33 protein-coding genes and 5 pseudogenes are annotated in these 43,018 nt (G+C 72.1%); 19 read left to right on the forward strand and 19 right to left on the reverse strand.

Features of this window, described 5'->3' with window-relative positions:
* Positions 1-128 precede the first annotated feature (128 nt).
* Complete coding sequence (locus ACWGB8_RS10225) at positions 129-320, reverse strand: helix-turn-helix transcriptional regulator (protein ID WP_452212128.1); 192 nt, start codon at positions 318-320, stop codon at positions 129-131.
* Between the two features lie 435 nt (positions 321-755).
* Between ACWGB8_RS10225 and ACWGB8_RS10230 the strand changes: the two genes are divergently transcribed.
* Both ACWGB8_RS10230 and ACWGB8_RS10235 read left to right on the forward strand, forming a co-directional pair.
* Complete coding sequence (locus ACWGB8_RS10230; protein WP_452212130.1) at positions 756-1,742, forward strand: site-specific integrase; 987 nt, start codon at positions 756-758, stop codon at positions 1,740-1,742.
* 574 nt (positions 1,743-2,316) lie between these two features.
* On the forward strand, positions 2,317-2,616 hold the full coding sequence (locus tag ACWGB8_RS10235) for a DUF6506 family protein (RefSeq protein ID WP_033220913.1): 300 nt from the start codon (positions 2,317-2,319) through the stop codon (positions 2,614-2,616).
* Positions 2,617-2,631: 15 nt separating this feature from the next.
* Here ACWGB8_RS10235 and ACWGB8_RS10240 read toward each other — a convergent pair.
* The 4 genes and pseudogenes from ACWGB8_RS10240 to ACWGB8_RS10255 all read right to left on the reverse strand — a co-directional run bounded on the left by ACWGB8_RS10240 (position 2,632) and on the right by ACWGB8_RS10255 (position 9,181).
* Positions 2,632-3,516: pseudogene (locus ACWGB8_RS10240) on the reverse strand (IS5 family transposase).
* Positions 3,474-4,427, reverse strand: coding sequence for a tetratricopeptide repeat protein (locus tag ACWGB8_RS10245; protein ID WP_452212132.1), 954 nt, complete (start codon positions 4,425-4,427; stop codon positions 3,474-3,476). Before ACWGB8_RS10245 ends, ACWGB8_RS10240 begins: the two are co-directional and overlap by 43 nt.
* A gap of 1,076 nt (positions 4,428-5,503) precedes the next feature.
* Positions 5,504-8,425 (reverse strand): ABC transporter permease, encoded by a 2,922-nt coding sequence (locus ACWGB8_RS10250; protein WP_452212134.1) that lies wholly within the window; start codon positions 8,423-8,425, stop codon positions 5,504-5,506.
* A 3-nt stretch (positions 8,426-8,428) separates the two neighbouring features.
* Positions 8,429-9,181, reverse strand: a complete 753-nt coding sequence (locus ACWGB8_RS10255; protein WP_452212136.1) for an ABC transporter ATP-binding protein — start codon at positions 9,179-9,181, stop codon at positions 8,429-8,431.
* A 363-nt stretch (positions 9,182-9,544) separates the two neighbouring features.
* Between ACWGB8_RS10255 and ACWGB8_RS10260 the strand changes: the two are divergent.
* Both ACWGB8_RS10260 and ACWGB8_RS10265 read left to right on the forward strand, forming a co-directional pair.
* A pseudogene (locus ACWGB8_RS10260) lies at positions 9,545-9,964 on the forward strand (histidine kinase); the annotation flags it as partial.
* 399 nt (positions 9,965-10,363) lie between these two features.
* Positions 10,364-11,395, forward strand: coding sequence for a zinc-dependent alcohol dehydrogenase family protein (locus ACWGB8_RS10265; protein ID WP_452212138.1), 1,032 nt, complete (start codon positions 10,364-10,366; stop codon positions 11,393-11,395).
* Positions 11,396-11,621: 226 nt separating this feature from the next.
* On the opposite strand, the pseudogene ACWGB8_RS10270 reads toward ACWGB8_RS10265, so the two are convergent.
* From ACWGB8_RS10270 to ACWGB8_RS10290, 5 genes and pseudogenes are all read right to left on the reverse strand, one after another.
* A pseudogene (locus ACWGB8_RS10270) lies at positions 11,622-11,768 on the reverse strand (hydantoinase B/oxoprolinase family protein); the annotation flags it as partial.
* A 93-nt stretch (positions 11,769-11,861) separates the two neighbouring features.
* Complete coding sequence (locus ACWGB8_RS10275; RefSeq protein WP_452212140.1) at positions 11,862-12,557, reverse strand: response regulator; 696 nt, start codon at positions 12,555-12,557, stop codon at positions 11,862-11,864.
* A 102-nt stretch (positions 12,558-12,659) separates the two neighbouring features.
* Positions 12,660-13,262, reverse strand: a complete 603-nt coding sequence (locus ACWGB8_RS10280) for a CBS domain-containing protein (protein WP_452212142.1) — start codon at positions 13,260-13,262, stop codon at positions 12,660-12,662.
* Positions 13,263-13,287: 25 nt separating this feature from the next.
* Positions 13,288-13,983, reverse strand: a complete 696-nt coding sequence (locus tag ACWGB8_RS10285; protein ID WP_452212144.1) for a CBS domain-containing protein — start codon at positions 13,981-13,983, stop codon at positions 13,288-13,290.
* Between the two features lie 386 nt (positions 13,984-14,369).
* Complete coding sequence (locus ACWGB8_RS10290) at positions 14,370-14,909, reverse strand: hypothetical protein (protein ID WP_452212184.1); 540 nt, start codon at positions 14,907-14,909, stop codon at positions 14,370-14,372.
* Positions 14,910-14,934: 25 nt separating this feature from the next.
* Here ACWGB8_RS10290 and ACWGB8_RS10295 point away from each other — a divergent pair.
* From ACWGB8_RS10295 to ACWGB8_RS10305, 3 genes and pseudogenes are all read left to right on the forward strand, one after another.
* Positions 14,935-15,132: pseudogene (locus ACWGB8_RS10295) on the forward strand (universal stress protein); the annotation flags it as partial.
* Positions 15,133-15,406: 274 nt separating this feature from the next.
* Positions 15,407-15,688, forward strand: a complete 282-nt coding sequence (locus ACWGB8_RS10300) for a dsRBD fold-containing protein (protein ID WP_452212146.1) — start codon at positions 15,407-15,409, stop codon at positions 15,686-15,688.
* Positions 15,689-15,829: 141 nt separating this feature from the next.
* Positions 15,830-16,681, forward strand: a complete 852-nt coding sequence (locus tag ACWGB8_RS10305; RefSeq protein ID WP_452212148.1) for a universal stress protein — start codon at positions 15,830-15,832, stop codon at positions 16,679-16,681.
* 1,339 nt (positions 16,682-18,020) lie between these two features.
* Here ACWGB8_RS10305 and ACWGB8_RS10310 read toward each other — a convergent pair.
* Entirely contained in the window at positions 18,021-18,665 is a 645-nt protein-coding gene (locus ACWGB8_RS10310; protein ID WP_452212181.1) for a helix-turn-helix domain-containing protein, read from the reverse strand.
* 719 nt (positions 18,666-19,384) lie between these two features.
* Between ACWGB8_RS10310 and ACWGB8_RS10315 the strand changes: the two genes are divergently transcribed.
* The 8 genes from ACWGB8_RS10315 (at position 19,385) to ACWGB8_RS10350 (ending at position 26,392) form a co-directional block, all read left to right on the forward strand.
* Complete coding sequence (locus ACWGB8_RS10315; protein WP_452212149.1) at positions 19,385-19,714, forward strand: SHOCT domain-containing protein; 330 nt, start codon at positions 19,385-19,387, stop codon at positions 19,712-19,714.
* Positions 19,715-19,736: 22 nt separating this feature from the next.
* Entirely contained in the window at positions 19,737-20,717 is a 981-nt protein-coding gene (locus tag ACWGB8_RS10320; RefSeq protein ID WP_452212151.1) for an Acg family FMN-binding oxidoreductase, read from the forward strand.
* A gap of 244 nt (positions 20,718-20,961) precedes the next feature.
* Positions 20,962-21,633, forward strand: a complete 672-nt coding sequence (locus tag ACWGB8_RS10325; protein ID WP_452212153.1) for a pyridoxamine 5'-phosphate oxidase family protein — start codon at positions 20,962-20,964, stop codon at positions 21,631-21,633.
* A gap of 226 nt (positions 21,634-21,859) precedes the next feature.
* Positions 21,860-23,005 (forward strand): 4Fe-4S dicluster domain-containing protein, encoded by a 1,146-nt coding sequence (locus ACWGB8_RS10330; protein ID WP_452212154.1) that lies wholly within the window; start codon positions 21,860-21,862, stop codon positions 23,003-23,005.
* Positions 23,002-23,811, forward strand: a complete 810-nt coding sequence (locus ACWGB8_RS10335; RefSeq protein WP_452212156.1) for an FAD/NAD(P)-binding protein — start codon at positions 23,002-23,004, stop codon at positions 23,809-23,811. Before ACWGB8_RS10330 ends, ACWGB8_RS10335 begins: the two co-directional genes overlap by 4 nt.
* 28 nt (positions 23,812-23,839) lie before the next feature.
* Positions 23,840-24,604: an NADH-quinone oxidoreductase subunit B family protein gene (locus ACWGB8_RS10340; RefSeq protein ID WP_452212183.1), complete on the forward strand. Its 765-nt coding sequence runs from the start codon at positions 23,840-23,842 to the stop codon at positions 24,602-24,604.
* Entirely contained in the window at positions 24,601-25,896 is a 1,296-nt protein-coding gene (locus tag ACWGB8_RS10345; protein WP_452212157.1) for a Ni/Fe hydrogenase subunit alpha, read from the forward strand. Before ACWGB8_RS10340 ends, ACWGB8_RS10345 begins: the two co-directional genes overlap by 4 nt.
* 1 nt (position 25,897) lies before the next feature.
* Positions 25,898-26,392, forward strand: a complete 495-nt coding sequence (locus tag ACWGB8_RS10350; RefSeq protein WP_452212159.1) for a hydrogenase maturation protease — start codon at positions 25,898-25,900, stop codon at positions 26,390-26,392.
* Between the two features lie 455 nt (positions 26,393-26,847).
* On the opposite strand, the gene ACWGB8_RS10355 is transcribed toward ACWGB8_RS10350, so the two are convergent.
* The 3 genes and pseudogenes from ACWGB8_RS10355 to ACWGB8_RS10365 form a co-directional block, all read right to left on the reverse strand.
* A complete protein-coding gene (locus ACWGB8_RS10355) occupies positions 26,848-27,204 on the reverse strand; it encodes a zinc ribbon domain-containing protein YjdM (protein ID WP_452212161.1) in 357 nt (118 codons plus the stop codon).
* A 217-nt stretch (positions 27,205-27,421) separates the two neighbouring features.
* Positions 27,422-27,527 (reverse strand): annotated as a pseudogene (locus ACWGB8_RS10360) (transcriptional regulator); the annotation flags it as partial.
* Between the two features lie 125 nt (positions 27,528-27,652).
* A complete protein-coding gene (locus ACWGB8_RS10365) occupies positions 27,653-28,456 on the reverse strand; it encodes an NAD-dependent epimerase/dehydratase family protein (protein WP_452212163.1) in 804 nt (267 codons plus the stop codon).
* 585 nt (positions 28,457-29,041) lie between these two features.
* Between ACWGB8_RS10365 and ACWGB8_RS10370 the strand changes: the two genes are divergently transcribed.
* Positions 29,042-31,408 carry a glycoside hydrolase family 65 protein gene (locus ACWGB8_RS10370; protein WP_452212164.1) on the forward strand — a complete coding sequence of 789 codons (2,367 nt, stop codon included), beginning with the start codon at positions 29,042-29,044 and terminating at the stop codon, positions 31,406-31,408.
* Positions 31,409-31,415: 7 nt separating this feature from the next.
* Here the strand turns inward: ACWGB8_RS10370 and ACWGB8_RS10375 are convergent, their stop codons facing one another.
* On the reverse strand, positions 31,416-32,021 hold the full coding sequence (locus ACWGB8_RS10375; RefSeq protein ID WP_452212166.1) for an Rv1733c family protein: 606 nt from the start codon (positions 32,019-32,021) through the stop codon (positions 31,416-31,418).
* A gap of 283 nt (positions 32,022-32,304) precedes the next feature.
* On the opposite strand from ACWGB8_RS10375, the gene ACWGB8_RS10380 reads away from it, so the two are divergent.
* Both ACWGB8_RS10380 and ppsA read left to right on the forward strand, forming a co-directional pair.
* Positions 32,305-32,838, forward strand: a complete 534-nt coding sequence (locus ACWGB8_RS10380; RefSeq protein WP_452212168.1) for a flavodoxin family protein — start codon at positions 32,305-32,307, stop codon at positions 32,836-32,838.
* A 517-nt stretch (positions 32,839-33,355) separates the two neighbouring features.
* Positions 33,356-35,716 carry a phosphoenolpyruvate synthase gene (ppsA, locus tag ACWGB8_RS10385; RefSeq protein WP_452212169.1) on the forward strand — a complete coding sequence of 787 codons (2,361 nt, stop codon included), beginning with the start codon at positions 33,356-33,358 and terminating at the stop codon, positions 35,714-35,716.
* A 121-nt stretch (positions 35,717-35,837) separates the two neighbouring features.
* Here the strand turns inward: ppsA and ACWGB8_RS10390 are convergent, their stop codons facing one another.
* Positions 35,838-38,594, reverse strand: coding sequence for a bifunctional acetate--CoA ligase family protein/GNAT family N-acetyltransferase (locus ACWGB8_RS10390; RefSeq protein WP_452212171.1), 2,757 nt, complete (start codon positions 38,592-38,594; stop codon positions 35,838-35,840).
* A 219-nt stretch (positions 38,595-38,813) separates the two neighbouring features.
* On the opposite strand from ACWGB8_RS10390, the gene ACWGB8_RS10395 reads away from it, so the two are divergent.
* Positions 38,814-39,257: a universal stress protein gene (locus ACWGB8_RS10395; RefSeq protein ID WP_452212173.1), complete on the forward strand. Its 444-nt coding sequence runs from the start codon at positions 38,814-38,816 to the stop codon at positions 39,255-39,257.
* Positions 39,258-39,528: 271 nt separating this feature from the next.
* Here ACWGB8_RS10395 and ACWGB8_RS10400 read toward each other — a convergent pair whose 3' ends face one another.
* From ACWGB8_RS10400 to ACWGB8_RS10410, 3 genes are all read right to left on the reverse strand, one after another.
* Complete coding sequence (locus tag ACWGB8_RS10400; protein WP_452212175.1) at positions 39,529-39,771, reverse strand: DUF1918 domain-containing protein; 243 nt, start codon at positions 39,769-39,771, stop codon at positions 39,529-39,531.
* A 518-nt stretch (positions 39,772-40,289) separates the two neighbouring features.
* A complete protein-coding gene (locus ACWGB8_RS10405; protein WP_452212177.1) occupies positions 40,290-40,757 on the reverse strand; it encodes a hypothetical protein in 468 nt (155 codons plus the stop codon).
* Between the two features lie 407 nt (positions 40,758-41,164).
* Positions 41,165-42,805, reverse strand: coding sequence for an FAD-binding oxidoreductase (locus ACWGB8_RS10410; protein ID WP_452212178.1), 1,641 nt, complete (start codon positions 42,803-42,805; stop codon positions 41,165-41,167).
* Positions 42,806-43,018 lie beyond the last annotated feature (213 nt).

Here is a 43,018-nt window from a genome sequence, read left to right on the forward strand (position 1 = left end):
AACCACCCCCCCCCCCCCCCGCCGGGCCTCCCCCGCCCGGGGGGGGCGCCCCCCCCCGGGGTTTTTTATCTGCGTGGGGGGGGGGGGGCCCCCGGGGGGGCCCCCCCCCCCCGCGCAACCTCTTGTTTCTATGCGGCCCGCACCTTCTGCTGCTTGACCCAGGCCTGGACCTCCGACACCTTGAACTGCAACTTGGCGTTCCTCCCGCACCCGAACTTGTAGGGCACGAGCCCGAGCCGTGGAGCGTCACGGTAGACCCAGGCCAGGGACATGTTCAGGTAGACCGCGGTCTCCTTGGCGCTCATGAACTGCTCCGACACTACTCTCCTCCTGCATGACCAAACCGAAGTTCGCGGAACACGAATATCGAGGGAGAGAGATGATTTAGCCGCGCCGTCACCCGGTGGTACAGGATGCCAAGAGACCCCATTCCGCGGGCGTTGTCAGCGACCTACCAATCCAACGGACTTCCGCACGTTCCTCCTATGCGGCGGGGGACCACTCCCGCGCGAGCGGCGAATCGCCGCAACCAGCACTCACCCTGGGCCTGACAACCGGCCCCTCGCCGGCTGCCGAAGGACGGTCACCACCGGGACGGGGCGGGCCGGAGAAGACGGTCACCCCGCCGCCCACCCCCGATAAGCGATCTTGCTCCAAGCCAGTTATTAAGCCCAGACCTGCGGAACCTGCCGAGAGCCCTCCCGTCGGCAGGAGAGCCCGGTGGACCCGCCCGGTCCCGGCGCTAGGGTGGCCCCATGGCGGACGTCCCGACGACAGCGGCACCCTCGATCGAGGCGCTGGACACCGTGGTCGGGCGCGCCTGCGAACAACCCACCGGCGCCTCCCGGGCGAAGCAACTGCGCTGGGTCGCCGGCGAACTGCGCACCGCCCTGGAACGGGACGCGATCCCGCCCACGGCTGCCAGCTCACTCACCGCACTCCTCGCGCCGGAAACCCTCGCCGCCTACCTCACCGCCGCCGAGCAGGGCCTCCTACGACGCAAACCCACTACACACCCGGACCGGGCCTCGCCCGCATCCATGCGCATCCGGGAGGACTGCCTGCGCATCCTCGGTACCCGGGCCGGCATCACCGTCACCCTCCCGGAGCGAGACCTGCCGCAGACCGCGCTCCGGCCCGTCGTCACCGCCCGCCCGCGCAGCATCCTCCTCGGCCACCTGGAACACACGACCCACCCCGGCCGCTCCGCATCCCGCAGCCGAATCCTCGCGATCATCGGCACCGTACTGGACACCGGCTGCCGGGCCGGCGAACTCTGCGCCCTGCGCACGGACGACGTCGACCTGCGCTCCGGAACCATCCGTCTCACCCGCCTCCCCCAGCACCGAAACCCGCACACCACACCCGCCACCGAGACGATCGCCCTGTCCGGCCCCACCCGGGCCGCGATACGCCACTGGCTCACCATCCGCGGCCACCTCGTTGTACGCGACACCACCAAGCACCCAGGTCCGGGCAACGAGACCACCGACGCCCTGTGGGTGAGCATCGCCCCCAGCGGGCACCCCCGCCCCGGCCTTCCCCTGCACTTCCGCGGCCTGGCCCGCGCCTACGCCCGCGCGACCCACAACCTCAACACCGACATGGCCGCAGAACCTGGCTGGCAACCCCTGCCCCGACGCATGGAACAACTACGCCGCGCCATCGAACTCGAACCAGCCGACCTCGACGATCCGACCGTCCTCCGCCGGCCCGTCACCCCCGGCTCAGGACCGGCGTAGCCGCTACACCCGTCCCGACCGGGCTGTACGGCCGAGTGGTGCGTCGGAGGTGACGGCCGGACCGTACTCGGCTCTCCTCCAGGAGCAGGTGGAGGCAGTGCGACCGACGCCCTTTGCAGGCCCGACAGGGCCCGCGCGCCGGTTTGCAAGCCCTCCCGGGCTAATCACGGCGCGCCTGCCGCGTGCCTTACCACCCAAGTCCACCCCGGTTGCACGCCCTCCTGGGCTGATCGCGGCGTGGTGTCGAGGACCCCTCAGGCGTGTTCGCATCGAGTGGGCGGTGCCCGTCCCAAAGTCGGCCTGAGAGCCCACGACGGCAGAGAGGATCACCATAAAGCCGTACTCCTGGGCTCCAAGTTGACCGTGATCCTCAGCAGCTTCTTGCGCTGAGGATCACGGTCAACCCGGGTCAGCCGATTCCATCAGCAGCGTCCAGAACCTGCCCGGCGGAGCAGTGCACATCTGCGTGGCAGCGCCAGCGTTTACGGAACCTGGCGCACATTGGGAGCAACCCCCCGCAAGCGCGGGGCCGACCGCCGGACTGGCTCTGACGATCACAGGGAGGTCGATACGTATGGCGCTCACACACTGGGGGTTCATCTACACGGCGGACGGCAGCGCGGCAGGTGGCGATGTCAGCGTCGTGGACACGGGTACGTGCCGCAGTGTGTTCGTCGGGGTGGAGAAGCCCGAGGAGGGCATCGAGGCCGCGCGCCGCCTGGTGGGCGAGGGCGTGCAGCTGATTGAACTGTGCGGGGGGTTCGGGCCGGTATGGGCCGGGCGTGTGATCGAGGCGATCAACGGCGCAGTTCCCGTGGGCGCGGTTGGCTACGGACCCGAAGCGGTCGATCAGGTGCACGCGATCTTCTCGTGACGGGTGCCGGCTCCTTCACTCCGACAGGGACCGGAGCCAGAGCCGAATGGCTGCGACGGTGACGGTGCCGTGAGAGATGTAGGCCCTCCTGTCGTATCTCGTCGCGACCGCCCGGGAGTTCTTGAGCGCGTTGATGGTGCGTTCCACTTCGTTCCTGCGCGTGTAGATCGTCGTGTCGAAGCCGGTGGGCCGGCCGCCCCTGCTGCCGCGGCGCTGGCGGTTGGCCCGCTGGTTCTTCGGTTCGGGGATGGTGTGCTTGATCTGGCGTCGGCGCAGGTAGCGGCGGTTCCACCGGGATGAATACGCCTTGTCGCCGCCGAGATGATCGGGCCGGGTCCGGGGGCGCCCACCGTCCGGGCGGGCGACACGGACACGCTCCATCACGGGAACGAGCTGCGGTGCGCCGCCCCACTGACCCGGCGTGATGAGGAAGGCGAGAGGCCGGCAACCCCCTCACCAAGCAGATGAATCTTGCAGGTCAGCCCGCCCCGGGAGCGTCCGAGCCCTCATCGGGGCGGTGCTGCCGGGGCGTCCGTCTTCCCGGAACCCGGGGTGGATTCTTGCGTGCTCCGGCAGCGTTCTGGTGAGCGCGGCAGGACGTTGAATCCACGCTCACCATCGACCAGTCGATTCAGCCGTCGCGTCCGCGTCGGCCAGGACGGCCTTGAAGATCCTGTCCCACATGCCGTCCGCAGACCAGCGCCTGTGCCGCTCGTACACAGTCTTCCACTTGCCGAAACCCGCAGGCTGATCCCGCCACGGCACCCCGGTGCGCTGTCGGAAGAGAATCCCGTTGATCACCCTGCGATGACTCTCCCAACGCCCGCCCCGCTGCCCGCACTTCGGCAGATGCCGCTTCAGCCGCAACCATTTCTCATTCGCGAGATCTCCCCACCCCATGGACATGCCAACGACTTGAACCCGGGACAGGTCACATGATCCGTCGGACGGGCCTCGGCGGCCTGCCGGTACAGGGCTTCGGCACGCTCCCGATCCCCGGCCCCCTCCCGCTTCTTGGCGAGACTGTGCAGAGCGTCCGGGAAGCCTGCATCGGCGACCAGCCGGGCCAGGTGCTCGGCGCCCTCCAAGTCCCCGCTCTCCTCCCGAACCTGGGCAAGCATGTACAGGGTGTGAGGGCCTGCGTCGGCGGCCAGCGGGGCCAGGTGCTCGGCGCCCTCCAGGTCCCCGGCCTCCTCGCGCCTCATCGCAAGGCGGTCCAGGACGTTGGGGTTGCCGATCTCGGCGGCTCGCCAGGCGAAGGTTTCGGCTCCTCTGAGGTCCCCGGTGTCCTCCCGCAGCTCGGCGAGGAGGTGGAGGGCATCGTGGCTGCCTGCGTCAGCGGCCTGCCGGTACAGCCTCTCGGTGCCCGTACGGTCCCCGGCCTCCTCCCGCGCCTGGGCCAGCTCGTACAACGCGCCAGGGTGGCCGGCTCCGGCGGCCTGCCGGACCAGACTATGCGCGCCTTCCCCGTCCCCGGCCCGCTCCCGCATGTCGGCCAGGTCGTTCAGGGCCTCGTGGTGGCCGGCGTCGAAAGCCCGCCGGTACAAGGCTTCGGCGCCGTCCCGGTCACCGGCCTCTTCCCGCACCCTGGCGAGGTCGTACAGGGCGTCGGGGTGCCCGGTGTCGGCGGCGCGGTGGAGGAGGTGATGGGCCCATTGGAGGCGGTGCCTGGCCCGGGCGGCGCGGGCGAGGCAGTGGACGTCGTCGGGGGCGGGGTGGGTGTGGGCGGCGTGCCAGAAGGACGCGGGCGGGCACAGGAGTCGGCGGGTTTCACGGCCGTGCTGTTCGAGGGAGTCGGCGAGCCTGAACACCGGCCCCACCGCCCCTGCTGCTGTCGTTGCTGCGGAAGTGTCGGGTGGGGTACCGGGCGGGCGGAGCCGGGGGCGGGGTGCGGCGCGGCGCAGGGGGGCTGGCGGCCGTGGACTGGGCGGGCGAGTTCGGCGAACGCCTGCGCGGCCCAGTCGTCGGTGAGCCCCTCGTGCTCGTGGTCGGTGAGGTAGTCGGCGGCGGCGTCGATGAGGAAGGCCTGCGGAAGGTGCAGGCCGGTACCGAGACGGCGTGCATCCTTCGCCGCCTGGAGTACGGCCCGCGCCGCGGGTGAGGCCTGCTCGAAGCGCACCAGCAACTCGGGCGCGCCGGCGAGGTCCTGCGTCACCCGCCCATCCGCACCGGCGCGCGTCAGTGCATCGGCGAGCAACTGGTCCCCCCGGCCTGCCAGGACGGCCGCGGCAGCAAGCGCGGCAGCGTCGAACACCTCTGCCACCGCGACCCGTCCGACCGCTGAGCAACGCCCGCACCCGGCTGTGCGGATCCGCACCATGCGGGGCGGGCAACGCTGCATACTCGCGCGCGTACTCCGGCCACAACGTCCCCGTTGTGTTCTTCGCGGTCCTGCAAGGGGGCCGCTGGCCTCCGGGCCCGGCATGGCTGTGTCCCCCTGTCGAAGGCATGACCTGGGGGGTGGTGTCACCGGGCCCGGAAGGTGCCGTCGGAGACGCTGATGAGAGGTCCGGCCACCATCCGGTCCGGCGCAATGCCGGACAGCTCCAGGGCGGCCGGTCTGTATAGCGTGGATGCGCGCGTACGACACCGATGCCGAGGCCGGCACCGTCAACACCCTGGGAAGGGCGCGATGTTCGACACCGTAGACGTGGGCGTGTTCCTCGGCCTGGACGTCGGCAAGAGTGCCCATCACGGCCACGGGCTCACCCCGGCCGCCCTTCTGTTCGAGCCACGACGACAACCTCCAGCCCCGTGCCGCCCACTGCAGTCGCAGAGGCAGCCCGGACCTCCACCCCACCACAGGACGGCTCTCGCGGACAGGGCCCATCGGCCCACCCGGCGGTCCACTCCCACACGACGCCGACACCATGCTCTTGTTCTGTGATCAGTCCGGGAGGCGGACGGCGAGTGCGGGCTTGATCCGGGCTGCGCTGCGGGCGGGGCCGAGGGCAGCCAGCAGGGAGGTGGCCAGGGTGGCACCGGCCAGGGTCGCGATGGAACCCCATTCGATCGGGAAGCCGCCTTCGAGGCCGGCGAAGGCCGAGCTCTTCAAGTACATCAGCCAGGTGGTGAGCACACCCAGCAGACTGCCGAGCAGAACGCCCTCGAGCGCGATGAACCCGCTCTCCCACAGGAACGATCGCTCGACGGTACGGGCCTGGCAGCCCAGCGCGCGCAGCACCCCGATGGTGCGCCTGCGCTCCCGGACCGCACGGACCATGACCACACCGAGCCCGGTGATACCGATCCCCAAGCCGAGCGCGAGGAAACCCTGCATCAGCCGGAAGAACGCCGTGTTGGCTGCGAACAGGCGGTGCACGTCGGAGGCGATCGGGGTGGCGACGAGACTTGCCGACAGATGAGAGCCCTGGAGACGCCCGGCCAGTTCCTCCGGCGAGGTGCCCTGGCCGGTGCGCACGAGGGCGCTCGCGGTCCGGGCCTGCGTGCCGAACTGCCCGGTGACACTCGCCGAGCCCTCCACCAGCGGGTAGACGGTGGCGCTGCTGCTGTTGGCGGGGTAGAACGCCAGGCCGCTGTTGAGGACTCCGGCGATGATCTTCTGTTCGCTGCGACCGCTCACGGGGTCGGTCAGGGTCAGGGCGTCACCGGGGGCGTAGAACTTGCCGGCGGGTCCACCGGTGTGGCCGAAGAAGTTGTCCACCACCACGTACTCGGGGTGCGTGGCGAGCGCGGTCCATACGGCGGGATCGTCCGGCAGGCCGGGCAGCCGGTCGCGGAAGGTGATGCCGGTGACCGCGCCGTCGGGAACGCCGATCACGGCCGTCTCCAGCGGTTTCGTGGTGCGGTGACCGGGGTCGGTGGACTGGCCGCGTGCGTTGAGCAGCGGGGTGACGCCGGTGACCTGTCCCGCATAGGCGGTGGAGCCGAGGTCGGCGAGCGGGTCGGCACCGGCTGCCTGGGGGTTGTAGTCGAGCCGCAGGGTGTAGCCGGCGGTGGCGTCGGCGACGGCACGATCGACGCTGGCGTTCATGACCCCGGAGATCTGTGTGAGCAGGACCAGGACGAGGGTGATCAGGGTGTACATCACCAGGGTCGATCCCGTACGGAAGCGCTTGGCCAGCGGATAGGCGGCGGCCAGCCGCGCGGCGAGGCCCTGCTGGGTGGGCCGGTCCATCAGGCGGCGCACCGGCCGTACCAGCGACCGCTGGTTCTCACTGACGAGGACGACGGCGGAGAACGCTGCGAGGCTGCCGAGGATGACGTACACCGCCATCGACGGGGAGTCGAACACGCGGGGCCGCACGACGCTGGCGGCCAGCGTCCACAGCAGGACGAACCCGGCCGCGAGGCTGTCCGCCGCCCTGCGCGGCATCACCCGGCGCGCGGCGGGCACGGCGAGGACGACCGCGAGGGCCGGAAGCAGGTAGGTCTGCTCGGCCTGGCTGCGGGCGATCGCGGGAACGGCGGCCACCACGCAGAGCGCGCTGAGCGCCGTGGAGACGGCCAGCAGCCTGCGGCGCGTCCGGCGCCCGGTGTCGGCGGGGAGGTCACGAACGGCGGCGATGATGTTGAAGCGGCTGATTCGGAAGCTGGTGGCCGCGATCGCGGCCAGCGCGATCACCAGGCCGAGGGCGGCGCCGTTGAGCAGGCTGGTGGGGGTGGCCGCGAAGGTGATGTCCAGGCCGCTGCCGTCCGCTGACCAGCTCTTGAAGATCTGGGCCGCGACCACGGCCACGCCCCAGCCGACGCCGAGGCCGATCGCCACTCCGGGCAGCGTCGCGGCCAGCGCGTACACCGCACCTTCCAAGGAGAAGGAGCCGACCAGCCGGGAGCGCTTGAGGCCGACCGCGCGGAGCATGCCCAGTTGTGCCTTCCGCTCCTCGGCGAGCATCACGAAGATGTTCACCAGCAGCAGCGCCCCAGCGATGATGCTGAAGCTGCCGATCATCAGGAACAGCGCACCGAGCGCGTCCCCGGTCTCCCGGGCCTGCTGGAGCACGGTGCGCTTGGGAGTGTCGACGGCGGCGGGGGCGTTGTCCGGGCCGAGCGCGCTGCGGATCTTCGCGGTGACGGTGTCGGTGAGCTTCTCGCCTGTCTCGACGCCGCCGCGGTTGGACACCATGGTCACCGTACGGGCCTGGCCACCGGCCGCGTCGAGCGCGCCCGGGGGAAGGAAGACGTTGCGGTTGACCCGGCCCCCGAGGCCCGTGCCGGCGAGGCCCTCCTGCGGGACGACCCGGGCCACGGTGTAGTCGACCGGATGGCCGTAGAGGTACACGGTGATGAGTTGGCCGGCGCCGACCCGGAGCGAGTGGGCGAGCGGTTCGTTGACCACGACCTGCCCGGGCGGGGGCACCGGACCGCTCAGTCCGGAATCGCCGCCGGCCGCGCCGAAGCGAGCGGCCGCGTCCATGTCCATCTGCCAGGCCAGCACCCGCGGTTCGGCGACCGGATGGGCATTGTGGGTGTTGACAGCGGCTGCCTGGGCGACTTGGGCGGTCAGCACCCCGTCGACGTCGGGATCTGCGGCGAGCGGCTGGAGGCGGGAGGCCAGGTCGCGACCGCCGGTGTCGGTGCTGACGATCCGCTCGTCGACCGGGCCGAGTGTGCGGTACGCCTCCTGGCGGACCGAGAAGTTCAAGGTGTCACCGACGACGAGAGCGCCGACGATGATCGCGGTGCCGAGTACGGAGCCGCCGATCACGAGGGCTGCCTCGGCACGCCGCCGCGCGACCTGGCGCAGCGCGAGGCGCCGAACGACCGGTTGCCGGGCAGCGACGAGCAGCAGCGTCAACAGGGCGATGCCCAGGATGCCGAGAAGCGGGAGAAGGAGGCCGGGGTACATCGGTCAGCCCACCAGTTCGGCCCTGGGTGCGCCCCCGGCCGGAGGTCGGGGGCGGGTGTCGGAGACCAGGCGGCCGTCACGCATCCGCACCAGGCGGGGCAGCCGGCGGCCGATCGCCTCGTCGTGGGTGACCAGCACGATGGTCTGGCCCTCGTCGCGGTTGAGCGCGGTCAGCAGGTCCATCACCTGGCCGGCCATGGCGCTGTCGAGGTTGCCGGTGGGCTCGTCCGCCCAGACGACGGCAGGCCGGGCGACCAGCGCCCTGGCGATGGTGACGCGCTGCTGCTCGCCACCGGACAGCTCGCTGGGACGGTGCCCCACCCGGTGCCCGAGTCCGACCCGCTCCAGCATCGCGGTGGCACGGGCGCGGGCCTCGCGCGGTGGCGTGCCGGTGAGCAGCAGCGGGAGTTCGACGTTCTCGACGGCGGTGAAGACCGGGATCAGGTTGAAGGCCTGGAAGACGAAGCCCATCGCGTGGGCCCGGTGCTCGGTGCGTGCGGCGTCCGACATGGCGAACAGGTCGCGGCCGTCCACCTCGACACGGCCGGCATCGATGTCGTCCAGGCCGGAGAGGCAGTTGAGGAGGGTGGTCTTGCCGGAGCCCGAGGGGCCCATCACCCCGACCAGCTCGCCCGGCTGCACCGTCAGGTCGAGGTCACGCAACGCCGTCACCTCGACGGATCCGGTCCGGTAGACCTTGCGGACTCCGGTGGCGGCCAGCAGCGGGTGCTGTCGGTCCTGCGTCCGGCTGTCCATGGCCGCCTCCTCGCGAACGGCGCGATGTCCCGATCTCCAGCCTCGCAGAAGGCTTCGGATCCTCCCAGGACCGATCGGCCCCTTCTGCGGGGGCCGGACGGGCGCTTCTCGCCGATGTCGCCTATGACCCGGGGCCTGGGCCCCAGGCGGGCTGCCACTGGGCCTGTATGGGTGGGGCGCCCGGTACGGAGACCCCCAGCGGGGGCCACTCACGATCGCTTCGCATGTCCGCCGCATGAGAGCTGCGCAGAGCGCACCGGCAGTCACCCTTCGCGGGTGGACGTCGCCGTCCTCGCGCTGTGCGCCCGGTCGGTGGCGGACACGACGCCGTCCACCGGCCGGCAGAGGCGGAGCACGATCGGTCCGATCGGCACGGCGGAGCACGGGGTCCGCAGGGTGCTGATGCTGGCGCGGGCGACCGGAGCGCCGCTGTTCAGCTCGGACGAGGCCGGTCCGGTACCGGCCTTCGCGGGCCAGGCAGCGATCGCCATGGAACTCGCCGAACGGCGCCGCGACGCCGAGCAGATCACCCTGCTGCAGGAACGCGACCGGATCGCCCGGGACCTCCACGACCTGGCCATCCAGCGGCTCTTCGCCACCGGGATGACCCTCCAGGGCGCAACCCGCTTCATCGACCACCCGGAAGCGAACGACCGGGTCCTGCGGGCCATCGACGACCTCGATGACACCGCCAGAACCATCCGGGCGACCATCTTCGGCCTGCGCCTGCGTGAAAGCGGCCCGACGACCACCGGCCTGCGCACCCGGGTGATCGACGCGATCGAACGGTTCTCCCGGAACTCGCGGCCCGGGCCGCCTCCTTCGGCGGCACGTTCACCACCGGCAACCGGCCCGAGGGCGGCACCCCACTGGAGTGGCGCGTCCCGCTGCCCGAACCCTAGTCGACGCAGGTTCGGCGGCCGAGCGGGCTGCCACGCTTCAGGCCGGCAGTGGGCTCGGCCCGGACCAAGGATCGGGTCCTGACGTTCCTCGGCTCCAACCGGTTCGAAGTCCTCCTCGATAGGCAAGGCCCGCGCGGCGGGAGAAGGAGCGCGGACACCCTTGGCCGCCGGGGCGGGGCGCGGCGGACGATGGAGTGAGTGGCAGGTCCCGATCCCGGGTCTGCCGTCCCGGCACGGCCACCGGAACCGGGCCGAGGAGACTGCGGGGAAGGAGCCGATGATGTCCACAGACGCTGACGGCATGGTCCGCACGCCGGCGTGGGTGGTGGAGCACCCGGGCCCGATCGCGTCGGCTCCGCTACGACGCGTGGAGCGAACAGTCCCGGAGCCCGGCCGTTGGGAGCTGCTGGTCGAGGTAGCGGCCTGTGGCGTGTGCCGGACGGACCTCCACCTCGCCGAGGGCGACCTCCCACCGCGCACGCCGCAGTGCACTCCCGGCCACGAGGCCGTGGGCCGCGTCGTCCGGTGCGGCCCGGACGTTCAGGGCTTCTCCCCCGGTGACCGGGTGGGCGTCCCGTGGCTGGCGGGTACCTGCGGCGGGTGCCGGTACTGCCGGGCCGGACGCGAGAACCTCTGCCCGAAGTCCCGGTACACGGGGTGGGACGTCCACGGCGGCTACGCCCGGTACACGGTGGCGGACGCGCGCTTTGCCTACCACCTGCCGGAGGGGCCGCCCGACGAGGACCTGGCACCGCTCCTGTGCGCCGGGATCATCGGCTACCGGGCCCTGGAGCGGGCCGAACTGCCTCCCGGCGGCCGGCTCGGAATCTACGGCTTCGGCGCCTCCGCCCACCTGACCGCACAGCTCGCCCTCGCCCGAGGCGCGACCGTGCACGTCCTGACGCGGGCCGAGGAAGCCCGTCGGCTGGCGCTGGAGCTGGGCGCCGCCTCGGCGAGGCGGGCCTACGAGGCCCCGCCGGAGCCGCTCGACGCGGCGATCCTCTTCGCTCCGGTCGGTGGCCTGGTACCGGTGGCCATGTCCGCCCTCGACCGGGGTGGCACGCTGGCGGTGGCCGGCATCCACCTCACCGACATCCCCGCGCTCGAGTACCAGCGCCACCTCTTCCAGGAGCGGACCCTGCGCAGCGTCACCGCGAACACCCGCGAGGACGGCCGCGCCTACCTGGCCGAGACCGCACTGAACCCTCCGACCGTCCACGTCCAGCGCTACGCGGCGGACCGGGCCGATCAGGCACTGGCCGACCTGGCAGCCGACCGGATCACCGGCGTCGCCGTCCTGTGCGCGGACTGACACCGCGCACGGGGGAATCCGGGTGCCTCCCAGTGGCGGGAGGTACCTCGGGAGCGACCCCGTCACGGTCCTTCCCCGGCCTGCGGTCAGGGCTACGCTCCCCTCGTCCGTACAGGCAGCAGCCGACGGCGGGCAGCGGGCGCCTTCACCCGGTCCCGTAGCCGCCCCCGCCGGGAGTCTCGATCACCAGGACGTCTCCTGTCGCAAGGTCGACGCGGTCGCAGCCCATCGAGCCCGGGGTGAGCCCGCCGATCTCGGCATGGTGCCCGCGAGACGCGACGAAGAAGAGGATCCGCCGGCCGTCAGTGTCGAACACCGGTGTCACCACCGTGATGTCGGGCAGGTGGGTACCGCCGTGGTACGGAGGCGTCACCGGGCTTCAACAGGTCCCCCCGGCGGCGAATCACGGCGATCGCGTCCGGGGGGGTGCCCAAGGCGGTCCCATTCCGGCGGACACCGGGTCGGGTCAGTGCGGGTGGCGGTGGGGCCCTTCGGGCTCGTCGGCGTGCGCCGCCAGGACGGCGGCCTGCAGGCGGCGCTCCACGCCGAGTTTCGCGAGCAGCCGCGAGACGTGGTTCTTCACCGTCTTCTCCGCGAGGTACAGCTCCTGCCCGATCTGTCGGTTGGTCATCCCCTCGCCGATCAGGGAGAGGATCTCCCGCTCGCGCGGGGTCAACTGGCCCAGGACTGCGTCGACGGGACTCTCCTCGTGGTGGCGAAGGCTCTCCATGACCTTGCGGGTGGTCGCGGGATCGAGCATGGACTGGCCTGCGGCCACCATCCGCACGGCGTTGACCAGATCGGCGCCTTTGACCTGCTTCAGCACGTATCCGGCGGCGCCTGCCATGATGGCGTCGAGCAGCGCGTCGTCGTCGTCGAACGACGTCAGCATCAAGCAGGCCAGTTCGGGCATCCGGTCTCGCAGCTCCCGGCAGACGGTGACCCCGTCGCCGTCCGGCAGCCGCACGTCGAGGACCGCGACGTCCGGGCGCAGCGCCGGGACACGGGCCAGCGCCTGCGCGCAGGTCGCCGCCTCGCCGACGACCTCGATGTCGGGCTCGGTGCCCAGGAGGTCGCACACGCCGCGCCGGACCACCTCGTGGTCGTCCAACAGGAACACCCGCACGGGCCGCTCCACCGCTCCAGTCTCAGTCGTGTCCATGACCACTCCCTCTGTGACCGCGCCGGCCATGCCACGATTCTCCGTGCACGGCGCCGGGCCCGCAGCAGTAGGTGCTCCGGGCCCGGGCGTCCGCCGCGGTGGTCAAGCGGGTTCTCTGAGCCGGACCTCGACACCGACGACGCCGGGGACCGAACCGACCAGCCGCTCCAGTACGGGCACCGAAACCTCGTCAGGGAGACTGCCGGCAAGTGTGATCCGGCCGTCCTCCGCCCGGACGTCGAGTTCGACAGGCCCGCCGGGTCCAATGGTGGCGGTGAGGTCGAACCGGACGCGGTCGGCGAGCTCCCGGTCGTCGCCGAGGTAGACCTTCAACAGGTCGCCGCGACTGACGACACCGACCAGGAAGTCCTCCTCGTCGACCACCGGCAGCCGCTTCAGATGCCCGCGGGCCATCGCCCGGGCGGCTTCGTTGAGCGGGCTCTGCGGATGGACGGTCACGGCCGGTACGGACATCATCCGACCGGCGGTCAGGGAGTCGGCCCGTTCTCCGTCCCGGTCCCGGGCTTCGAGCAGGTCGGCCTCGGACACCACACCGATTACCCTGCCGTCACCGGTCAGCACCGGGACCGCACTGACCTGCCAGCGTTGCAGGGTCTCGGCGACCTCGCGGAAGTCCGCGTCGCGTCCGACGGCGACCACCGCACGGGTCATGACGTCGCCGACGACGTCCGCTGTGTGCACCATCGTCTCCTCCTCGGAGGTCGTCGGGCTATTGGCCGGCCCGGTAGGCGTGAGGGTGTTCGACATGGGGACTGGTGTCGTCCTCGGTCCAGTCGAGGGTGTGGTGAACGGCGACCACGCCGTCCACCGCCCGGCACAGCCGCTCGGTGATCGGGATCAGGCTGCGCCGGGGCAGTCGGCCGGTCAGGGTGACCACGCCGTCGTGGACGGCGACCCGGACGGCGCCCGGTGCGAGCCAGAGCGTCTGCCCGAGCACGTCGTGGTTGATCTCCTCGCGGATGGCCGCGTCGTGCCGTAGGAAGACCTGGATCAGGTCACGGCGGCTCACGATGCCGACCAGGCGTCCGATCTCGTCCACCACGGGGAGACGCTTCACCCTGTGCCTGTCCATCACGCGGGCGGCCTCGGGCACCGACCAGCCCGCGCGGGCGGTGACGGCGGGGCTGGTCATCAGCCCGCCGGCGGTCTCGGCCTCGGCCCGGGCCCGGTCCTTCGCGTCCAGCCAGCGGCCCGGGGAGCGGCCCTCCGGGTCCGGGAGCACGGCTTCCTTGCGGATCAGATCGGCTTCCGAGACCAGGCCGAGCGGTCGGCCCTGGCCGTCGAGGACCGGTATCGCGGTGATGTCATTGCGGTGGAACAGGGCCGCGACCTCCTTGAAGGGCGTGTCGGGCCGGGCGGTGACCACCTCACGGGTCATGACGTCGTTGACGCTGCGGTGCTGCATCGTCCTCACTCCTCCTCGGAGGGCTCCGTTCGAAGGGTCCCGCTTCCACTGTCCGCCTGGCTCCCGGGTCACAACAGGGCCGGACGGCCCCGCCCCTAGGGCCGGTTCGTCCCGGGACAGCCAGACCGGCCGACGGGAGAAGGGGGGCAGCCCAAGCCCTCCCGGAGGTAGCCATGACGACGGACCCCGGCGGTGCTCGGCCCCGACCGCGGCCGGGCGGTGATCCTGACCCATGCCCACCTTGACCACTACGGCTACCTGCCCCGTCTGGTCCGCGACGGCTTCCGCGGGCCGGTACTCGCCACTCCGGACACCGCGCGGATCGCCGAGCTGATCCTCCGGGACAGCGCCCACCTGCTGCGCGAGGAGGCGGACCACGCAAACACCTACGGATGGTCCAAAGCGCCGGCCCGCCGAAACTGCTCTACGACGACAAGGACGTCGAGAACGCCTTGCGCATGCTCGACCCGATCCCCCTGGGCGGCGACACGGAGGTCACGGCGGGAATCCGGCTCCGGCTGCACCGCGCCGGGCACATACTCGGCTCCGTGTGGGTCCACTTGACCCTGGAGGACGGCCACGCCCTCGCCGCGAGCGGCGACCTCGGCCGACCCGTCCATCCGCTGCTGCGCCCGCCGGACCCGTTCACCGGCGCCGATGTCCTGCTGGTGGAGTCCACCCACGGCCGCCGGCACCACGACGAGACCGCGGCGCACGCGTGGTTCGCCCGGGCACTGGAACGCACCTTCGCCCGTGGGGGCACCGTCGTGATCCCCTCCTTCGAGCACGCTTTGCTCGTCGTCCTCGGCTTGCGCCGACCGAGCCTGTTGGAGGAGATCCTGAGCGTCCACGCGGTGGCCGTGCCGGTCAGCGCGCAGGCGCACTGCCCGGTGGTCGTCGTCCGCGGGTCTGACCACGTCACCCAAGGATCCGCGTACCTCATGGTCGGGGATGGATGGCAGCGCGACGGCCGACTCCGCCGTGCACGTCGCGTTCGACCTCGCCGCCGAACGCCGGCCCGCGCTGCGCGCGATCTGCGTCCGGCCGCACCGCCCGGTCTTGCACATCGGCGGTGCTGCCACCGACCAGGCCCTCCGACGGATGCTCGACGAGGCCACCGCCGACCGACGCGACAGCCACCCCGACGTGGTCCTCACTCACAGGGTCCTCGATCGACACCCGGTCGAGGAGCTCGCCAGGGCCGCCGAGCACGCCCTCACAGTTCACCGGCATGCGGCCCGGCTCCGTCCCCCAAGGCCCGTTGCACCGCGCTCACTGCCCCGTGGTGACAGCGCCCGCGTCCCTGCGCTGGGCAGGACCACGGCACCTGCGCTACCGAACCGTCTCGCCGTGCCGAAAGCCGCTGCCCGTTCCAGGATGGATGGTGGAAACCGCACGGACCCACGTGGTGAGGAGCACGCCCATGACCGCGAGCAGCCCGTCCGGACCCGTTCGCACCAAGCGTTGGAACCTGCGCCTGGACCTCTTCGAAGAAGGCGACACCACCAAGGTCCACGCCGTACTGGACACCGGCGACACCACCCTGGAGACCCGCACGGCGGCCAACCGCAGCCCGAACGACCCGCCCGTCCCGGAGATCGGTGACGAGTACGCGGCCGGTCGCGCCCTCGTCGAACTCGGGCACCAGCTGCTGCGCGCCGGGATTGCCGACGCGACGGCGAACCACAGGTCCGGGCCGGTATGACGGCACCCGACCGGGCCCGGGGCCGGGCCCGGTCCCTGGTCCGCCGTACGTGAGCCCCTTCGCGCCGCCGCCCGCATCCGCGCCCACGGCTGACCGACCGTCCCTTCCGACAGGCCGACCGACCCCACGCCGGAGAACACCATGAACGGACCGATCGTCGCAGGCTTCGACGGTTCACCGGAGAGCACCGCCGCGGCCGGCTGGGCGGCCCGGGAAGCCCTGCTTCGTAAGCTGCCTCTGGAACTCGTCCAGGCGTGGCCCTGGCCGGACACCGATGTGCTCGGCACCGACGAGGCGGTGGCCTGGAGCCGGGAGCAGCTGGCCGCCGCGGAGACGGATCTGCGGCGGGTCCTCGCCGCCGGTGGGGACGTCATGTCGGCGCACGTCCGAGACAGCCCGGTCGAGGCACTCGTGGCGGCCTCCGGCACGGCGAGCATGCTTGTTCTCGGCTCGCGGGGGCTCGGCACGCTGCAGGGTTTCCTCGTCGGTTCGGTGAGCCAGGAGGTGCTTCGACGCGCGGCCTGCCCGACGATCCTCGTCCGCGCGGGCTCCGAGCCCGATACGGGCGGCGCCGTCGTCCTCGGGCTGGACCTGCGGCATGCGTGCGACGAGGTGATCGGATTCGCCTTCGAGGCTGCCCGCCTGCGCGGGGTGCCGCTGCGGGTCGTCCACGTCTGGGCGCCACCGGCCGGCAGCGAGTACATGGCCTTCGCCGCGATCGGCAGTATGGACGCGGAACTGTCTGCCGTCGAGCAGCGGCAGCTCGCCGACACCCTGGGCCCGTGGCGTTCCCGGCATCCCGAGGTGGCCGTGACCGCGGAAACGGTACGCGGCCATGCGACCGTCGTCCTCGTGGAGGAGGCGGCGGCGGCCGGACTCGTCGTGGTCGGCCGGCGCACCCGCCGCGCCCCGGTCGGCACCCATCTGGGCCCGGTGACGCACGCCGCGATCCACCACGTCCGGTGCCCGGTGGCGGTCGTCCCCTACGGCTGAGCCGGTCGCCGTCGCGCCCCGATCGGCGGTTCCGCTTACGGACGAGGGGATTCCGCGGGCGTGGTTCCCTCCGCCCCGCTCCCGCGTGGGGCGCGTCGGTCCCGCGCTACGCAACCGGCGGTACTGCGGCCCGTGGGCGGTCGTCTCCGGACGGGCCGGCCGCGGCCGCGTTTGGGCCGTCCGACCCTGTCCTGGACCGCGAACGGCGGAAGACTGGGAGTACGGCACGTCGGCCCGCCGCCGAGGGAGGCCACCGCGAGCGAGCACGAGCATTTCAAGGCCGGCTCCATGCCCCGCCGGGCCGCGACCTCGAAAGCGCCGCCGAGCGCATTGAGCTGTTGGAAGCCCAGGTCCAGGCCCTCGGCCAGGCGATCCGTGCCCTCATCCAGGGAATGAGATCCCCGACCAGGAGCCCGACCCCGCGCAATCCTCCCGCGCCGCCCGCCTGGCCCACGAGTTGCTCCTCTCGCACCGCCTCTGACGGATCGGACGAACGGGAGACTGCCGGAACATTGGGACGGACCCCTCCGCGGCCCGCTGTACGAACGGCCGGGCCCTGTGCATGCGCCTACGTCGACACCTCACGCGGCCTCGCCGACCCCCGTCCGCGCCGTCGACCTGCGCCGACGCCACGTGGAAACCGAACTTGCCGCCCGGCGCGCCGAACATGACCACCACCGGCACCGTTGTTGGAACGGTCGGCACCGCCGACGACAGTAGGCCGCTCTGCGGTCCGCCCCGCACGTCCGACCCGCCGCTCGTGGGTGCCCAGCGGGGTGGGGCCGAGCCACAGTTGCCAGTGCTCCGGGCGGGCGAGCCGGTAATCCAAGGGGTGCCGCTCGCGAACGGTCGAGGCGGCCTGGTCGAGGGCTTCGTCGGCCTGCTCTCGCAGTGCCTTGTGGTAGCGGCCCTCGTCGCAGGCGTGGAGCTCGCGAAGCGGGGGCGGAATCGCGTGCACCAGCCGCAGGGGGGAGCCCGCGCCGGTCGGCCACGCCGGCTGCCCACGCGACCCCCATGCGGTTGGTGGAGGTGGTGTCGATACCGAGAACCATCTGGCTGCGCGGATGGGCGGACGTCATGGCTCCTCCACGGATCCGGGGGCCAGTCATCGGAACCGGCCCTGATTCCACGCCAGGTACGGCGGTGGTCGGCCGCGAGGGCCGGTCGGCCCCACCATCCGTGGCCGGGGCGCGCGGAACCGTACGGCGGCCGACACCGACCCGCTGCCGATCCGATCGCCGGGAGCTGGGCGTTCATCCGGGCGCGGGCCGTCGCGAAAGGCTCGGCTCTGTTCCGGTTCGCCATGGGACAGGCATGCAGATGTCTGTGCAGGGTCCGTTCAGCGGTCGCTTCCCGGGACCTCAGGCGGCTCGTCCTCGGTACGGATGATCCGGCCCGTGACGGCCGTGGGCCGGATCCGCACCCATAGGTCGCGCTGCCCACCCGCCCACGGGTCAGGGCTACCGCGGCGGATGAGGTGCTCGATCGCCTCGGGCTCGTCGAACACGGCGGCATCGCCGGTCACGAGCACGCTCCAGCCGGTGCGCAAGGCCTCGTCGAGCCGGTCGACCTCGAAGGCGATCCGAATGCCCGGGGCGGCAGCGAGGAGGCTGTCGGTGGAGGTTCGGAAGAGTACGGTGCCGTCGAGCACCCGGTAGTTCACCGGGAGGACGACCGGGCCGTCGTCGGTGGTGAGAGCCACTCGCCCGATGCCGCCGGGTGCAAGTCGGCCCCAGCACTCCGCCGCCGACAGCTCGGTCAGCACGGCACGGGTCGAAGCAGCCCCCGAACCGGGCGGAAGGTCGAGATCGCCGCCGAGCAACAGGTCGACGGTAGTTCCGAGCGCGTCGGCCAGTCTCATGAGCGAACCGGCCTCGGTCGTGGACGGCGAGGATTCCAGGTACTCGAGGAATCCCTCGGCCATTCCGGCCCGGGCCGCCGCCTCCGAGCGACTGAGCCCGAGCTCCCGGCGTCGTCGGGCGATGCGGCGGCCGAGGTCGCCGGGCCGGGGCGGTTCGGCGGGTGGTGTTGTCGGGCGGTCGTGTCGCGGTCCGGGCGGCTCTCTGTCGGCGGGCTTCGTACACACGGTTGCCTCCTCGGTATCGAACACCGTGTAGGGGTGCGTTCCTGGCCCCGCGGGTTCAGCATCCGTCGTCTGTTGCTCTGGTGTGCAGGGCCGCGCGGTCCGCCGTGCGGCGCCCTCGAACCGGGCCCACCGGCCCTTCACACCCGGCACGGACGGCCGAGTGCCTGGAACTGCCGCGGCGGCGAGAGCGGCCGGCGCGCTCTCGATCTCCTGGTCATCGTAGAGCGGTTCGGCGGGCCGGTACTTCGACCATCCGTGGGTGTTGGCGTGGTCGGCCTCCTCACGGAGCAGGTGGGCGCTGTCACGCAGGATGAGCTCGGCGTGCGCGCGGTGTCGGGGGTGGTGAGCACGGGCCCCGGAACCCGTCGCGGACCAGCCGCGGAAGGTAGCCGCAGTGGTCGGGTGGGCGTGGGTGAGTACGACCGCCCGGCCGTCCGCGGGATCCAGCGGCAACGGGCGCCGGGGGCGGCGCAGCTCGGCCAGCCCCTGGAACAGGCCGCAGTCGATCCCGGGTTCGGTGTCGAGCGTGGACTCCAGCCCAGCGCCTGTGTCCATCGGGCCCTCCGATTGAGCCGATCGGCCCAAGCGCCGTCGAGACCGTGGGGCGCACGGTGGTGGTGAGGCAGAAAGTGCCCTCCGGCCAGGCCGAGGAGGCCGCGATGATGTACTGGAATGGTCATGGGATGAACGGCTGGGGTATCGGCCTGATGGCCGTGAGCATGCTGCTCCTCTGGGCGTTGCTGATCGTCGGTGTGGTGGCTTTGGGCAGGTACGTTGTGCAGGCCTCCGAGCACCGCGCCCTCCCGCCGAGCAGCGGCACACCAGCGCCCGAGCGCCCCACACCGGAGCAGCTGCTCGCCGTCCGCCTCGCGCGCGGCGAGATCGACCCCGACGAGTACGGTCGGCGCCTCGATGTGTTGCGCAACAACCCGCCTAGCGCCGACTGACGTGCGTACCCGGGAGACAGCCATGCCCATCACCCTCGCGTTGGACGGTGCGGCGCTGGAGAAACTCATCTCCGCTGCGGTCGCGGCCCCCTCGATCCACAACACCCAACCCTGGCGCTTCCGGCTCCAGCCGGACATCTCGACGCTTGAGGTGCGAGCCGCCCGTGAGCGGGGACTTCCGGCAGCCGACCCGCAGGGGCGGGCGATGCACATCTCCGTCGGCGCGACCGTGCTCAACCTGCGTGTCGCCGCGTGGCACCTCGGGTGGGAACCGACGGTGGGACTGCTGCCGGACCCGGCCGAACCCGACCTGTTCGCCGCCGTAGGCCTGGACACCCCCGCGGCGGTCCGGGCACCCGGTACGGAGCAGCTCTACGAGGCGATCTGGCACCGCCACTCCGTCCGCACCCCCTTCACCGGGGCACCGATCCCGCCGGTCGTCCTCGACGAACTCGTGGCCGCCGCCCGTACCGAAGGTGCCGTCCTCCACCGGCCCGGTCACGAGGAGACCGACCGGCTGCTGGAGGTGACGGCCGAGGCCGAACGCCGCACCACCGCCGACGAGGCGCAGCGCACCGAGAGCCGCCGGTGGATCCGCAGCGGGAGCGTGCCCCCGTACGGCATTCCCGCGAGGGCGCTCGGCCCGCAGGATCGCGCAGGACACCTGCCCATGCGGGACTTCGCGGCTCTCCGCGCCACTGGCCACCGGGCTCCTGCCACGTTCGAGCGCGAGCCGTGCATGGTCGTACTCGTCACGGAGAGCGACCGCCCCGAGGACTGGCTGCGGGCCGGGCTGGCCTTGGAACACGTCCTCCTGACCGCCACCGTCCACGGCGTGCGGGCATCGTTGCTGCACCAGGCGATGGAATGGTCGCACCTGCGCTGGGCGGCGGGAGAGCCGCACCAGAGCGCGGGTCACGTCCAGATGCTGATCCGGCTCGGGTACGGGCCGGAGGGCGCTCCCACGCCCCGCCTGGCGGTCGAGGAGGTCCTCGACCCGTAGACCCAGGGTTCCAGCAGCGGGACGCGCCACTCCCGAGCTGTGCCGACCCAGGACCGTTCGCCGAAGGCAGAGCGGAACGTTCACCACGGCCCACCGGTCGAGAGGAGTGAACACCACAAGCAGGGGAGCCGACGAGATGCAGGATGCCTACGACCGCTTTGCGAACGCCGGGGACGACGGCGCCCTCAACGTCGCGCTGTTCCGGACCCGATCCCACAGCTTCCGGCGAACCGAGGAGCCCCCCGTGAACCACATCCCCGACTTCGACGCCGTGCGGCGGGCCGACCCTGTCGCCGTCGCACGCCGGATCGCCGATCGACAACGCCAGCTCGGCCTGACCGAGGAGGAACTGGCGTACCGTGCGGCCATGGCGCCGCAGTACCTGCGGCACCTGCTGGCCACGGGGCCCGTGTTCGACCCGGCGGCGCTCGTCCGGATCGCGGCGGTGCTCCGAACCACCTGGCCGGTCCTGCTGGAGGGCCGGACCGACGCACCACCGGGCCAGGCGGAGGCCGGGGAGCACCCGCTACTGTTCCACCTCACCGTGCCCGAGTGCTGGGACCTGATGGGTACCCGCGGCATCGGCCGGATCGCCCTGAACACCCAGCCGGGGCCGGCCGTCTATCCGGTCAACTACGCCGTTGACGCCCGAACGATCGTGTACCGCACAGCGCCGCGCGCTGCCGACCCGCCCGACGCCTCGCCCGTTTCGTTCCAGGTGGACCGCATCGACGACCAGCTGAGCCGGGGCTGGAGCGTGCTCGTTCTCGGTCAGGCCCGCCATGTGGTCGACCTGCACGAGCAAGAGCGGCTCGCCCAGCTACCCGGAGCCGTTCCGTGGGCCGGCGGCGACCGTCCGCTCTGGGTGCGCATCCGTCCGGACGAGGTCACCGGCCGCCGCATCGGCCGCGGGTGAACGATGGGGCAGTGCGTGCGGGAACCCGAGCCGTCGAGGCGCTGCGGCAGGGCCGTCAGCCCCGGTCGCGCGCGGCCGGTCGGGTCGGCCCGGCAGGTGGGGCCGACCGGCCCCGTGCGAGATCGGCGGCTTCGGCGGAGCATGGGTACGGAACCGGCTGCCGGAGAATCCGATGGACCGCTGTGCACCCGCGGACGGCATCGGTCACGAGACTGAGGACAGCCCGATGGACAGTTCGACACCACCTGTAGAGCTCGACGAACACGGTCTCGGCGCGCTCGTCGACGCACTGGTGCAGCGGGGACACACCGTGGTCGGACCGACCGTCCGCGACGGTGCCATCATCCTTGCCGAACTGGCTTCGGCGGACGACCTGCCCCATGGCTGGGGCGTCGAAGTCGAGGCCGGCACCTACCGGCTGCGCCGACGGGACGACCGGGCGGCCTTCGCGCACTCGGCCGGCCCGCAGTCCTGGAAGACGTTCCTGCACCCACCCCGGGCCCGGCTGTGGCAGGCGGACCGTGCCGAGGACGGCACCGTCACCGTCACCGAGGACGACACCCCGCCTCCGCGGTACGCCTTCCTCGGCGTGCGGCCCTGCGACCTGCGCGCCGTCGCCGTCCAGGACCGCGTACTGACCGGGGGCACCTACACCGATCCGGTGTACGGGCCGCGCCGCGCCGGCGCGTTCATCGTCGTCGTCGAGTGCACCGAGCCCGGCGGGGTGTGCTTCTGTGCCTCCATGGGAACCGGTCCGGGTCTGCAGGACGGTGCGGCGTACGACCTGGCGCTCACCGAGACGGTGGACGCGGACGGCGGTCTCCACTACCTGATCCGGCCCGGAAGCCCGGAGGGCGAGGAGGTCCTGGACGAACTCCCGGTCAGCCCCACCGACGACGAACCCGCCCGCCGGGCGGTCGCGGAGGCCGCCGGGCGGATGGGGCGCGACATGGACGCGTCCGACCTCCGCTCACTGATGGCCGGGACGATGACCGCCGAACGCTGGAACGACGTCGCGGACCGCTGTCTGACCTGCGGAAACTGCACCATGGTCTGCCCGACCTGCTTCTGCACCACGACCGAGGAGGTCACCGACCTCACCGGTGACCACGCCGAACGCTGGCGGCGCTGGGACTCCTGCTTCGACCTCGACTTCTCCTACCTGCACGGCACCGGGCCGGTGCGCTCCTCGGCCCGAAGCCGGTACCGCCAGTGGCTCACCCACAAGCTGGGCACCTGGTACGACCAGTTCGGATCCTCCGGGTGCGTCGGCTGCGGACGCTGCATCGCCTGGTGCCCCGTCGGCATCGACATCACCGAAGAGGTCACCGCCCTGCGAACCGAGGCCGCCACGACAGGGGAGGCGCCATGACGCACGCGATGACCCCGGTCTCCTACCGCGTAGCGGGCCGCCGCCGGGAGACCGCCGACACGGTCACGTTGGACTTGGCCCCCGCAACTGCCCCGGTGCGGGCGTTCCGGCCCGGGCAGTACGCGATGCTGTACGCCCTCGGCGTGGGTGAGATCCCCGTCTCCGTCAGCGGCATCGCCGATGACATCCTGAGCCACACCGTGCGCGCGGTCGGCAAGGTCAGCGAGGCGCTGTGCCGCGCAGAACCCGGTGAATGGGTGGGCGTCCGCGGTCCCTACGGAACGGCATGGCAGGCGCCGCCCGCGGGCAGCGACGTGCTGGTGGTCTCCGGCGGTATCGGACTCGCCCCGCTCCGCCCGCTGATCGAGGAGGTCCTCGCCCGGGCTTCTGAGCTCGGCGCCGTCTCGGTGCTCACCGGGTACCGCGAACCGGGTGAGCAACTGTTCCTGTCCGAGGTCCCGGTCTGGCGGACCCGTGCAGAGGTCCTCGTCACCGTGGACCGCGCCGAGCCCGGCTGGCGGGGCGCCACCGGGCTGGTCACCACCCTTCTGGACGGCGCCGACTACCGCCCAGACCAGTGCAGCGCCTACCTGTGCGGGCCGGAACCGATGATGCGCGCCACTGCGGAGGAACTCCTGCGCCGGGGCGTCGCCGCCGGCCGGATCCGCCTATCGCTGGAACGCAACATGCGCTGCGCCACCGGCTGGTGCGGGCACTGCCAGCTGGGACCCGTGATGGTCTGCAGGGACGGGCCGGTGTTCGGCTGGGACCACGCCGAGGCCCTGCTGTCTCTGCCCGAGCGATGAGGCGGTGGGCACCGTGACGACCCCTCGCATGGCCGTGTGGAAGTTCTCCTCGTGCGACGGTTGCCAGCTCACCCTGCTCGACTGCGAGGACGAGCTCATCGACCTCGCCGGGACGGTGGAGATCGGCTACTTCCTGGAGGCCACGAGCCGCGTACTCCCCCCGCCCTACGACCTGTCACTCGTCGAGGGGTCCATTGCCACCGCAGCCGACCTGGAGCGGATCCGGAGGGTACGCGAGCAGTCCAAGTACCTGGTCACCATCGGTGCATGCGCCACCGCCGGCGGTGTCCAGGCCCTGCGGAACCTGGTCGGCCTGCCCGAGTACCAGGCCGTCGTCTACGCCCGGCCCGAGTACATCGACAGCCTGGACGAGTCCACGCCGATAGCCGCACATGTGCCTGTCGACCTCGAACTGCGCGGATGCCCGATCGACAAGCGCCAGCTCCTGGAAGTCGTCACGGCCTACCTGGCCGACCGGAAGCCCGACATCCCCACTCACAGTGTCTGCTTCGAGTGCAAGCTACGCGGCACCACCTGCGTCACCGTCGCCCACGGCACTCCGTGCCTCGGCCCGGTCACCCAGGCAGGCTGCGGCGCACTGTGCCCGGCCTACGGACGCGGCTGCTACGGCTGCTTCGGCCCGATGGAAACCCCCAACACCCGCGCCATGCTTCCGCTGCTGCGCCGAGACGGTATGACGGGGCCGGACGTCGCCCGCCTCTACCGGACCTTCAACGCCGAGGACCCGCCGTTCGCCGAAGCCGCCCACCGGGCCGACGAGGAGACCGAATGACCCACCGCACCAACCGACTGCTCACTGTCGGCGCGCTGGCCCGCGTCGAGGGCGAAGGCGCGCTGCACGTCTCCGTGCACGACGACGAGGTCGAGGCCGTACGGCTGGAGATCTACGAACCCCCTCGCTACTTCGAGGCCCTGCTGCAGGGCCGCCGGTACACCGAGCCGCCCGACCTCACCTCCCGGATCTGCGGCATCTGCCCGGTCGCCTACCAGATGAGCGCCTGCCGAGCAGTGGAGGACGCCTGCGGGGTCACCGTGGACGGTCAACTCGCCGAGTTGCGACGGCTGCTGTACTGCGGTGAGTGGATCGAGAGTCACACCCTGCACATATACCTGCTCCACGCGCCGGACTTCCTGCGTATGCCGGACGCGCTGGCCTTCGCCCGCACCGATCCCGCACCGCTGCAGCGCGGGCTGCGGCTGAAGAAGGCCGGAAACGAGATCGTCGAGATCCTCGGCGGACGGGCCATCCACCCGGTCAACGTCCGGCTCGGCGGCTTCCACCGCCTGCCCACCCGAGCGGAACTCGACCACCTGGCGTCCGTCCTGCGGCAGGCGAGGACGGACGCCGAGGAGACCCTCGACTGGGTGTCCGGGTTCGACTTCCCCGAACTCGCCGTCCCGCACGAACTGCTCGCGCTCACCGAACCGGACCGCTACGCGATCGACTCCGGCACCCCCACCGGTACCGTCGCCGGAGCTTTCCCGCTGCGGGAATTCGAGCACCGGGTCCGGGAACACCAGGTGCCGCACTCCACCGCGCTGCACGCGACCCTGGACGGTCGGCCCCACCTCACCGGACCGCTCGCGCGCTGGAACCTCGGCAGCGAACGGCTCCCGGCCGAGATCCGCGGCCTCGCCGCGCAGGCCGGCATCGGCCCCCGGTGCTCCAACCCCTTCCGCAGCATCGTGATCCGTGCGGTCGAGGTGCTGTGGGCGGTCACCGAGGCACAACGCATCATCGAGAAGTACGAGCCGCCGCCCGCCCCGGCTGTCCCCGTACCGCCCCGGGAGGGCGTCGGCCACGGTGCCACCGAGGCCCCGCGCGGGCTGCTCTACCACCGGTACGAACTCGATCGGCAGGGCATCGTCCGGAAGGCCGTCATCGTCCCGCCCACCGCCCAGAACCAGGCCGCCATCGAAGCCGACCTGCGGGCGTTCATCCGCCCCAGACTGGACCTGGACGACGAGGAACTGACCCGCCAGTGCGAACAGGCGATCCGCAACTACGATCCGTGCATCTCCTGTGCGGCCCACTTCCTCACCCTCACCGTGGACCGGAGCTGACATGGCCCGCGACCGCATCGTGCTCATCGGCGTCGGCAACGAGTACCGCCACGACGACGGCGCCGCCCTGGCGGTCCTGGCCGAACTGACCGCCGCCGGGGTCGAGGCCGACCGGATCGCCCTGTGCGACGGCGAACCCACCCGCCTGATGGAGTTGTGGGAGGGAGCGGACCTCGCCATCGTGCTCGACGCCCTCCGCAGCCACCCCGGGCAGCCGGGCCGGATCCACCAGGTCGCCGTACTACCGGACCTCCCGGACGGCCTGCTGAACGAGGCGGCGGCAGCGGGAACCCACGGCCTGGGCATCGGCCACGGTATCGCCCTGGCTTCCGCGCTCGGCCGCCTGCCGGGCGAGCTGATGATCATCGCGGTGGAGGGCGCCGACTTCACCCTGGGCCAGGGCCTCAGCCCGGCCGTCGCCGCTGCCGTCCCGCACGCCGCCGACCGGGTGCGAGACAAGCTCGCCGCCCACAGAGTTCGGCGGGGCGACCCCTGAAACGCTGATCCCGGCACGATTCACCAAGGTCTGCGGGCCCGTCGCCCGCCACCGCACATCCAGCGGGCTGCAAGGGCTGCCCGGTGGGCGGCCTACGAACCTGGCGGCCATGGGGCCGCAGAGCCTGCGCCGACTGCTCGGCACCCGCCTGGGCAAGGTCGAGTCGATCCGGGCCCGGTCGGCTGGAGTCCCCCGGACCCGGTCGAGCGGCTGTCCGACCTCGGGGTCGAGGGAAGGTTCTGCAGCGCGTCCGGCCTCTGGGTGAGTCGATCTCCGCTCGGGTGTCCCACCCGAGCTTCCTGCGGTCCGGTGAGTCAGAAGCCTTGCGTACGGTGCGGCCAGGGGGGCTTCCGTGTCACGGCTGCGCGGATGAGGCCGTGGCCGTCGCGGTGGCCGCAGCCCGGAACAGGCCGGGGTGGGCCTACAGGTCGTCACCGGATGGGCGTGGGTGTGAGTCAGGCCTTCTTCACCACGCTCGACTTGAGCTGCACGGCGCCGAAACCGTCGATCTTGCAGTCGATGTCATGGCCGTCGACACCGTCGACCAGACGGATGTTGCGGACCTTGGTGCCGGCTTTGATGCCTGAGGGGCTGCCCTTGACCTTGAGGGCCTTGACCACGGTCACGGTGTCGCCGTCGCTGAGCACGTTGCCGACCGCGTCCTTGACGACCCGCTCACCGGCTGCGCCGGTATCGGCCGCGCCTTCGGAGGCTGCCCATTCGTTACCGCATTCCGGGCAGATCATCAGCGCGTCCATCTCGTAGGTGTACTCGCTGGAGCATGCAGGACACGCGGGCAGGTTGTCACTCATGAAGCCAGAATATCCGACCACCTGCTCCGCCCCCGGGTGCCGCCCACACGAGTATCTGCAGGTGGAAGCGGATTCGAGCGGACGTCGACGGCGGCGCGCGCGCCGCGCAGGGACCTGCTGGCCGGGCTGACAGTGGCGATTGCCGCACTGCCGCTGCCGCTTGGCTTCGGCGTGGCCTCCGGCGCGGGCGCCGGCCTGGCGATCGCGGTGGTGGCCGGGAGGTTGGCCGATGGCTCGACCTCGATCGCGGCCGGCAGTTCACGCACCGGGAGCGGGCCGTCCTGGAGCAGTTCGAGGACCCTGATCCGGACAGGGTGGCCGACTCCTCATCATCGCGGTTCGACGCCAGCCCGCGGTGCATCGGTGTCGGCCGCGCGCTACCAGGGTGCAGTCTGTGGCCCCGCCGGCCGGTGGTGGACGGGCCGGAGCTCGGTGGCGTCCTTCGACCTCAGGGCCGGAGGTGGTTCAGGGTGAACTCGGGCATGGCGTAGGGGCCGGCTTGTGGTGCCAAGGGGTCGGCGGGAAGGTGTGCTCCGGGGATGCCCGCTGCGTGCGGTTCGGCGTCGTCCACGGGGCGGTAGTCGAGCTCCGACTCCGTCGGCAGGCGCCAGAAGCGGCGGGTGTTGGCGGAGACGGCGTACACCGTCGCGAAGCGGGTGATGGATGGGGCGCCGAGCGCGGCCCGGGCGTAGCCGACGGCGTCGCGCGGGCTGAGCCAGGTCGCCAGGTGCCTGGGTTCCGTGGGTGCCGGCTCGAAGCTGCCGATGCGCAGGGAGATCACCGACAGTCCGAACTTGTCCGCGTAGAGCCGGCCCAGGGCCTCGACGGCGACCTTGCTGACCCCGTACAGGCCGTCCGGGCGCGTCGGGTCCTCGGGGCCGGTGAGGTGTCCGACGGGGTGGAAGCCGGTCACACGGTTGCTGCTGGCCAGCACCACCCGTTGGATTCCCGCGCGCCGGGCGGCTTCCAGGACGTTGTGCGTGCCCAGCACGTTCGCTTCCAGCAGGTCGGCGAGCGGTGCTTCGTCCGGTACGCCGCCCAGGTGGAGCACCCGGTCCACTCCCGCGAGTGCGGACTCCACCGCGACCGGATCCCGCAGGTCGACGGTGTGGGCCACCTCGTTGGCCGCCTCCGGCCGCAGCGGAACGCGGTCGAGCAGGACCAGCCGGGTCACTTCGCCCCGGAGGGCCTCCCGCACCACGGATCCAATGTTCCCCGCCGCACCGGTGACCGCCACCGTTCCCAGGCCCACTGCGCGCCTCCCCTGATCTCGACGACTCTTCGACCACGTCCGGACGGTGATCCTGTCACCTCCGCGGCCCCCGCGCGAGGGCTTACAGCCGAGCACCTCCGAGCAGCTGAGGGCCTCGGGGTATCGTCGGCGAATGCCTCCCCGGATCCATGTGGTGTCCGTGCCCGGGGACCGGCCGGGCGACCCCCTGTTCGCCCTGGTCGACCCGACTGGGGCGCTGCTCCGCCCCCGGACCTCGCCGAGGTCCGGACGTTCGAAGACGACGGTGCAGGCGGACCCGTGGCGCCCGCCCGTGCCGCAGGCGGTTGTCGGGGATATCTGGACCACGTCGGCCCGTGGCGGGCGGGACCCGGGCTGGACGAGGCCAAGCGGCTCGCGTCGGCCGGGGGCCTGGCACGGTTCCGCCGAGGGACGGCTGGGGGTACGTCGACGGGCTCGGGCAGGTGGTGATCGAGCCCTTCTACCGTGCGGCCGAGGCGTTCTCGTGCGCCTTGCCGCCGGCGCCCCCGGCTGCGCAAACTGGGAGACAACCGGTTGTTTCGGAGGGTGCCCGTGGCAACTCACCCGCCTGTCGGACGCCCCGCGATGCCCGACCCGTGGATCCTCCGTTACGAGGGCTTCGACCCGGACGAGGAGGGGCTGCGGGAAGCTCTGTGTGCCGTCGGCAACGGCTACGTGGTGACCCGCGGTGCCGCCCCGGAGGCGGTCGCCGACGGCGTCCACTATCCGGGGACGTATCTGGCCGGTTGCTACGACCGCGCCGCCTCCACGGTCGCGGGGTGGACGATCACCAACGAGGACCTGGTCAACTGTCCGAACTGGTTGCCGCTCGACTTCCGCGCCGAGGGCGGGGACTGGTTCGCCGGGCCCCCGGCAGAGCAGACCTTGGAGCTTGACCTGCGACGGGGTGTGCTCACCCGGACCGCTTTGGTGGTGGACGACCACGGTCGGCGCACCCGCCTCGTCCAGCGCCGGTTCGCCAGCCAGGCGCAGCCGCACCTGCTCGCGCTGGAGAGCACGTTCACACCGGAGAACTGGTCCGGCCGGCTGGAGCTGCGAGCGGCGCTCGACGGAGCCGTCGCCAACACCGGTGTCGCCCGCTACCGGGGATTGACCGAGCGCCACCTCCTCCCCGTCGGGCGGGGCGTCGACGAACACGGGCTGCTCCGGCTGGAGGTCGAGGCCGCCAACTCGCCGCTGCGGATCGCCCTCGCCGCCCGGATCCGGACCCGCCCCGGGTCGGTGTCCGTCAGCACGGAGGAAGACGACGGCCGGGTCGCTGAGGTCCGGGCGCTGGACGTCCGGCGCGGGCAGCCGGTCACCGTCGAGAAGGCCGTGGTGGTGCACACCTCCCGCGATCCGGCCATCGAGACCCCGCTGGGAGCCTCCCGGCTGCTGGCGCTGCGGGCCGGTGGGTTCACCAAGTCGCTCGCCGAGCACACGCTCCGCTGGAGGCAGCTGTGGTCGCGGTGCCGGCTCGACGCCGACTTCGACGGCGCGGGCCCGATGCACCTGGCCCTCTTCCACCTGCTGCAGACCTGTTCCGAGCACTCCGCCGACCTGGACGTCGGCGTCCCGGCCCGCGGACTGCACGGCGAGGCGTACCGGGGGCACGTCTTCTGGGACGAACTCTTCGTCCTCCGGCTGCTCGACCTACGCTTCCCCGAACTCGCCCGTGCAGTCCTCCGGTACCGCCACCGCCGCCTGGATGCAGCCCGGCAGGACGCCGCCGCCGCGGGGTTCCGCGGCGCGATGTACCCGTGGCAGAGCGCGAGCGACGGCCGGGAAGAGTCCCAGCGACTGCACCTCAATCCGCTGTCCGGCCGGTGGCTGCCCGACCACAGCCGCTTGCAGCGACACGTCGGCTCCGCGGTCGCCTACAACGTGTGGAAGTACTACCAGGCCACCGGCGACCTGGACTTCCTCGCCACCGCCGGCGCCGAGATGCTGCTGGAGATCGCCCGCTTCTGGTCGTCCGCGGCCGTGCACGACCGCGACCGCGGGCGCTGGTCGATCCGCGGCGTCCTCGGTCCCGACGAGTACCACGACGCCTACCCCGGCGCCGACCGGCCCGGGCTGGACGACAACGCCTACACCAACGTCCTCGCCTCCTGGGTCCTCGCCCGCGCCCTCGACGCCTTGCAGGTCCTGCCCGGCCGCAGACGCGGGGAGCTACTGGAGCGCCTCGCCCTGGACGCCGCTGAACTCGACCGCTGGCACGAGGTCGGCCGGCACCTGTACGTGCCGTTCCACGAGGGTGTGCTGAGCCAGTTCGACGGCTACGAACGGCTGGCGGAACTCGACTGGGCGTCCTACCGCCGCCGCTACCCCGACCTGCGCCGGCTCGACCGGATCCTGGAGGCCGAGGGCGACACCGTCAACCACTACAAAGCCTCCAAGCAGGCGGACGCGACGATGCTCTGGTACCTCTTCTCCGCCCGCGAGGTCCGTGACCTGCTACGCAGGCTCGGCTACCCGGCGCCGCACGAACTCTTCCGGCGGACCACCGGCTACTACCTCGGACGCACCGTGCACGGCTCGACGCTCAGCTCCGTCGTCCACGCCTGGGTGCTCACCCGTTCCGACCGCCGCGCGTCGTGGCGGCACTTCCGCGACGCCCTGGTCGCCGACCTCCAGGACGCCCAGCACGGCACGACCGCGGAAGGGATCCACCTCGGGGCGATGGCCGGGGCAGTCGACCTGCTCCAGCGCTGCTACACCGGCCTGGAGGTCCAGGACGACGCACTGCGGCTCGACCCGCACCTGCCTTCGGCCCTCGGCCGGCTGGAACTGGAGCTCAGCTACCGGGGCCGGCGCGGCATCGTGATCGACGTCGACCACCGCTCGACCACCGTGAGCCTGCCGGAGGACGGGAACGCGCCGGTCCTGATCCGCTTCCGCGGGGTGACGGCCACGGTGCGCCCGGGCGCCTCCCGGGTCTTCTGGCACTGAGCCCGGGCTATCGACGGTGGGACCAGAGCGGCTCCACCCGCTCCCAGTCGGGCTCCCAGATCCGCTCCGCCCGCCGGTTCACCGCGCGGAGCAGGAGCGCGTACCCGCCGATCGCGAACGCGGCGAGGCCGGTCGCCGCTCCGAGGCCGACGGCGCCGGCGTCGGCGAGGACGGGAGCGGCGCCGCGTGCCGCGGCCGCAGGAATCCCTGCATCGCCCAGGTGGATCTTCACGGCTGTCCCGGCGGGTGTGCCGGCCGGTACCGTGATCGTGCCGCTGCCCGGCCCGACGGGGTGGTCCCAGCGCGCCACGGCATGTGCGCGAAGGCCACCGGAGCGCGCATCGTCCCTTTGGGCCGGGCCGACGGTCGTCGCGGTGACGGCGTGGCGGTGGCGGGACTTCTCCTGCTCGGCGTGCGACTCGGCCTGGAACGCCAGCGCTCCCGTCACGGCGCCGACCGCTGCCGCGGCCGCGAGGAGCAGGGCGAGTGCGAGCGCGAGGCGGCTGCGGGTCCGGTCGACTGCACGGCAGAGCGGGTTCCGGTCCAGGCCCAGGGACCGGTGCGCGTGGGTGCGGAGGGACGTGTGCGTGGCCGGGTGCCGTCGCGTGCTCATGGCGCGCCTCCTGCGGTCGGGCCGGCTGCCGCCGGCCGTGAGCCCATTCTTCCGGTGCGGGCGACCCGGGCGCAGGGCCGGGCGGACCCCTGGGGCAGGGCCTTCCGGCCCGTACCCGCCCGCGGCGGAGCGGACGCCGGAAGGCAGGGCTCGACGCGGAGGAGCGCGGACGCGTTCCCGAGCCGGGTCGTTCGGCGTCCGTGGGGGTCCGAACGGCCCATGTCCGAGTCGTTCCCGGCTGCCAGGCTGGTGGTGACGGGGTGGAAATCGAAAGGGGACAGCCATGCACGCCGTGATCGTGTACGAGAGCATGTACGGCAACACACGGGAGATCGCCGAGGCCGTTGCCGAGGGCGTCCACGCGTCCGACCCGGCAGCGGAGGTGGACTGCCTCCCGGTGGCCGAGGCCGGGGCCGACGTGACCCGGTCGGCGGACCTCCTGGTGGTGGGCGGGCCCACTCACATGCGCGGCATGTCCTCCGGCCTCAGCCGCCGGATGGCGGCCTCGGCCGAGGCCAGGAAGGAGGGGCATGAGGCCGCCGCGGACGAGGCGCGGGAGACCGCTGCGGGACCGGGACTGCGCACCTGGTTCCACCACCTGCCGGAGAGCGGGGCCGGAACGCATGCCGCCGCCTTCGACACCCGGGGCGCCGGCACGGGCAGTGGCGGAGCCGCTCCGGGCATCGCCCGTCGACTCGCCCACCACCGCTACGACGTCGTCGCCGAGCCCGAGGGCTTCGTCGTCGAGGGCGCCGACGGTCCGCTCCGCGACGGCGAACTCGACCGCGCTCGCGCCTGGGGCGCCCGCCTGGTGTGACGCCGCACCCGAGGCGGAACGGTGCGGGGAGCAGCGGCGGCGGAGCCCTGCAGCCCGCGCGACAGACAGCCGAGTCACCGGGGCCTCACCTGCGCTCACGGGCCGGACTGTTCAGGGGCCCAGGGGCGGCCCGTGGAAGGTGACCGGCCGCTCGTGGGAGCCAGGGGCCGGCTCCAGAGGGACCCTGGTGGCGAACCGGACGGCGGAGACCGCATCGAGGAGGTGGCCCCGATAGGCAGGATCAGGATCGTCAAGCGCCCGGGCGGCCGTCCGCGGCCGCGGCCCCGCTCGACCTGCGCACCGCGTTCGGCCGTCCGATGCCCTACTGAGGTTCCGTGCCGAGTCGTCGCTGATCCGCACCCGCCGTCCTCCGGGTCCGAAGCTCCGTCGGTCCGCGAAGTGGGGGCCGAACGGCCCTGCCCCTGGCCTCCGACGCGACGGCAGAGTGGTGGGGACGGAGCCCTCGCTGCGCCCGCCGCTCCGCGGGGGCACCCTGCGAACGCCCTTGGGGGCTGCCATGCGCCGTGTCATCCACTTCCGGAACCTCGGTCGGGAGGACGTCGCCTTGGTCGGCGGCAAGAACGCCTCGCTCGGTGAGCTGATCACCGCGCTGCGCCCGGCCGGAGTCCGGGTCCCGGACGGCTACGCCACCACCGCCGACGCCTTCCGCGAACTGCTGGACAGCGCCGGACTCCGAGTTCTGATCGCCGAGCAGGTCGATCGTCTGCACGACGGGGCACCGCTCCCCGAGGTCGGCAGTGCCGTCCGGTCCGCCCTCCTCGCCACCCCCCTGCCGGCCGCCCTCGAACGCGAGATCGTCGCGGCGTACGAGCGGCTCGGGCGGGAGAGCGGCCGCGACGATCCCGATGTCGCCGTGCGCAGCAGCGCGACCGCCGAGGACCTGCCCGAGGCCAGCTTCGCGGGCCAGCAGGAGACCTTCCTCAACGTCCGCGGTGCCGATGCGCTGCTCGCTGCGTGCCGTCGCTGCTTCGCCTCGCTCTTCACTGACCGGGCGATCGACTACCGCGAGCGGATGGGCTTCGACCACCTCTCCCTGGCGCTGTCGGTGGGTGTCCAGCTGATGGTCCGCTCCGACCTCGCCGGGGCCGGTGTCGCGTTCACCCTGGACACCGAGACCGGGTTCCCCGGAGTGGTCGTGATCAGCGCGGCCTGGGGTCTGGGCGAGACGGTGGTCAGTGGTCAGGTGGATCCGGACGAGTACACGGTGTTCAAGCCGGTGCTCAAGGACCACCGGCTCGATCCGGTGATCCGGGTGCAGCTCGGTGCCAAGCGCCGGAAGGCCGTCTACGCCGAGAACGGCGCCACCCGGACCGTCGATACCGACGCCGCCGAGCGGGCCCGTCAGGTGCTCGGCCCCGGCGACATCCGTACACTCGCCGAATGGGCGGTGGCGGTGGAGGAGCACTACGGCTGCCCGATGGACCTGGAATGGGCGAAGGACGGGCTCACCAAGGACCTGTTCGTCGTCCAGGCCCGTCCGGAGACGGTGCAGTCGCGCCGCGGTGAGGTGCTCCGCCGCTACCGCCTCACCGGCACGGGCGAGCGCCTGGTGGAGGGTATCGCCGTCGGCGAGGCGATCGGGGCGGGACCGGTGTGCGCGCTCGCGGAGCCGACGGAGCTGGAACGGTTCCCGCAGGGCGCGGTGCTGGTCACCTCGATCACTGATCCGGACTGGGAGCCGCTGATGAAGCGGGCCGCCGCGATCGTGACCGACCACGGTGGACGCACCTCGCACGCCGCGATCGTCAGCCGCGAACTGGGCGTGCCGGCGGTGGTCGGCACCGGTTCGGCCACGGCCGTGCTGGCGGACGGACAGGCGGTGACGGTCTCCTGCGCCGAGGGCGCGGACGGGCACGTGTACGCGGGCCTGCTCGACTTCGAGACGACCGAGACCGACCTCGGTTCGCTGCCGACCACCCGGACCCAGGTCATGCTCAACCTGGGCGATCCGGGCGCTGCGTTCCGCTGGTGGAGCCTCCCGGCGGACGGGGTGGGGCTGGCCCGCACCGAGTTCGTGGTCGCCCACCAGGTGCGTGTCCACCCGATGGCGCTGGTCCACCCGGAGCGGCTGTCCGCCGAGGACCGGAGGCGGGTCGACGAGCTGACGAGCGGCCATGACGACCGCACCGAGTACTTCGTGGAGGGCCTCGCGCACGGTGTGGCCCGGATCGCCGCGTCCCGCTGGCCCGACCCGGTGGTGGTGAGGACCAGCGACTTCAAGACCAACGAGTACGCCCGGCTGATCGGGGGCGCGCCCTTCGAACCGGCCGAGGCCAATCCGATGATCGGCTGGCGCGGTGCGAGCCGCTACTACGACCCCGGGTACCGGGACGGCTTCGCTCTGGAGTGCCGGGCGTTGCGCCGGGTCCGGGACGTTTTCGGGTTGACCAACGTCGTGGTGATGATCCCGTTCTGCCGCACCCCGCAGGAGGCCGATCGGGTGCTCGCCGTGATGGCCGACAACGGACTCGCCCGGGGCGAGAACGGCCTGCGGGTGCACGTGATGGCGGAGATCCCGGCCAACATCCTGCTCGCCGAGCAGTTCGCCGAGCGCTTCGACGGCTTCTCGATCGGCAGCAACGACCTGACCCAGCTCACCCTGGGCGTCGACCGCGACTCCGCTGTGCTGGCCCACCTCTTCGACGAGCGCGACCCGGCCGTCACCCGCAGCATCGAGAGCCTCGTCGCCACCGCCCATGCGGCGGGCCGCCACGTCGGCCTGTGCGGGCAGCGCCCGAGCAACGACCCGGGGTTCACCGGCTTACTGGTGCAGGCGGGCATCGACTCGATCTCCGTGACCCCGGACAGCTTCGCCGCCGTGAAACGGGCAGTGGCTGCCGCGGAGGAGCACGGGTAGGTCCGTCCCGGACTCGTGCACCTACGTCGGCAGCTGATTCGACGTGCCGGCGGACGGTGACGGCGGCAGTGCGGACACCTGTGGAGGGACCCGCCGCCCGTCCCGTCGTCGACGGTGTGCTTCACCGCTCCGCTGCGGGGGTCTCCGGGGTGCCTGCCCGGTACGGCTGTCGGAGGCGGCGCAGGTACGGGACGAAGGGGGGCCTCGGTTCCAGACGGATCCTGGCATCCACGCAGACCACGCCGTCGGGTCGGGCGATCATCGGATTGAGGTCGGTCTCGGCGAGCTGCGGCAGGTCGACGGCCATCCGCGAGAGGCCGGTGAGCGTCCGGGCCAGGGCCGGCCCGTCGACGGGTGGGCCACCGAGGCCCCCGAGCAGCAGGGGTGCGCCGCGCAGTTCGCCCACCATGGTGTCGAGGTCTCGCTCGGTCAGCGGCGCCAGGCGCGCCGTGCGGTCGTCCAGTACCTCGGTGGCGGTGCCACCGAGCCCGAGGACGACCAGCGGGCCGAAGACCTCGTCCTGGACGACGCCGGCGAGCAGTTCGATCCCGGGAGCGGCCATCGGCTGCACGACGGCTCCGGTCATCCGTGCGCCGAACCGCTCGGCGAATCCGCGGTACGTGTCGCGGACCTCGCTGTCGTCGGCGAGTCCGGTGCGGACCGCTCCGGAGGCGCTCTTGTGGACCTGCCCCTCCCAGTACGCCTTGAGAGCGACCCTTCCGTCATGGCCGAGCGGTCGCAGTGACCGGGCCGCGAGGACGGTGCCGCTCTCGTCGGCTGCCCACAGCTGCCTCGTGAGCGGGAGCCGGTAGTACTCCAGGAGGCGGGCGGTCAGCTCCGGGTCGAGCCACCCCCCGTCCGGGTGTGCCGCAAGGTAGCGGTCGACCAGGTCCCGGGCCCGCTTCGGGTCGCAGCCCTGCGCACGTGCCTCGGGGCTCGGCGGTTCGGCAAGCCGCCGCGCCCGGTCCCGAGCGTGGGCGAGTGCCAGGGCGGCGGACCTCGGGTCGGCGTAGCCGGGCAGCAGCCCGCCGTCGGCGCCGTGGAGGTAGCCGACCGGGATCTGCTGTCCGAGCTGGACGACGGCGATCGGGACCCTTCGGCGGGCGGGGCCGTCGAGCAGGGCCCGCACCGGGTCCTCGCGAGGGTCGATGGTCAGGGCGGTCGGGGCCAGACACACGACGACCGCGTCCACGTGCTTGCTGCGGACCAGCAGCTCGATGGCGGACCGGAGTGCGCCGCGGCCGACCGCGGCCGTGGTGTCCACCGGATTGGTGGCGCCGGCACCGTCGGGCAGTACGGAGCGGAGCTTCGCGCTCAGGTCCGGTGGCAGCCGGGGCACGCTCAGGCCGGCGTCGACGCACGCGTCCGCGGCCAGGATGCCGATGCCGCCGGCGTTGGACACCACCGCCACCGCGCCGCGCACGCCCGGTAGCGGTTGGGCGTGCAGGAGCGCGGCGGTGTCGACCAGCTCGGCGATGCTCCGGGTCGCGGTGATGCCGGCCTGCCGGAACAGGGCCTCGCGGGTGACCGTCGGCGTTGCGGCGGCTGCGGTGTGGGAGGCGGCCCCGCGCCGCCCCGCGGTCGAGCGGCCGGCGTCCACGGTGAGCACCGGCATCGCCCCGGTGACCCGGCGGGCGGTGCGGGCGAAGGCGCGGGGACTGCCGAACGATTCGAGGTGCAGCAGTGCCAGGTCGGTGCGCCCGTCGCTCTCCCACCACTGCAGCAGGTCATTGCCGCTGACGTCGTACTTGTCGCCCAACGACACGAAGCTGGAGACGCCGATGCCCAGCCAGGCCAGCCGTTGCAACAGTGCGATGCCCACCCCGCCGGACTGCACGGCCACCCCGGCGGAGCCCGGCAGCGGGTAGGCGCCGCCGAACTCGGCGTCCAGGCGGATGGCCGGGTCGGTCTGTGCGATGCCCAGGCTGTTCGGCCCCACCAGCCGGATCGAGTGCTCGCGGCAGGTGTGCATCAGCTGGCGGGCGGTGTCGGCGTCCAGGCCCGAGGTGAGCACGACGAGCGCCCGCACACCCGCCTGCCCGCACTCCCGGGCCGCGCCCGCGACCACCGAGAGTGGAACGGCCAGGACGGCGAGATCCGGCACGCCGGGCAGCGCGGTGAGCGCCGGGTAGGCGGGCTCGTCCGCAATCCGTTCCGCACGGGGGTTGACCGCCCACAGGTCCCCGGTGAAGCCGCCTTCCCGGATCCTCCGGAACACTGCCTGCCCGACCGATCCGGGCCGGCGCGAGGCGCCGACGACAGCGACCGATCGCGGCCTCAGGAGAGCAGCCAGGCTTGCGACGCCGGCGGCCCGGCCCCGGACCTCGACGGCGTCGCGGTAGTGCTCGTCGGCCTCGTCCAGCTCCACACGCACGCGGACCTCACCGCGGTCCAGGCGGCGGTGGACGGGCAGGCCGAGATCGGTGAAGACCCGGTGGACGGACCGGTTGCCGGCCAGCGTGTCGGCCTCGAACGTACGGACGCCGTTCTCGCGGGCGACGTGCACCAGGTGTTCGACGAGAAGCGTGCCGACGCCCCGGTGCTGCCACGCGTCGGCGACCGCCATGGCCAGTTCGGCGGTGTCGACGCGGTCAGGCTCGACCTCGTAGTCGGCCTCTCCGACGAGTTCGGCGCCGACCCAGGCTCCGAGTGCCAGGAAGCCGGGGCGGGGAGGCCCGCACAGCCGGTCGGCCGCGAGTGAGGGCGCGCGGCGGCTGACGCCGAGGAAGCGCATGCGGCGGCTCTCGTCGGACATCCCTGCCATGTGCAGGTCGAGGACGGCAGGGTGGTCATCCGCACCGAGGGGACGGATCACAGCGGTCGAACCGTCCGCCAGAAGGGCCTCGACGGCGGGTGGCGGGTGCTGGACGCCGGGCATCGACGGCTCCCTCGTTCGTCGGGTGTTCCACCTCCACGATCGGACGCCGTCCAGTTCCGCGAACAGGGCCGATCGACCCCGAGGAAGGGTCGGCTGTCGGCTGTCGGGTCGGGCTCGTACCCGACCGGCCGATCGCTGTCGGTTCTGCTGGCGGAGCCGGCGTCCTGCGTGCACCGTGGATCTCAGGGGGGTCGACGCGACGCGAGGAGTGGGCAGAGGATGGAACCCGACAGCCAGGAATCGCCTCCCCGGGTGGTGGTCGGCCTGGACGGCTCGCCGTCCTCGCAGGCCGCCCTGCGGTGGGCCGTGCGGTATGCAGGATTGATCGGCGGGGTGGTGGACGCCGTGACCGCGTGGGAGTTCCCCACCCAGTACGGGTGGTCGGCGCCTGCGGTCGACCCCGATCTCGACGTGAGCGTGGCGCACGCGCGGCTCGCCGAGGAGCTGCGGGAGGTCTTGAGCGACCAGGCGGCCGCGGGCGTCCGCCCGCACGTGGTGCGGGCCAACCCGGCCGAGGCGCTGATCGACGCGGCCGCCGACGCTGAGCTGCTGGTGGTGGGGAGCCGGGGCCGGGGAACGTTCACCCGGGCGATGCTCGGCTCGGTGAGCCAGAGGTGCGCCCTGCACGCTCCGTGCCCCGTCGTCATCGTACGGCCGGAGTGATCCGGGAGAACCGTCGCCATGATCCGCGGTGCCCCGGGGCGGGGCCGGCCTCGTCGGCGGCCGCGACCGGTACCGAAGGACGTCATGGGATCCGGCCCGGGACCCGGGCCGGATCCCGGCGCGGCGGCAGGAGGCCAAGGTGCCCGCAGCGGCCTGTTTCGGCGGATCGCCGAGCGCGATCAGGCCGAGCAACTGCAGGCCGGTCTCCGCCTCCGTCCGCCCGCGTGGGGTGCCCGATCCGCGGGGTCGGGGCGGTCACGGGCGGGGTCCGTCAACCGGCGTAGAGATGCGGTTCGGCGCCGAGGCCCCCAGTGGCGGAGTCACCGTGCCGGTAGTGGTGGACCCGTGCGTCGGGCCCGGGGAAGTACTCCGTCACCCGTCCGTCGTCCGACCAGCGAACGTCGTAGGGAGGGCTCCCGTCGGGGTGGTGCAGACCGACGATCTCCCCGTCCCGCCGGGCCACGCCGGGCCGGGTGCCCTGGACGATGATGCGGTCCCCCAGTGCGGCCTTCATGACGCCCTCCAGGTGTCACTCGGTACGGGGCGGGCGGCGACCGTCCCGCAACTTCCATGGCACCACGTTCGACTTGGGTCGGCACGGGCCGAACGGCCCTGCTTGCGGACACCGCGCCCCCGGCCGCCCCGGCGCACGCACGCCGACGGGGCGGCAGCGCCGATCGACCCCGGGTACAGGGTCGACGCTTCCGCACCGAGCGGGCCGGTGGGTCCAACAAACCCCCACCCACCGGAGCTGCTCCAGCGGGAGTGAACTGCCCGCGCCGCGTGCTGCACCAGACCGTCGACCACCGGGCGCAGTGCGTCGAGCGGGATCTCTGCAGGGGAACTCCGCTGTCCGGCCATCCTCATGACCATTCGGCCGGCTTTACGGCGGCTCACCGCAGGAAGGGATGCCGCAGTAGAGGGCCTTCTCGGTGCCCGGCGTCGGCGGACGGTGGTGAACCGGCTCGGTATTCGTCGATTAACCGGAACGGCAGGGACCTGTGCTCGGCAGTGGCGGTTCAGCAGTCGGGGTCAAAATCGCGGCTGGCTCCGGCCGGGAGTCTTTGACGAACGGGTTCCGCTGACGTCGGTGATCGGTATGTTGTGGGCGAGGCAGTTGGATGCGAAGAAGTGGCGAAGGCTGTAGATGACCATGCCGTCGGGGATCTCGACGACGCCGTCGTTCTTGATCCGCCGCCACTGGCTTTGCATGACGTGGTACGGCATCGGCCTGGCCAGGTCACGCGGGTGGCGGAGCAGATAGCCATTGACCGTGCCGTACGTGTCGGCGTACCGCTTGATGGAGCGCTTGACGGGGACGGCGAAGGGGACGTCACGGTAGTCGCCGGCCTTGCGGTGCTTGAGCGGCGCGTAGTCCTTCGTGGTCTGGTTGACCTGTTCGGTGATCCGGTACACGCCGTCAGCCACGATGTTGTTGATGTTCACAGCCAGAGCCTCGCCGTTGCGCATGCCGCGGCCGCTCATCAGATCGACGCGCAAGCCCACGGGCTCCGCCCCGTTCCGAGCTCGGGCGTCCGGGAGATCGTGCGACGGTCAGCACCGGCGCGCCCTGTGGTGCCGCATGGGAAGGCAGTTCTCCGACGCCGCCTGGGCGCGGTAGGTCAGCCCGAGCACGTGCTTCTGGGTGGTGACTCCCATGGCCGACCTCGCCTGATTGCCCATCAGGTGAGGTCAGCAAGAAGTCAGCATCGACCCGAGTACGCCCTCACACACACGCACACACCTGAGAGCCCGACCCGCTGCGTGCGGACCCCGAACCACCCTCGCGGGAGCAGTCAGCAGGCCACCCCTGCTCACGCCGGTTGACCGCCACGACCCTTTACTCACACCCTTTCATCCCGATATCATCCATTTACCGGATGGTCGACATGTCTCTGCGCGATCGGTCAGGACGGCAGGGTGACCGACTGGGCGTGGTGGAAGACGTTGCGCTCGTCCCAGATCCGCTTGGTGCGCTGCAGGCGGGCGTAGTTCTCCTTGTAGTACAGGCGGGGGTAGGCCGGGTCGCGGTCCGCGGTGGTGCCGAGGTCGACGTCCGGGTAGTTGACGTAGGCGCCGTCGGTGTCGGCGTTGCCGCCCTTCGGGTTGATCTCGGGGATGCCTCCGGTGGCCTGGTAGACGTCCTGGTAGAGGTCGGCCAGGTAGGCGAGGTGGCCGTCGTCGGCGGCGGGGTCGGTCCAGTAGGTCTGGTACTGGAGCTTCATGATCGAGTCCCGCTGGGGAACGGCCGTCTCGGTGGGGCCCTTGGTGTTGATCCGGCAGCCGTAGGAGTCGACCTGCACCAGGGTCTGGGTGAGGTCGAGCCCGGGGACGTCCTTGGTCAGCCACGTCCACAAGGCGTCGATGTGGACGTCCGTGAACGGTGTGCGGTGGTAGGCCGACTTGTACTTGCCGCGCTGGTTGTCGCCGGAGCCGTTGAGGGTCATGGTGGCCTGGAACCAGGGCAGTCGGCGGCGCTTGTCGGGGTACGGCAGGAAGAAGCCGGCGGCGCTGTGGGTCTGCATGGTGGCCTTGGTCGTCATGCCGCGTTCGAGGGAGTCGAGGAACTCGTCCAGCGGGGCGACGTCCGCGCCGTCCCACTGGCTGAGCAGGACGACGTTCCCGTTGCTGTGGTGGGTGAGCTTGAGCAGGGTGAAAAGGCCCTGGTAGACCGGCTCGTCCGGGCCGCTGTGCCGGGCGAGGAAGTCGCCGTAGTTCTTCAGCAGGGTGCGGAAGTCCTCGGGGTTCGCGAGCAGGTCCGCCCAGGGCCAGGCGATGCTGCTGAGCCAGACCTGCGGCGGCGGCTGGGGGATGCTGCGCGCGAAGTGGTAGCGCAGGACGACCCCGAAGTTGCCGCCGCCCCCGCCGGTGTGGGCCCAGAAGAGGTCGCGCTCGGGCGAGCCCTCCGGGTCCTTGCGGTGGGCCCGGGTCACCTCGACCCGCCCGTCGCGGACGGTCGCCACGTCGACCTGGACCAGGTGGTCGACGGTGAGCCCGTGCCGCCGGGAGAGCAGCCCGTACCCGCCGCCACAGATGTGGCCGCCCGCGCCGACGGAATAGCAGGAGCCGGCCGGGATCGTGACGCCGAATTTGCGGAACAGGGTGGTGTAGACGTCCCAGTTGGTGGCCCCGCCCTCGACCGCGTAGGTGGCTCCGCCGAACTTGTCGCGTCCTTCGTCCACACCGTTCATGGTGCTGAGGTCGAGGATGACGCCGTCGTCGTTGTCGACGAAGTTCTCGTAGCAGTGGCCGCCGCCGCGCACCGTCGGCCGCTTCCCCGCGGTGAGCGCGGCGGCCAGCGACCAGACCGCGTCGGGCTCGCCGCCGACCAGGCGGATGGCCGACGGCGTGCTGATCCAGCGCTGGTTGAACCCCTGGCTGAGCGTCCGGTACCGGGGGTCGCCGGGCAGCACGGACTGCCCCTCGGGCACCGTGTCGGCCCTGGCCGCACCCGCCGACAGCCCGAGCGGACCGAGCGAAGCCCCGCCGGCGGCGGCGATTCCGGCACTGCCCAGAAATCCTCGGCGGGACACTTCCCCATCGCTCACGGCGACATTCCTCTCGGTCCGAACCATTGCCTTCCGCCGCACGCTAACACGGGTTTCCCGGGATTCATTTCCACCCCAAATAAGTGTGACAGTACGCAATTTCGGACCCCGCGGAAATCCCACCCCGCCCGGGAATCGCCACCCGGCCCCGGGGAGGTCCGGGTCTCCGCACCGCGTCCCGGCCCGGCGGCCGAAACGCCCGCGCCGCCGCCG

The sequence above is a fragment of the Kitasatospora sp. NPDC054939 genome, assembly GCF_053610105.1.

Excerpts from the sequence above, each read along its gene's own strand:
- ACWGB8_RS10230 (WP_452212130.1), top strand. The coding sequence starts at position 756 with ATGGCGGACGTCCCGACGACAGCGGCACCCTCGATCGAGGCGCTGGAC.
- ACWGB8_RS10235 (WP_033220913.1), top strand. The coding sequence starts at position 2,317 with ATGGCGCTCACACACTGGGGGTTCATCTACACGGCGGACGGCAGCGCG.
- ACWGB8_RS10250 (WP_452212134.1), bottom strand. The coding sequence starts at position 8,425 with ATGTACCCCGGCCTCCTTCTCCCGCTTCTCGGCATCCTGGGCATCGCC.
- ACWGB8_RS10255 (WP_452212136.1), bottom strand. The coding sequence starts at position 9,181 with ATGGACAGCCGGACGCAGGACCGACAGCACCCGCTGCTGGCCGCCACC.
- ACWGB8_RS10265 (WP_452212138.1), top strand. The coding sequence starts at position 10,364 with ATGTCCACAGACGCTGACGGCATGGTCCGCACGCCGGCGTGGGTGGTG.
- ACWGB8_RS10275 (WP_452212140.1), bottom strand. The coding sequence starts at position 12,557 with ATGGACACGACTGAGACTGGAGCGGTGGAGCGGCCCGTGCGGGTGTTC.
- ACWGB8_RS10280 (WP_452212142.1), bottom strand. The coding sequence starts at position 13,262 with ATGGTGCACACAGCGGACGTCGTCGGCGACGTCATGACCCGTGCGGTG.
- ACWGB8_RS10285 (WP_452212144.1), bottom strand. The coding sequence starts at position 13,983 with ATGCAGCACCGCAGCGTCAACGACGTCATGACCCGTGAGGTGGTCACC.
- ACWGB8_RS10300 (WP_452212146.1), top strand. The coding sequence starts at position 15,407 with ATGACCGCGAGCAGCCCGTCCGGACCCGTTCGCACCAAGCGTTGGAAC.
- ACWGB8_RS10305 (WP_452212148.1), top strand. The coding sequence starts at position 15,830 with ATGAACGGACCGATCGTCGCAGGCTTCGACGGTTCACCGGAGAGCACC.
- ACWGB8_RS10320 (WP_452212151.1), top strand. The coding sequence starts at position 19,737 with ATGCCCATCACCCTCGCGTTGGACGGTGCGGCGCTGGAGAAACTCATC.
- ACWGB8_RS10330 (WP_452212154.1), top strand. The coding sequence starts at position 21,860 with ATGGACAGTTCGACACCACCTGTAGAGCTCGACGAACACGGTCTCGGC.
- ACWGB8_RS10335 (WP_452212156.1), top strand. The coding sequence starts at position 23,002 with ATGACGCACGCGATGACCCCGGTCTCCTACCGCGTAGCGGGCCGCCGC.
- ACWGB8_RS10340 (WP_452212183.1), top strand. The coding sequence starts at position 23,840 with ATGGCCGTGTGGAAGTTCTCCTCGTGCGACGGTTGCCAGCTCACCCTG.
- ACWGB8_RS10345 (WP_452212157.1), top strand. The coding sequence starts at position 24,601 with ATGACCCACCGCACCAACCGACTGCTCACTGTCGGCGCGCTGGCCCGC.
- ACWGB8_RS10350 (WP_452212159.1), top strand. The coding sequence starts at position 25,898 with ATGGCCCGCGACCGCATCGTGCTCATCGGCGTCGGCAACGAGTACCGC.
- ACWGB8_RS10355 (WP_452212161.1), bottom strand. The coding sequence starts at position 27,204 with ATGAGTGACAACCTGCCCGCGTGTCCTGCATGCTCCAGCGAGTACACC.
- ACWGB8_RS10370 (WP_452212164.1), top strand. The coding sequence starts at position 29,042 with ATGCCCGACCCGTGGATCCTCCGTTACGAGGGCTTCGACCCGGACGAG.
- ACWGB8_RS10375 (WP_452212166.1), bottom strand. The coding sequence starts at position 32,021 with ATGAGCACGCGACGGCACCCGGCCACGCACACGTCCCTCCGCACCCAC.
- ACWGB8_RS10380 (WP_452212168.1), top strand. The coding sequence starts at position 32,305 with ATGCACGCCGTGATCGTGTACGAGAGCATGTACGGCAACACACGGGAG.
- ppsA (WP_452212169.1), top strand. The coding sequence starts at position 33,356 with ATGCGCCGTGTCATCCACTTCCGGAACCTCGGTCGGGAGGACGTCGCC.
- ACWGB8_RS10390 (WP_452212171.1), bottom strand. The coding sequence starts at position 38,594 with ATGCCCGGCGTCCAGCACCCGCCACCCGCCGTCGAGGCCCTTCTGGCG.
- ACWGB8_RS10395 (WP_452212173.1), top strand. The coding sequence starts at position 38,814 with ATGGAACCCGACAGCCAGGAATCGCCTCCCCGGGTGGTGGTCGGCCTG.
- ACWGB8_RS10400 (WP_452212175.1), bottom strand. The coding sequence starts at position 39,771 with ATGAAGGCCGCACTGGGGGACCGCATCATCGTCCAGGGCACCCGGCCC.